The sequence below is a fragment of the Streptomyces sp. ISL-36 genome, assembly GCF_018614205.1.
Taxonomy (GTDB): domain Bacteria; phylum Actinomycetota; class Actinomycetes; order Streptomycetales; family Streptomycetaceae; genus Streptomyces.
In genome coordinates, this window is sequence record NZ_JAGGOS010000028.1 from 325 (window position 1) to 50,894 (window position 50,570).

A 50,570-nucleotide genomic window follows, 5' to 3' on the forward strand; every position below is an offset into this window, starting at 1 on the left:
CCCCCGAGCGGGGAAGCCGGAGTCCGCCCACGACACCGGGGAGCGGGGATCGGTGGGCGTCGCCGGGGAGCCGAGGTCGGCCCGCGACGCCGTGAAGGCGGAGCCGACGCGCCCCATCGGGACGGCGAGGCCCCACGACGCCGTGAAGCCGGAGTCCGCCCGGGCGGGCCGGGCTTCACTGTCCGCCGGGGCCGTCCGGGCTTCGGAGGCCGGAGGGCCCGCCGGGTCCGCGGCCGGCCCCACGGGCCGGATCGGCGAGGCCGACCGGGCCCGCGCCCGGGTCGCTCTCGCGCAGGCCGCTCTGCTGTCCGCGCTCGTCGCCGGGACGCCCGCGCCCGAGGGGTTCGACACGCGGCGGCTCGGTGTGCAGAGCCGGGCGCTGGCGGCCAAGCGGGCCGGGGTGATCGCCAAGATCGCCCCTGAGCTCCCCGAGATCCTCGGCGACGGCTACCGGCCCGCGTTCCTCGCGTACGCCAAGTCCCGCCCCATGTCCGGCGGTTACCGCCGCGACGCCCTCGACTTCGTCGAGCACCTGCTCATCGCCGGGCGGCCCGAGGACCCCGACGCCCGCCGTCGGCTCACCCACTGGTGGCAGGACCGGGCGGGCGCGCGCCCGCCGGGCCGGGCCACCCGTCTCGTCCGTGCCGCCCGCGCCGTACTCGTCAGGAGGTGACGGGGCCATGAACACGCTCGCCGTTCTCTTCTACCTGGCCGGTGCCGCCTGCGCCGTCCTTCTGATCGTCAAGGTCTCCCGCACCCGGGCCGGCGCCGGCGGTCCCCTCCACGACCGCCATGAGGCCGCCTTCCTGAACGGCGGCCCCGCCCGGGTCGTCGACGCGGCGCTCGCCGCGCTCCAGGCCGACGGCCGGATCGCGATCGGCGGCCCGGGCATCGTCGCCGTCCTCCGCCCCACGGCCCACGACCCCGTCGAACGCGCCGTCCTGCAGCAGCACGCGGCCGCCCCGCACGGCGCGCTGCACCACCTTCGTCTGATGGTGATGCGTCACCCGGCCGTCCAGGAGGTCGGCGACGCGCTGGCGGCGCGGGGGCTCATCGTCACGCCCTCCGCCCGGCGCTCGGTGCTCCGCTGGAGCGCGGGCCTGGGAATCTCCTCCCTCGTGCTGGTCCCCGTCTCCCTCTTCCTGACGGTCCTGGACCTCGCGGGGGCGGATGCCGGCGACCTGCCGGTCCCGTTCATCCTCAAGGTGCTGCCCGCACTGCTGGGCGCCGGAATCACCGCCGTGGTGTGCGGTTCGATCGCCTCGGGCCGGGTCACCCCTGCGGGCCGCCACGCCGTCGCCGTGTACGGCCGGGCGTACGGCCATCTCGCCGACGCGGGCCATCTGGTCGCGCTGCACGGGCTGCGGGCCCTGCCGGACCTGATCCTGCGGGAGCAGTTGCTGGCGGCGGCCCGGGTGTACGCGCCCCGGCGCCGGGGCGGTGGCGGTGGCCGGCCCACCTACACCGCCGACACCGCCGGACTCGTCGCCGTGTGGTGCGCGGCCGGTGCGGACGGCGGGAGTGGCGGAGGCGGCTGCGGCAGCAGCGGAGGAGGCGGAGGCGGAGGCGGCTGCTCCGCCGGCTCCTGTTCCGGTGGCGGCTCCAGCTGTGGTTCCTCCGGAGGCGGCGGGGGCTCCAGCTGTTCGAGCTCCGGCGGGTCCAGCGGAAGCTCCTGTTCCAGCAGCAGCGGTTCGAGCTGTTCCAGCTCCAGCTCAAGCTCCTGACGGCGCATCGGGGGCATTGCTCCCGACACCCCTCGGCGGTCCTTGCACAAGGGCGGCGCTCCTGTCGACGATCCTTCCGTCCGTCTTCGTACGAAGGGAAGTGGCGATGAGAACGCTCGCGCTGTTCGGGGCCGCCGGGTCGATGGTGCTGTCCTCGCTCGCCGCCGCACCCGCCACGGCCGCCCCGGACGTCCCGCCCGCCGAGGAGCGGGGCACTCTGACCGCCGCCCGCCGGGCGGCCGCCGAGGGCATCGACTTCACCACCTGCCCGGCGGCGGAGCAGCTGCCGCCGTCCGTCCTGTGCGGCACGGTCCGGGTCCCCCTCGACTACGCGGACCCCGACGGCACCCGGATCGCGCTCACCGTCAGCCGGATCAAGGCCTCGGGGCCGGCCGGGAGCCGTCAGGGCGCGCTCGTGTACAACCCCGGCGGCCCCGGCGCCTCCTCGACGTCCTTCCCGACGGCGGCGCAACTCCCCGCCTGGAAGCGGATCGCGGCCGCGTACGACCTGGTGGGCTACGCCCCGCGCGGTGTGGGCCGCTCCGCCCCCGTGTCCTGCCAGGACCCCGCCGACCGCGCCAAGGGCCCCACACTCGCTCCCACGGAGCCCTCGGAGGTCTTCAAGCAGGAGCGGATCGCCCGCGCGAAGACGTACGCGCTGGGCTGCGCGCAGCGCACGGGCGCGGCCCTGCGGCACTACCACTCGCTCAACAACGCGCGCGATCTCGAAGTGCTGCGCGCGGCCCTGGGCGAGCCGAAACTGACGTACATGGGAGCCTCGTACGGCACCTACTTCGGCGCGCTGTACGCGACGCTCTTCCCGCAGCGCGTGCGCCGGATGGTCTTCGACGCGCCCGTCCATCCCGCGCCGCGGCAGATCTGGTACGTCAACAACCTCGACCAGTCGCTCGCCTTCGAGCGCCGCTGGGCCGACTTCCGCACCTGGGTCGCCAAGCACGACAAGGTGTACGGCCTGGGCAGCACGGCGGAGGAGGTGCGGCAGAGCTACGAGAAGGTCCGCGTCGGGCTCGCGGCGCGGCCGGCGGGCGGCAAGGTGGGCCCGGGGCAGTTGCACGCGGCGATGCTGCAGGCCGGTTACCACGACGGTTACTGGGCGCTGCGGGCCACGGCACTCTCCCGGTACCTGAAGGGGGACCCGAAGCCGCTGATCGAACAGGCGGCCCCGGCATCGGCGTCGGCACCGGCGTCGGAGCCGTCCGTACCGGAGCCGTCCGTACCGGACGGCGAGGACCCGGGCAACGGGACGGCGGTCTACACGGCGGTGGAGTGCAACGACGCTCCCTGGCCGGAGGACTTCGCGGTCTGGGACCGGGACAACACCCGGCTGGCGAAGCTCGCCCCGTTCGAGACGTGGGACAACGTCTGGACGAATCTCCCCTGCGCCTACTGGAAGGCGCCCCGGCAGAAGCCGCTGGACGTGCGGACCGGTCCCGGCGTGCTGCCGCCGGTGCTCATCCTGGCCGCCGAGCGCGACGCGGCCACCCCGTACGAGGGAGCGCTGGAGCTGCAGCGACGGCTGTCCGGGTCGGCCCTGGTGACCGAGCGGGACGCCGGTACGCACGGCATCGGCGGTGGGGCGAACGCCTGCGTCAACGGACACCTGGAGAAGTACCTGCTGACCGGTGCGGTCCCCGGAAGGACGCCGGTGCGGCGCGCGTCGTGCGCGCCGCACCCGGAGCCGGACCCGGTGTCGCTGGAGCGGCGGTCGGGGCTCCCGCCCGCCGTCTGATCTTCCGGGTCAAGGGGTGAGGGCCCGGCTGGGCGCCGGGCCGTCACCAGGTTCGTACGGCCGTCAGGCCAGGCCGGCCACGAGCTCCGCGACGGAGCGACGGCGGCCGGTGTAGAAGGGGACCTCCTCGCGGACGTGCATCCGCGCCTCGGACGCGCGCAGGTGGCGCATGAGGTCGACGATGCGGTGCAGCTCGTCGGCCTCGAAGGCGAGGAGCCACTCGTAGTCGCCGAGCGAGAACGAGGCGACCGTGTTGGCGCGGACGTCGGGGAAGCCCCGCGCCATCTTGCCGTGGTCGGCGAGCATGCGGCGGCGGTCCTCGTCCGGCAGCAGGTACCAGTCGTAGGAGCGCACGAAGGGGTAGACGCTCACGTAGTCGCGGGGCGTCTCGTCGGCCAGGAAGGCCGGGACGTGCGACTTGTTGAACTCGGCGGGGCGGTGCAGCGCCATGTTGGACCAGACCGGTTCGAGGGCGCGGCCCAGCTTGGTGCGGCGGAAGAGGTTGTACGCCTCCTGGAGCTCGTCGCTCGTCTCGGCGTGCCACCAGATCATGACATCGGCGTCGGCGCGCAGACCGGAGAGGTCGTACGTGCCACGGATGGTGATGTCCTTGGCCGCGAGCTGGTCGAACAGCTCCTGGACCTCGTCGGCGTAGCCGGCGCGGTCGTCGGGCAGGTTGTCGCGCAGCTTGAACACGGACCACAGGGTGTAGCGGATGACCTCGTTGAGGTCCTTCGCCTTCTTACCGGCGTTCGGGATCTTTTCGGGCGCACTCATACGCCTATTCTCGCCCGTCACGGACAGTGCCCCGCACCAGGGTCCACCGTTTTCGACGTGGCGATGATCTCGTCGGCGATCTCGTCGGCGATCTCCTCGGTGATTCCCGAGGTGATCTCCTCGGTGATCTCCTCGGTGATCTCGTCGGCCGCGCGGTGGCCGGAGGCGATGCAGGCGGGGATGCCGACGCCGTCGTACACCGCTCCGGCGAGGCGCAGCCCGGGCAGTTCGGCGACCGCCTCGCGGATGCGGGCGACCCGGCCGAGATGGCCGACGGGGTACTGCGGCAGGCCGCCGATCCAGCGGGTGACGGTGGTGGCCACGGGCCGGGCGGTCAGCCCGGCCGCCGCACCTAGGTCCTTCAGCGACGCCTCGACGAGGTCGGCGTCGTCGCGGTGGATCTGCTCCTCCTCGCCGTAGCGGCCGACGGAGGTGCGCAGGACGAAGAGATCGGGGGCCGCGTCGGCGACCCACCGCCACTTCTGGCTGGAGAACGTGGACGCCTTGATGGTGTGCCCGTCGACGGGCGGCACCAGGAACCCGGATCCGGGCAGCCCCTGGATGTCGGCGCGCCGGAAGGCGAGGGTGATCAGCGCCATCGAGGCGTACTCGACGGCCCCGAGCTCGGCGGAGGCGGCCGGCGCCTCGTCGGCGAGGAGCTCGGCGGCGGACCAGGCGGGGGTGGCGACGACGACACCGTCGGCGTGGAAGGTCCGCCCGGGCGTGACGACCTGCCACGGCGTGCGGGACGCCCCGCCGTCGTGCGGCGCGAGGCGGCGGAGTTCGGTGACCGGGGCGTGGACCAGGATCTCGCCGCCCGCCGCGCGGATCGCGTCCGCGACGGCGCCGGGCAGGGTGCCGACGCCGCCGTCGATGCCCATGAAGGCGGAGCCGCCGAGGCCGGTGGCGGTGCCGGCGGCGTCGGCCGGGGTCGCCGCACCGGCCTGTTGTACGGCGCGGACTGCGGCGCTGAGCGTCGGGTGGGTGCGGGCGGCGTCGAAGAGCTTGGGAACGGCGGCGCGCAGGGAGATCCGGTACGCGTCTCCGGCGTACACGCCGCCGAGCAGCGGCTCCACCAGCCGGTCGACGACCTCACGGCCCATCCGGTCGGCGACGTACGCGCCGATGGCGATGTCGTCGCCGATCTCGGTCGGCGGGAGTTCACGGTCCTGCCCGACCCGGCGCACGCCCTCGTCAGAGAGGAGCCCGCCGACCGTTTCCCCGTCCGCGGGTACGCCCATCACATGGCCCTTGGGCATGGGGACCAGCGCTCCCCGCGACCATACGGAGGCGGTGGTGGTGGCCGGTGGCTGGAGGCGGTCGCCGATGCCGACGGCCCGGGCGAGCGCGACCGCTTCGGGGCGCCGGGCGAGCAGCGACTCCGCGCCGAGGTCGACGGGGGCGCCGGCGATCTCGCCGGCGAGCAGCTTGCCGCCGATCCGGTCGCCGCCTTCGAGGAGAGTCACCCGCACGCCGGCCGTGACCAGCCGGTGGGCGGCGGCGAGTCCGGCGATCCCGCCTCCGACGACGACGACGTGTGCCGGCGCCCGCCCCGAAACGTGTGCTCGTTCCTGCCCCGATGCCCCGGCCGTGGTGTCCGCGTTCATGACCCCACTCTCTCAAACCCGTTCCGAGGCCAGAACGTGACCGCTTCGCGATCGCCCGGCGGCAACCGCGCCACCGCCCCGTACGTCGAACGGACAACACTCACCACCACCCCCGGGGGGACTCACATGCGTGGAGCGCGAAGGGTGGCCGCCGTGCTGCTGACGGCCTCGCTGGCACTGGCCGGCTGCGCCGCGGCGGACAGCGGCGACATCGCGGAGAGAAGCCTGACCGACGCCAAGGGAGCCGAGCGGGCCGAGGGGGCCGAGGGCGCGGCGGACAGCGGGTACGAACAGACGGCGCCGGACGCGGTGAAGGGCCCGGGCGCGGCGGCGAAGAGCCCGGACGCGGACAAGGGGAAGTCCGCCGCGCCGCAGCAGCACGTCATCCGTACCGCCGAGCTCTTCGTGGAGGTCGAGGACGCGTCCAAGGCGCTGGCCACCGCCCGCCGGGTCACCGCGGGCGCGGGCGGTCAGGTGTCCAACGAGTCGACCGAGCGGGTCGACGACACGCACGTGACCTCGCGGATCGTGCTGCGGGTGCCGCAGGAGCGGTACGAGTCGGTGCTGGGGGAACTGTCGGGCACCGGCAAGCTGCTGTCCCGCACGGCGGACGCCAAGGACGTCACCGAGCAGGTGGTGGACGTGGAGAGCCGGATCGCCACCCAGCGGGCGAGCGTCGCACGCGTGCGGGCGCTGATGGACCGGGCGACGAAGCTGAGCGATGTGGTCACCCTGGAGGGGGAGTTGAGCCGCCGCCAGGCGGACCTGGAGTCGCTGCTGGCCCAGCAGGCCTCGCTGAAGGACCGTACCTCCCTGTCGACCATCACCCTCGAACTCACCGAGAAGGAGAAGGAGAAGGCGGCGGGGAAGGACGACCGTCCCGGCCTCCTCGACGCGCTCGCGGGCGGCTGGGACGCGCTGGTGACGGCGCTCGCCTGGGTGGCGATCGTGCTGGCGGCGGTCGCGCCGTGGCTGGCGGTGGCCGTGGTCCTGTACGTGGTGTGGCGCCGGCTGCTCCGGCCGCGCCTGCGCCGCCGGGCCGCCGCCGCCCCGAACGCGGCCCCGACCCCGGACACGGGGACAGGAACGGCCGCGTCCCCGGCCCCTGTCCCGGCGCCCGCCTCGGGACCTGACGCACCTTCGGCGCAGCGGCGGGACTGAACGAGCGGCGCCACGTAGCGTGTTCGTATGAGTGAACGACTGGTGGTCATCGGCGGCGATGCGGCGGGCATGTCCGCCGCATCGCAGGCGCGCAGGCTCAAGAAGCCCGGGGAACTGGAGATCGTCGCCTTCGAACGCGGCCACTTCGCCTCGTTCTCGGCCTGCGGCATCCCGTACTGGGTCGGCGGCGACGTCGCCGAACGCGACGAGCTGATCGCGCGCACCCCCGAGGAGCACCGAGCGCGGGACATCGATCTGCGGATGCGGACCGAGGTCACCGAGGTGGACGTCGACGGGCAGCGGGTCCGCACCCGGGACCTGGAGTCGGGCGAGGAGGCGTGGACGGGCTTCGACAAGCTGGTGATCGCGACCGGCGCCCGTCCGCTGCGGCCGCCGCTGCCGGGGATCGACGCCCCGGGGGTGCACGGGGTGCAGACCCTGGACGACGGACAGGCGCTGCTCGATTCGCTGCGGCGTACCAAGGGCCGGCGGGCGGTGGTGGTGGGCGCCGGGTACATCGGCGTCGAGATGGCCGAGGCGCTCCTGAACCGCGGCTACGAGGTGACCGTTCTCAACCGGAGCGAGCAGCCGATGGCGACGCTCGACCCGGACATGGGCCGGCTGGTCCACCGGGCGATGGACGGCCTCGGCATCACCACGGTCGGCTCGTCGGCCGTCACCCGGATCCTCACCGGTGAGGACGGCCGGGTCCGGGCGGTGGGGACGGACGACGCCGAGTACCCGGCGGACGTGGTGATCCTCGGGACGGGCGTGGTGCCGGAGACGGCCCTCGCGCGGGCGGCCGGGCTGCCGCTGGGGGTGTACGGGGGGCTGCTGACCGATCTCGCGATGCGGGTGCGGGGCCAGGAGAACATCTGGGCGGGCGGGGACTGCGTCGAGGTCCTCGACCTGGTCTCGGGCCGCGAGCGCCATATCGCGCTGGGCACGCACGCCAACAAGCACGGGCAGGTCATCGGTGCGAACGTGGGCGGCGGCTATGCCACGTTCCCGGGGGTCGTCGGTACGGCGGTGTCGAAGGTGTGCGCCCTGGAGATCGCCCGGACGGGGCTGCGCGAGAAGGACGCCCGCGAGGTCGGACTCTCGTACGTGACGGTGACGGTGGAGTCGACCAGTCGGGCGGGCTACTACCCCGGGGCGGCTCCGATGACGGTGAAGATGCTGGCCGAGCGCCGGACGGGCCGGCTGCTCGGCGTGCAGATCGTCGGGCAGGAGGGTGCGGCGAAGCGGGTGGACATCGCGGCAGTGGCCCTGACGGCGGGGATGACGGTGGAGCAGATGACGGCCCTGGACCTGGGCTACGCCCCGCCGTTCTCGCCGGTGTGGGACCCGGTGCTCGTGGCGGCGCGGAAGGCGTTGTCGGCCGTTCGGGCGGCCGGCTGACCCGGCCGGACCAGTGACCCGTGGTGACGGTTTGCGCGCGTTTCGTCACCGTGGGTCACTGGCCCCATGATCCGACACACAGTGCGCGCGCTCTGCGCCGCCTCACTCGTCATCGCACCGCTCGCCCTGAGCACGCCCGCCCACGCCGCGACCGCGTGCACGGTCAACGGCATGCCCCGCCCGGACGGAGACGTGAACGGCACGCCCGGCGACGACTACATCCGGTGTTCGTCGGTGGACCCGGAAGACACGGTCGACGGCCTCGGCGGCGCCGACACGTTCGTCCTCACCGGCCCGGTCGGCGGCACGGTCGCCGGCGGCCTCGGCCGGGACTACTTCGAGGTCACGTCGTCCGGCTCGGTCTCCGGCGTCCTCGGCGGCGGCCCCGACGCCGACTACTTCGCCTTGACCGGCCCCGTCACGGCCGGCGGTCAGGTGTACGGCGACACCGGCAACGACTACTTCCGGGTGGCCGCGAACGGCGGCTTCATCGACGCGGGCCCCGGCACCGACGTCTGCCGGGTCACCGGCAACCCGCCCGTCAACTGCGAGTTCTGACGCACCCGGCCGGTGCTCGCCACCGCGATCGGCGGCGAGCACCGGTGGTGAGCACCGGTGGCGTCAGACCGCCGTGCGCGTGTGGACGTACTCCACCAGACGCGTGAGCGCGTCCGGATCGGTCGTCGGCAGCACCCCGTGACCGAGATTGAAGACGTGCCCGTCGAGGCCCTTCGCGGCGGCCAGGACCTCGTCCGTCCTGGCCTCCACGGCCTCCCGCGTGGAGAAGAGCACGGCCGGGTCGAGGTTGCCCTGGAGCGCCTTGCCGGGACCGACGCGACGGGCGGCCTCGTCCAGCGGGACGCGCCAGTCGACGCCGACGACGTCCGCGCCCGCCTCGCCCATGAGGCCGAGCAGCTCACCCGTACCGACACCGAAGTGGATGCGCGGGACGCCCGAGGAGGCGACCGCGTCGAAGACCTTCGTGGAGGCGGGCATCACCGAGCGGCGGTAGTCGGCCGGCGCCAGGGCGCCCACCCAGGAGTCGAAGAGCTGGACGGCGGAGACGCCGGCCTCGATCTGGACCTTGAGGAAGGCCGAGGTGATCTCGGCGAGGCGGTCGAGCAGATCGGCCCACAGCTGCGGGTCGCCGTACATCAGCGCCTTGGTGTGCTCGTGGTTGCGGGACGGGCCGCCCTCCACGAGGTAGCTCGCGAGGGTGAAAGGTGCCCCGGCGAAGCCGATGAGCGGCGTGGAGCCCAGCTCGCCGGTGAGCATCCCGATGGCCTCGGTGACGTACGAGACGTCGTCAGGGGTCAGGTCGCGCAGCCGGTCCAGGTCGGCGCGGGTGCGGATCGGCTCGGCGACGACCGGGCCGACGCCGGGCTTGATGTCGAGGTCGATGCCGATGGCCTTGAGCGGGACGACGATGTCGCTGAAGAAGATCGCCGCGTCCACCTTGTGGCGGCGTACGGGCTGCAGCGTGATCTCGGTGACCAGCTCGGGCCGCATGCAGGACTCGAGCATCGGGATGCCCTCGCGGACCTTCAGGTACTCGGGCAGCGAGCGCCCGGCCTGCCGCATGAACCAGACCGGCGTGTGGGGCACGGGCTCCCGCCTGCACGCCTTGAGGAACGGGGAGTCGTACGTCTGCGCTGGCGGCTGGGTCCGCTGGCCCGAGGGGCTGTCGTTGGCACTCACGCCCAGAATCTTCGCATGCGCCGAAAGCCGCTCGCCCGGGCCGGGTGTCCCTCCCTGCGCGAGGCCCCCGTTCCGCCTACTCTTCCCCGCATGGCTGCGGCTCAGGGACATTTTTCCGATCATTCCGACGGCGACGGAGGGGCGGGCGACACGGCGGGCACCACCTCGAACGGCACGGAGGCGAACCCGGTGCCGCCCGCTTTCCGGCGGGCGGTCGAGGCACTGCGTGCGGCCCGGCCGCGGCCGGAGATCGAGATCGATCCGACCCGGCCGCCGCAGCGGCTCGCGCCGTACGCGTACGCGCTGGAGGCGGCCGTCGTCGAGGGCGAGGAGGACCTGGCCGACGGCCGGCTCGTCCTGCTGCACGACCCGGCCGGGCACGACGCCTGGAAGGGCACGTTCCGGCTGGTGACGCTGGTCCGGGCGGAGCTGGAGCCCGAGATGGCGGCGGACCCGCTGCTTCCGGAGGTCTGCTGGTCCTGGCTGACGGGCGCCCTGGAGGCGCGCGGTCTCGGGTACGGGGAGGCGAGCGGCACCGTCACGCAGGCGGGTTCGCACTACTTCGGCGGGCTCGCCGAGCGGCGCCCCGCGACCCAGATCGAGATCCGTGCGTCCTGGACCCCTCAGGAGGGGCCGGCGGGCACGCCGGACACCGCGGGGCACCTGGCGGCCTGGTGCGACCTGCTCTGCCAGATCGCCGGCCTGCCGCCGTCCCCGCCCGACCCGGGGGCGGGCACGACCTCGGGCGCGGGGGTCGTGTCGCTGCCCCAGCGCAGAGGGCCGCAGCAGCCTTAGGCCGTGTCCGGGGCGGGCCGACGGGCCGTTCCGGGGCCGGTTGCGAGGCCGTTCCGGGGCTGGTTCGGGGCGGTTTCGGGGCGGTTTCGGGTGCCACCCGGACGGAGGCTCACTCGTAGGATGATCGATCGCGTGTCCGAATTGCCCGAATTGTTACTCACTAAATCGTGATCTTTCCCTAAAGGCGGGCGCCCGAGCTGCCGAAGAGGTCAATGACCCCTTCACCGCACGGGTCGCCCCCGGCTTCTTCCCCGAGCCGGCTCCGTCCCGCATCTCCCCAGGAGGCCGTGTGTCCGTTCTCCTCGAGCAGCCCGCAAGCCTGGTCGCCTACCGTCCGAACAAGCCGACCGCCATGGTCGTCGTGGCCGACCCGCGCGTCCGCTCCACCGTCACCCGCCACCTGTGGGCCCTTGGAGTACGAGACGTCATCGAGGCGTCGTCCATCGCGGAGGCCCGCCCCCGCGTCGCCACCCCCCGCGACATCTGCGTGGCCGACGTCCACCTCCCCGACGGCAGCGGCCTCACGCTGCTGTCCGAGACTCGCGCGGCGGGCTGGCCCAACGGCCTCGCCCTCTCCGCGGCCGACGACATCGGCGCCGTACGCAACGCCCTGGCCGGCGGCGTCAAGGGCTATGTCGTCACCGGTACGCGTACGAACATCGGGCATCCCACCCGCCCCGGCGCCGCCCCCATCGGCGCCGCGGCCGCCCGCCTCGGCCACCGCCGCCCCCCGGGTGCCCCGAGCCACCCGGGCGGCTACCGCGAGCTCTCCGGCCGTGAGGTCGAGGTGCTCCGGCTGGTCGCCGAAGGCCAGTCGAACAAGGCCATCGGCGTCTCGATGGGCCTGTCCGCCCTGACCGTGAAGAGCCACCTCGCCCGGATCGCCCGCAAACTGGGCACCGGCGACCGGGCCGGCATGGTCGCGGTGGCGCTGCGCACCGGGATCATCCACTGAACCGGACGGCTCCCTGACCGCCCGCGAGAGGATCGGCGCCTGCCGACGGAACGTTTCCGTCGGCAGGCGCTTCCCGTTCACCGCCACCGCCGGTCCCTGCGCCCCGCCCTGACTGCCGCGGGTCGACCCGCCTCCCTCCGGCGCGGCGTAGTGTTGATGACGCACCGACATCGGAGGTGCCTGCCTCGCTCGTCGAGGAGGGTCTGCGATCATGACCACCCCACAGCAGCCCCGGTGGGGGCCATGGCGTCGTCCGTCCGACACGCCCCGCGAGAAGCCCCGCAAGTGGATCTGGATCTCCGCGCTCGCCATCGTCGCCCTGGTCCTCGGGATAGCCCTCGGCTCGCTCGGCGGCGATGACGATGGCACGCCGCCGCCCGGACCGGTTCCGCCGCCGGTGTCCGAGCCCGGCACCCCGTCACCGCGTGAACCGGCCACGACCGCTCCGCAGCCCCCGGCGCCCGAGACTCCCCGCCCCACCGACAACGAGCGGACCCGGGAGCAGCGTGACCTCATCGATTTCAAGCTGGACGACCGGTCCGCATCCGGATTCAAGAACATCTGGGTCACCTGGACGATCACCAACCACAGCTCGGAGAAGTCGGACTACACCTGGGACTGGGAAGCCGTGGCGCCGAACGGAGTGCGGGTCGCCGACTCCACCGAGCACGAGTTCAACGTCCAGCCCGGGCAGACCGTGAAAGGCGACTTCTTCACCACCCTGGACACCACCGACGTGAAGCTCAACATCACCAGCTTCGACCGGACCGCGTCCCCCTGAAGCGACCGGGCCGCGGCACGTCGAGGGCATGAGGCCCCGCGAAGCAGTACGAATCCGCGAGCGCCACCGAGAATAGTTTTCGCAGGTCAGCAGCGCCTTCTGGCAACAGTTCAAGTAAGCCGTCCGTCCGGGCAGATACCCTTGACACGTGACCGACGCCCAAGAGACCGCAGCAGACACAGCACTGCGAACCACCGGGGGCGCTCCCCCGGACGACGACGTCCCTGCGAATGGGCTGCCGATCCCGCTGCTGGAGCCCCGTGAGGGCATCCCGCCGGTGGTCGCGACAGACGACGCGCTGCGGGAAGTCATCGCCGCCTTCGCCGCCGGCCGCGGCCCCGTCGCCGTCGACGCCGAGCGCGCTTCCGGCTACCGCTACGGCCAGCGCGCCTATCTCGTCCAGCTCCGCCGTGAGGGCGCCGGTACCGCGCTCGTCGACCCGGTGGGGTGCCCGGATCTGTCCGGGCTCGGCGAGGCGCTCGCCGGGGCCGAGTGGATCCTGCACGCGGCGACCCAGGACCTGCCCTGTCTGCGCGACATAGGCATGGTGCCGACGCGGCTGTTCGACACCGAGCTCGCCGGCCGGCTCGCGGGCTTCCCCCGCGTCGGGCTCGGGGCGATGGTCGAGTCCGTCCTCGGCTACGCCCTGGAGAAGGGCCACTCGGCCGTGGACTGGTCCACCCGTCCGCTGCCCGAGCCCTGGCTCCGGTACGCCGCGCTGGACGTCGAGCTCCTCGTCGACCTGCGTGACGCACTGGAGAAGGAGCTCGACCGGCAGGGCAAGCTGGAGTGGGCCCACGAGGAGTTCGACGCCATCGCCGCGGCGCCGCCCACGCCGCCGCGCAAGGATCCGTGGCGGCGCACGTCCGGCATGCACAAGGTGCGGCGCCGTCGCCAGATGGCGGTCGTACGGGAGCTGTGGACGGCGCGCGACCGGATCGCCCAGAAGCGTGACGTCTCACCGGGCAAGGTGCTGAGCGACGCGGCGATCGTGGAGGCGGCGCTCGCGGTGCCGTCGAACGTGGCGGCCTTGACGGCGCTGCCGGGCTTCGGTCACCGCATGGGCCGGCGTCAGCTGGAGCAGTGGCAGGCGGCCGTCGACCGCGCGAAGGCGCTCCCCGACGTCGAGCTGCCTCAGCCGGGCCAGCCGATCGCGGGCCCGCCCCCGCCGCGCGCCTGGGCGGACAAGGACCCGGTGGCCGCCGCCCGCCTGTCGGCGGCGCGCACCGCCATCTCGGCCCTCGCCGAGGAGCTGAACCTGCCCCAGGAGAACCTGATCACCCCGGACACGGTCCGCCGGGTCTGCTGGGAGCCGCCGGCCCCGGCGACCCCGGAGACGGTCGCGGAGGCCCTCACGGGCTGCGGCGCCCGCCGCTGGCAGGTGGAGCTGGTGACCCCGCTCCTGCTGACGGCCCTGTCGGCGACGGCGTAGCGAGCCGGCCCCCGCATGGAGCACCTTGTCGAAGCCCCCGGCACCCCTGCCGGGGGCTTTCGCGTACCTCTTTCCGGGTGTGACCTTCGCCGCTCCGCCCCCAGGGGCTGGGCAGCTTGGTTACCCGCAAGTAGCATGGTCCCAGCAAGCGCGCGCTTAGGTGTGCGCGCAGCAGCAGTGCAGTGCCATCCCGCACCTGGAGGAGAGCCATCGTGCCTCGTACCGTCAGGGACGTCGTCTTCGTCGACGGCGTCCGCACCCCGTTCGGCAAGGCGGGCCCGAAGGGCATCTACCACGAGACCCGCGCCGACGATCTCGTCGTGAAGGCCATCCGGGAGCTGCTGCGCCGCAACCCCGGCCTCGACCCCGCGAAGATCGACGAGGTCGCCATCGCCGCGACCACGCAGATCGGTGACCAGGGTCTGACCCTCGGCCGCACCGCCGGCATCCTCGCCGGACTGCCGCAGTCCGTCCCGGGCTACTCCATCGACCGCATGTGCGCCGGTGCCCTCACCGCCGTCACGAGCGTCGCCGGTTCGATCGCCTTCGGCGCGTACGACGCCGTCATCGCCGGTGGTGTCGAGCACATGGGCCGCCACCCCATGGGCGAGGGCGTCGACCCGAACCCGCGCTTCGTCAGCGAGAAGCTGGTCGACGAGTCCGCCCTCTTCATGGGCATGACCGCCGAGAACCTGCACGACCGCTACCCGAGCATCACCAAGCAGCGCGCCGACGAGTACGCCGTGCGCTCGCAGGAGAAGGCCGCCAAGGCGTACGCCGACGGCAAGATCCAGCAGGACCTGGTGCCGATCTCGGTCCGCCGCACGAGCCCCGAGGCCGGCGAGACGGGCTGGGGCCTGGTCACCGCCGACGAGCCGATGCGCCCGGGCACCACGCTGGAGTCGCTGGCCAACCTGAAGACGCCGTTCCGCGTCCACGGCAACGTCACCGCCGGTAACGCGGCCGGCCTCAACGACGGCGCCACCGCCTCGATCATCGCCTCCGAGGACTTCGCCCGCGAGAACGACCTCCCGGTGAAGATGCGCCTGGTCTCGTACGCCTTCGCCGGCGTCGAGCCCGAGGTCATGGGCTACGGCCCGATCCCGGCGACCGAGAAGGCGCTGGCCAAGGCCGGCCTCTCGATCGAGGACATCAACCTCTTCGAGATCAACGAGGCGTTCGCCGTCCAGGTCCTCGCGTTCCTGGAGCACTACGGCATCGCCGACGACGACGCCCGCGTGAACCAGTACGGCGGCGCGATCGCCTACGGTCACCCGCTGGCCTCCTCCGGCGTGCGGCTGATGACGCAGCTGGCCCGCCAGTTCGAGGAGCAGCCGGAGGTCCGCTACGGCCTCACCACGATGTGCGTCGGCTTCGGCATGGGCGCCACCGTGATCTGGGAGAACCCGAACCACAAGGACGCCGGAGGCAGCAAGTGAGCACCACCGCTGAGCTTTTGAAGGGTGCGGCCGAGCTGTTCCCGGACGAGGTCGTCACCAGCGCACACGTACGGCACTTCGAACTGCCCGCGGGCGCGGGCCGGTTCGCGCTGATCACGCTGGACAACGGCTTCGACCACACCAAGCCGACCACCTTCGGCCCCCAGTCGCTGGCGAACCTCAACACCGCCATCGACCAGGTCGAGAAGGAGGCGGCCGAGGGCGCCATCGTCGGCGTCGGCATCACCGGCAAGCCGTTCATCTTCGCGGTCGGCGCCGACCTCAAGGGCGTCGAGCTGCTCAAGCAGCACTCCGACGCGCTCGCCATCGGCAAGGGCGGCCACGACGTCTTCAAGCGCCTCTCCGCGCTCGCCGTGCCGACCTTCGCGTACTACAACGGCGCGGCGATGGGCGGCGGTGTCGAGGTCGGTCTGCACTGCACCTACCGCACCGTCTCCAAGGCGCTGCCGGCCTTCTCGCTGCCCGAGGTCTTCCTCGGTCTGGTCCCCGGCTGGGGCGGCTGCACGATCCTGCCGAACCTGATCGGTGCCGACAAGGCCGTCTCGGTCATCATCGAGAACTCGCTGAACCAGAACCGTCAGCTCAAGGGCAAGCAGGTCTTCGAGCTCGGCATCGCCGACGCGATCTTCGAGGGCGCGGACTTCCTGGAGCAGTCGCTGATCTGGACGGCCTCCGTCCTCAACGGGACCGTCACGGTCGAGCGTCCCGAGATCGACCGCGGTGAGGGCTGGGACCAGGCCGTCGCCAAGGGCCGCTTCATCGCCGACTCCAAGGTGCACGGCGCCGCCCCGGCCGCCTACCGCGCCCTCGACATCATCGAGGCGTCCAAGGACGGCGACCTGCAGAAGGGCTTCGACGCCGAGGACCAGGCCCTCGCGGACCTGATCATGGGTGGCGAACTGCGCTCCGGCATCTACGCCTTCAACCTGGTGCAGAAGCGCGCCAAGCGCCCGGCCGGTGCCCCGGACAAGTCCCTGGCCCGCCCGGTCACCAAGGTCGGTGTCGTCGGCGCCGGTCTGATGGCCTCGCAGCTGGCCATGCTCTTCCTGCGCCGCCTCGAGGTGCCGGTCGTCCTGACCGACATCGACCAGGAGCGCGTCGACAAGGGTGTGGGCTACGTCCACGCCGAGATCGAGAAGCTGCTCGGCAAGGGCCGGATCAACCAGGACAAGGCCAACCGTCTCAAGGGCCTCGTCTCCGGTGTCCTGGACAAGGCCGAGGGCTTCGCGGACGCGGACTTCATCATCGAGGCCGTGTTCGAGGAGATGAGCGTCAAGCAGAAGGTGTTCGCGGAGGTCGAGGCGGTCGCCCCGGCGCACGCGATCCTCGCCACCAACACCTCCTCGCTCTCCGTCTCGGAGATGGCCTCCAAGCTCCAGCACCCGGAGCGCGTGGTCGGCTTCCACTTCTTCAACCCGGTCGCGATCCTCCCGCTCCTGGAGATCGTGCGCGGCGAGCAGACGGACGACGCCTCGCTCGCCACCGCCTTCGGCGTGGCGAGGAAGCTGAAGAAGACCGCGGTCCTCACCAAGGACGCCCCGGCGTTCGTCGTGAACCGCATCCTGACCCGCTTCATGGGCGAGATCCAGAACGTCATCGACGAGGGCACCCCGGTCGCCGTCGCCGAGAAGGGCGTCGAGCCGCTCGGCCTGCCGATGTCGCCGCTCGTCCTCCTGGAGCTCGTCGGCCCGGCCATCGGTCTGCACGTCTCCGAGACCCTGAACCGCGCCTTCCCGGAGCGCTTCAAGGTCTCCCCCAACCTGAAGGCGGTCGTCGAGGCCGGCAAGCGCGGCTTCTACGTCTACGACTCCGGCCGTCCGGAGCTGGACCCCGAGGTCGCCGCCCTCCTCAAGCAGGGCGACGTCGTCCTGACCGAGGAGCAGGTCCGCGAGCGCGTCCTGGACGCGGTGGCGCAGGAGATCGGCCTGATGCTGGAGGAGGGTGTCGTCGCCGAGGCGCAGGACATCGACCTCTGCCTGATCACGGGCGCCGGCTGGCCCTTCCACCTGGGCGGCATCACGCCGTACCTGGACCGTGAGGGCGTCTCGGAGCGGGTGAACGGGAAGCGCTTCCTCGCCCAGGGCGTGGCGAGCGTCCCCGCGTAACCACGACCCCGCGCGCAGCGCACGGGTACCCCGACGGCCCCGGCACCCCTTCCTGGTGCCGGGGCCGTCGGCCGTCCCTGACGGGTCGTGAAATCCCGTACCGCGAACGGGAGTCGAAAGCCTGTCTTATAGTGCGAACCCATGACGGAGAACACGACCCCGACCCGCTCACGCGCCGCCCGGCGCAGACCCCGCACCCGCGGGCAGCGTGTGCGACGCGCTCTGCTCTGGACGCTGCTGGTCGCCGTCGTGGCGGCGGGCTCCCTCGCGTACTGGACGTACTCCCGCATCGACGGCAACATCAAGGCCGTCGACCTCGACAAGGCTCTGGGTGACGACCGCCCGCAGAGGCTGCCGACGGCCGGCCAGAACCTGCTGGTGCTCGGTTCGGACTCGCGGGCCGGTGCCAACGCGGCGCTGGACGGGGGCAAGGTCTCCGGTGCCCGCTCGGACACCGCGCTCGTGGTGCACATACCCGAGGGCCGCACCCGGGCCACCGCGATCAGCATCCCCCGCGACACGCTCGTCACCCGGCCCGAGTGTCAGAGGTCCGGCGGTGGCACGGCGCCGACCGCGCAGCGGGTGATGTTCAACTCCGTGTACGCGCAGTACGGTCCGGCGTGTGTCGTGAAGACGGTCGAGACGATGTCGGGCATCCGGCTCGACCACTATCTGGAGATCGACTTCTCCGGCTTCAAGGACCTGGTCGACGCGATCGGCGGCGTCACCGTCGACATCGACGAGCCCATCGAGAACGGCCCGGGCGGGCTCGACCTGGCGGCCGGTCCACAGCGCCTCGACGGCACGCAGTCCCTCGCGTACGTACGGACCCGGTACGGCGTCAAGGACGGCAGCGACCTCGGGCGCATCAGCAACCAGCAGAAGTTCCTCATGGCCCTGCTCGGCGAGGTGAAGAAGCAGGATCTGCTGGGCAGCCCGGCCAAGACCTACGAGATCGCCGACTCGGCGACCAAGGCGCTCACCACCGACTCCGGGCTCGCCTCGCTGACCGCGCTGAGCGAGTTCGCCCGTTCGATGAACGGCGTCGACCCGAGCACCATGGAGACGATCATGCTGCCGGTGGCGTACGACAAGAAGGACCCGAACCGGGTCGTCGCCGCCGAGCCGAACGCCTCGCGGCTGTGGAAGGCGATCCGCGAGGACGCGCCGATCCCCGCGTCGGCGAAGAAGTCTCCCGCCACCGGCGGCTGACATCCTGGCCGTATGGATCGTACGGATCTGCCTCTTCTGATCGTCGACGGCGCCAATGTCGTCGGTTCCGTGCCCGACGGGTGGTGGCGCGACCGGCGCGGGGCCGCCGAGCGGCTGCGCGACCGCCTCGTGGCCGGGCCGGTGCCGGACGGCGGCCCCTTCGAGGTCGTGCTGGTCGTGGAGGGCCGGGCGCGGGGTGTCGAGTCCGTGGCCGGCGTACGGGTCGAGGAGGCGCCGGGAAGCGGCGACGACCGGATCGTGGAGCTGGCCCGGGAGGCGGCGGGCCGGCCGTGCGTGGTGGTCACGGCCGACCGGGAACTGCGGCGGAGGGTGGGCGAGCACGGGGCCCGCTGCGTGGGCCCGCGCGCCGTCCGGGAAACGCCTCAGTAGAGGGCGTTCGGGCCGGCTTTGCCGAGGCGGCTGTGGCCCCGCCCGTACAGGAAGTAGACGACGATGCCGACGACCATCCAGACGGCGAAGCGGAACCAGGTCTCGCCCGGCAGGTTGAGCATCAGCCAGAACGACGCGGCGATGGACACGATCGGGAGCACCGGCACCCAGGGGGTGCGGAAGGCGCGGGGCAGGTCGGGGCGGCTGCGGCGCAGCACCATCACGCCGAAGGCCACGATGACGAAGGCGAAGAGCGTGCCGATGTTCACCAGGGTCGCCAGCTCGTTGATGCTGGTGAAGCCCGCGACGATCGCGATGATCACGCCGAGCAGGATGGTCGGCCGGTAGGGCGTCCTGAAGCGGGGGTGCGTGACGGAGAAGAAGCGCGGCAGGAGTCCGTCACGGCTCATCGCGAAGAACACCCGGGTCTGGCCGAGCAGCAGGATGAGGCAGACGGTGGTGAGACCGACGGCGGCGCCGAAGCTGATGACACCGGCGAAGAACGGGTGGCCGGTGGCCTTGAAGGCGTCGGCGAGCGGGGCGCTCACCGACAGCTGGCTGTAGTGCTGCATACCGGTCACGACCAGCGCGACGGCGACGTAGAGCACCGTGCAGATGAAGAGCGAGCCGAGGATGCCGCGGGGCATGTCGCGCTGCGGGAGCCGGGTCTCCTCGGCGGCGGTGGCCACCACGTCGAAGCCGATGAAGGCGAAGAAGACGACGGACGCGGCGGTGAAGATGCCCATGACGCCGAAGTTGGTGGGCTCGTAGCCGAAGATCGTCTGTACGAGCGGGGCGTCCCAGCCCGAGCCGGCGGGCGGGGTCACCGAGTCGGGGATGAACGGCGAGTAGTTGTCTCCGACGATGAAGAACAGACCGGCGACGATCACGATCATGACCACGGTGACCTTGATGGCCACGACGAGCGCGGTGATCCGCGCGGAGAGCTTCATGCCGAGGACCAGGATCACGGTCAGGACCAGGACCAGCAGGAAGGCGAGGATGTCGAAGGTGCCGTCGGGCACGTCGGGCCCTTGGAGGGCCGCGGGTAGATGCCAGCCGATGTTGTCCATCAGGGAGCGGACGTAGCCGGACCAGCCGACCGCGACGACGGCCGTGCCGAGGGCGAATTCCAGGACGAGGTCCCAGCCGATGATCCAGGCGGGCAGTTCGCCGATGGAGGCGTACGCGAAGGTGTACGCGGATCCGGCGACCGGGACCGTCGAGGCGAACTCGGCGTAGCAGAGGGCCGCGAGCGCGCAGACGATGCCGGCGGCGACGAACGCCAGCGCCGTGGCGGGGCCGGCGTTCTCCTTGGCCACCTTCCCCGTGAGGACGAAGATGCCGGTGCCGATGATGACACCGACGCCGAAGACGGTCAGGTCCCAGGCGGAGAGGGACTTCTTGAGCGCGTGCTCGGGTTCTTCCGTGTCGCGGATCGACTGCTCGACCGTCTTGGTCCGGAACATCCCGGAGCGCGCCTGGGGTGGCTGCTGGTCCGTGCTCACCGTCGTACCTCCGTGCCGTCGGTAACAGGACCCATGATCGAGACGGTGCGGTGGTGGCGCGCGTCGACGGAACGGGTTTCACACGAAAGGACCGGTCGGCCACCCCGTGAGGTGGTCCGACCGGCCTAGTGGTGACGCTCCGTCGCCGCTGTCGGGCGAGGGTTCAGTCGCGGGCGGGCTCCACGGCCCGGCTGCTGTCCTCGTAGCGGCCGTCCAGGCGCGAGACCAGGCCGGTGACCTGGCGGGCGATGTCCGGGGCGGTCAGCCCGATCTCGGCCATGACCTCCTTGCGGGAGGCGTGGTCGAGGAAGCGCGGCGGGATGCCGAAGTCGCGCAGCGGTACGTCGACGCCCGCGTCGCGCAGGGCCTGGGCGACGGCCGAGCCGACACCGCCGACGCGGCTGTTGTCCTCGACCGTGACGACGACCCGGTGCTGCTCGGCGAGGGGCGCCATGGCCTCGTCGACCGGCTTGACCCAGCGGGGGTCGACGACGGTCGTGGTGATGCCCTGCTTGTCGAGGAGATCGGCGATCTCCAGGCACATCGGGGCGAGTGCGCCGACGGAGACGAGCAGGACGTCGGGCCGGTCGGTGCCGGGCTCGCGCAGGACGTCCATCCCGCCGATGCGGCCGAGGGCCGGTACGGCGGGGCCGACGGCGCCCTTGGAGAAGCGGACCACGGTCGGGGCGTCAGTGACCTCGACGGCCTCGCGCAGCTGGGCGCGGACCTGGTCGGCGTCGCGCGGGGCGGCGAGCCGCAGACCGGGCACGACCTGGAGGATCGACATGTCCCACATGCCGTTGTGGGAGGCACCGTCGGTACCGGTGACGCCCGCGCGGTCCAGGACGAAGGTCACGCCGCACTTGTGCAGGGCCACGTCCATCAGGACCTGGTCGAAGGCGCGGTTGAGGAAGGTCGCGTAGACGGCGAAGACCGGGTGGAGGCCGCCGGTGGCGAGGCCCGCGGCGGAGACGGCGGCGTGCTGCTCGGCGATGCCGACGTCGTACACCCGCTCGGGGAAGGCCTTGGCGAACCTGTCGAGGCCGACGGGCTGGAGCATGGCCGCGGTGATCGCGACGATGTCCTCGCGCTCCTTGCCGAGCTTGACCATCTCCTCGCCGAAGACCGAGGTCCAGTCCGCGCCGGAGGAGGCGATCGGCAGGCCGGTGTCGGGGTGGATCTTGCCGACGGCGTGGAAGCGGTCGGCCTCGTCCGCCAGGGCCGGCTGGTAGCCGCGGCCCTTCTCGGTGAGGCAGTGGACGATCACCGGGCCGCCGAAACGCTTGGCGCGCGTCAGGGCGGACTCCAAGGCCTCGATGTCGTGGCCGTCGATGGGGCCGACGTACTTCAGGCCCAGGTCCTCGAACATGCCCTGGGGGGCGATGAAGTCCTTCAGGCCCTTCTTGGCGCCGTGCAGGGTCTCGTAGAGCGGCTTCCCGACGACGGGGGTGCGCTCCAGGATGTCCTTGCCGCGGGCGAGGAAGCGCTCGTAGCCGTCGGTGGTACGGAGCGTGGCCAGGTGGTTGGCGAGGCCGCCGATCGTCGGGGCGTAGGAGCGCTCGTTGTCGTTGACGACGATGACCAGCGGGCGGTCCTTGGCGGCGGCGATGTTGTTCAGCGCCTCCCAGGCCATGCCGCCCGTGAGGGCTCCGTCGCCGATGACGGCGACGACGTGGTCGTCCTTCTTCAGGATCTCGTTGGCCTTGGCGAGACCGTCGGCCCAGCCGAGGACCGTCGAGGCGTGCGAGTTCTCGATGACGTCGTGCTCGGACTCGGCCTGCGAGGGGTAGCCGGACAGGCCGCCCTTCATCTTGAGCTTGGAGAAGTCCTGGCGACCGGTGAGCAGTTTGTGCACGTAGCTCTGGTGGCCGGTGTCGAAGAGGACCTTGTCCTTCGGGGAGTCGAAGACGCGGTGCAGGGCGATGGTCAGCTCGACCACGCCGAGGTTGGGGCCGAGGTGGCCACCGGTCTTGGAGACGGCGTCCACGAGAAACGTCCGGATCTCTTCGGCCAGCTGTTCCAGCTGTTCCGGGGAGAGCCGGTCCAGATCGCGCGGTCCCCTGATACGGGTCAGCAGAGCCACCCGTGCCTCCTTGCCTTTGAGCTGGTCGAGCTTGTCGATTTTGTCGAGTCTAATGTTCCGCCCCCGGCCTCGGTCATCGGGCGGCGGGTTGTGCGTCACACCGATGGCCGACACACCGCTGAGCGGAGGCACCCCCCGGCGACGGTACACAGGGCCAGACGCAGCAGTGCCCGGCGCCGGTTCTCCGGCGCCGGGCACTGTGGTGAGGGTTACGCGCGGCCCGCCGTCTTCTGCGTACGACGGGAGACCGAGTCGATCACGACGGCGGCGAGCAGCACCGCGCCGGTGATCATGTTCTGGATGGCGTTGGACATGCCGATCATGTTCAGGCCCTGCTGGATCGACTGGATGACGATCATGCCCAGGAGCGCCGACCAGACCTTGCCGCGGCCGCCGAAGAGGCTGGTGCCGCCGATGACGGCCGCCGCGATGACCAGCATCAGCGTGTTGCCGCCGCCGAGGCTCTTGGTGGCGCCGCCGGAGAGGCTGGCGATGAAGAGCCCGCCGAAGGCGCCGAGCGTGCCGGAGAGGGCGAAGACGGCGATGCGGACGCGGTCCACGTTGATGCCCGCGCGGCGGGCGGCCTCGGCGTTGCCGCCGACGGCGAAGACCTTGCGGCCGAACAGCGTGCGGCGGGCGACGAAGTCGGCGATCAGGAGGACGGCCAGGAAGAGGACCAGGGCGAGCGGCAGACCGCGGGCGCCCTCGGGCTCGTTCATGACGTAGGCGACGACGAAGCAGAGGATCGCGACGACGGCCGTGCGCAGCGCGATCTCGGTGACCGGGCGGGCCGGGAGGGCGGCCGCCTTCCGGCGCTTGGAGTCGAGCAGCAGCGAGCCGAGGTAGGCGAGGACCGCGACGAGCGCCAGGCCGTACGCGGCCGCCTTGTCGGCGAAGAAGTAGTTGGTGAGGTTCTCCACGACACTGCCCGACGGCGTGTTGATGGAGCCCTCTCCGCCCATCAGCCACTCCTGCATGCCCATCCAGGCGAGGAAGCCCGCGAGGGTCACGACGAAGGCCGGGACGCCGATCTTGGCGAAGAAGAAGCCGTGCAGCGCGCCGATGGCGGTGCCGGCGAGGACGGCGAGGACGATCGAGAGCCACTCGTTCATGCCGTTGCTGACCTGGAGCCCGGCCCAGACGGCAGCGCCGACGCCCGCGACGGAGCCGACCGACAGGTCGATCTCGCCCAGGATCAGGACGAAGACGATGCCCACGGCCATGATGCCGAGGCCCGAGGCGTAGACCGAGATGTTCGCGACGGAGCTCGCGGAGAGGAAGTTGCTGTTCTGGACCTGGAAGACGATGGCGATGACGATCAGGCCGAGGACGACGGGCAGCGAGCCGAGCTCACCACCGCGGATCTTGCGGCGGAACTCGGTCCAGTAGCCCTTGAGGCCCTCTTCGCGGACCAGCAGGCGCGGGTCGACGGCGGGGATGGGGGCGGCGGACGCCTCGACGGGGGCCGCCTCGGTACGCGTCTCGGGGGTCTTGGCGAGGTCGCTCACTTCGCGTCCTCCTTCGTGGCCGCTGCCGAGGCCGTACGGGCCTGCCGACGGGTCACGGCGTTGTCCGTGGCACCGGTGATGGCGGCGATGATCGTCTCGTGGCTGGTGTCGGCGACCTTGAAGTCGCCGTTGTTGCGGCCCAGGCGCAGGACCGCGACGCGGTCCGCGACGGCGCGCACATCGGCCATGTTGTGGCTGATGAGGATGACTCCGTGGCCGCGCTCGCGCAGCCGCTCCACCAGGTCGAGCACCTGTGCGGTCTGCTCGACGCCCAGGGCGGCGGTCGGCTCGTCCAGGATGACGATCTTGGGGTCGCCGATCAGGGCACGGGCGATGGCGACGACCTGACGCTGTCCGCCGGAGAGGGCCGCGACGGGGATGCGGACGCTGGGGATGCGGATGGACAGCGTGTCCAGGAGCTCCTTGGCGCGCTTCTCCATCGCGATCTCGTCGAGGACGGACGCGGAACGCAGCTCGCTGCCGAGGAAGAGGTTGGCGACGACGTCGAGGTTGTCGCAGAGCGCCAGGTCCTGGTAGACGGTGGCGACTCCGAGGTTCTGGGCGTCGTGCGGCTTGGTGATCTGGACGGGGCGGCCGTCCCACTCGATGGTGCCCTCGTCGATCGGGTGAACACCCGAGATCGTCTTGACGAGGGTCGACTTGCCGGCGCCGTTGTCGCCGACCAGGGCGACGACCTCACCGGCGTGGATCTCCAGTTCAACGTCGGTGAGCACCTGGACGGCGCCGAACCGCTTGGAGACTCCGCGCAACGCCAGCACGGGCGTAGCGGACACGTGAATCATCTCCTTCGCCGCCTGACCGGCGGGGATGGTGGTGCGAGAGAGCACAAGAGGGGCTGTGAGAGGAGAGTCCGGCGCCCCGCCCCCGCTTGCGGGGCGTTGAACGGGGCGGGGTGCGCCGGACCGGACCGGGGGCCGATCGGAGGAGGTCGGTGGGTCCGAAGGGCCGTACCGGCGGGGGCGGGGGTTACTTGATGCCCGCCGCCTCGCAGGCCGCCTTGTACTCGCCGACGCAGAGCGCGGCGGCCTCGTAGACGCCGTCCTTGATGATCGTGGAGCCGATGTTCTCCTTGGTCACGACCTGGGCGTCGTACAGCTTGGCCGGGATGTTCTTGAACTCACCGGTGAGGCTGGTGACCTTGGTGGGAACCAGGTCGTCGATCTTCTCGCCCTTGAGCAGGCGGACCGCGATCTCGGCGGTGGTCTCGGCCTCCGGCTTGATCTGCTTGTAGATCGTGAAGGCCTGGTCGCCCTTCAGGATGCGCTGCAGGCCCGCGAGCTCGGCGTCCTGGCCGCCGACCGGGACCTTGACGCCCTGCTTGGAGAGGGCGGTGATGATGCCGCCGGCCATGCCGTCGTTGGCCGAGTAGACGCCCTGGAAGCCGGCCTTGCCCAGGGAGTCGATGGCGGCACCCATCTTCTTGTTGGCCTCGTCCGGGGACCAGTCCGGGATGTCCTGCTCGTAGACGACCTTCTTGACCTGCGTGTCGAGGACGCTGTGGGCGCCCTTCTTGAACAGCGGGGCGTTGGGGTCGGTCGGCGAGCCGTTGATCATGACAACGTTGGCTTCCTTGGCCTTGGCGCCGAGCGCCTTCACCAGGGCCTCGCCCTGCAGGCGGCCGATCTTCTCGTTGTCGTAGCTCACGTAGGCGGAGATCGGACCCTCGGCCAGGCGGTCGTACGCGACGACCTTGACGCCCTTCGCCTCGGCCTGCTGAACCCAGGACTTGGTGGCCTTGTAGTCGACCGAGTCCAGGATGATGACCTTCACGCCCTGCGTGACGAGCGCGTCGAACTGCTTCTTCTGCGTCTCGGTGTCCTGCGCGGCATTGTTGTACTTGACCTCGCAGTCCGAGCAGAGCGCCTTGATCTTCGCCTCGATGATCGGGCGGTCGAAGGTCTCGTAACGCGTGGTCTTGTTCTCCGGAAGCAGCAGACCGATGGTCTTGCCGTCTCCGCCGTTCCCGCTACCCGAGTCGCTGTCGCCCGCCTTGCCACAGGCGGCCACGGAGAGGGCCATCGAAACCGCGGCCGTGCCTATGACGATGCGACGCGTCACTGCGTTCATGTTGGGGTTGCCTCCCTGACGAGGCCGCGACGTTGCGGCCGAGGTGGCTGGAAGTCAACTCGGCCGCAACCCCGACGTCAAGGAGTAAATCCTTAACGAGATGACAACGGTGCCATCCGTTATCTAAGTGAAGGCAGGCGCCGACACCGGGGCGGAGGCGGGAGTGGGGCTCGGAAGGGTGCTCTCCAGCAGGGTCGAATCGCCCATTTCACTCAGTACCAGAGCCAGTGCGCCGAGCACTTCGGCGCGTCCGCCGAGCGCCCCGGGGGCAAGCGAGAGCTGCCGGGCGGCGCTGGGGATGGCGTAGCGCGAGACGGAGTCGCGGATCGGCGCGAGCACCAGCTCACCGGCCTCGGCGAGGTCGCCGCCGAGGACCACACGGCTGGGGTTGAGCAGGTTGCAGAGGTTGGCGACACCACTGCCGATGTGGCGGCCGACGTCCGCGACCACCCGGCGGCAGCCGGGGTCGCCCTCCCGGGCCAGTTGGACCACCCGCTCCATGGTCAGATCGGCGCCGTGGCCGGGCTGGAGCAGCGGCAGGACGTAGCGGGCCGCGGTGAAGGTCTCCAGGCAGCCGCGGTTGCCGCACCGGCAGACGGGGCCGGACTCGTCGAGCGTGATGTGCCCGATCTCGCCGGCGGTGCCGCCGGGGCCGCGGTAGACGCGCCCGTCGATGACGAGCCCGGCTCCCACACCGCTGGCGACCTTGATGTACGCGAGGTCCTTCACCCCGCGCCCGCTGCCCCAGACGAGCTCGCCGAGCGCGCCGAGGTTGGCGTCGTTGTCGACGTACACGGGCACGCCGAGGCGGGCGGAGAGCTCGTCCGCGGGGTTGATGCCGCTCCAGCCCGGCAGGATCGAGGTGGAGCCGAGCGTGCCCGAGGAGACGTCGATCGGTCCCGGTACGCCGAGGCCGACGCCGACGACCTTGTCCTGGCCGATGCCGGTGGCCGCGATCAGCCGCTTGACCAGCTGTTCCGCCCGGTCGAAGCCCTCCGCGGCGGAGGCGTCGACGTCCAGCGGCTCGGACTCCTCGGCCAGGACCTGGTGGGCGAGGTTGCCGACGGCGACCCGCAGGTGGGTGTGGCCGAAGTCGACGCCGATCACGATGCCGGCGTCGCCGGAGAGCGAGACGCTGCGGGCCCGGCGGCCGCCCGCCGAGGTGGGCGTGACCTCGACGGTCCCGCCGTCCTTCAACTCCCGCACGATGTTGGACACCGTGGCGGCCGACAGGCCCGTCGCACGGGCGATCTCCGCCTGGGTGAGCGAGCCGGCCATGCGTACCGCGCGCACGACCCGTTCGAGGTTGGCCCTGTGCAGAGACGTCTGCGACCCCGGAGTCTCCATCGACTCATCCACTCCCGCCTGCGATGGACGGTGCGACCACCGCCCCCGGCCGGGGGTCGCTCCTGTGAGACCCCCGGCTTCTTCTCCAACTTGTGAACTCTAAGCTGACTCTTTCGGGGTGTCCCCCGTCAAGACCTTGAGCGGAGCGGGGCTCGGATGAGCCCGCGGGCGAGGGACCACGGGCATACGCGAGGGACCGGGATGCGCGGGGGACCGGGAATGCGGGAGGCCCCGGCGGGAAACACCCGCCGGGGCCTCGATGGAGCGGTTGTCTACTTGACCGCGCCCGCCGTGAGACCGGCCACCACCTGGCGCTGGAAGATGATGTACGCGGCGAGCACCGGGAGCATGGCCATGACCAGACCGGCGAAGAGGCCCGACCAGTCGCCCTTGTAGCCCTGGCTGACCGCGAGCTGGACCAGGCCCTGGGAGAGCACCTTCTTCTCCTGCTCCGTGTTCAGCACCGTGGGCAGCAGGTACTGGTTCCACTGCCCCAGGAAGTTGAAGATGCCGACGCTGATCAGGCCTGGCTTGGCCATCGGCAGCATCACCTGGAAGAAGGTCCGGGTGTGCGAGGCGCCGTCCATGAAGGCCGCTTCCGCCACCGACGTCGGCAGGGTGCGGAAGAAGGCCGTCAGGAAGAAGACGGTGAACGGCAGCGAGTACGCGATGTAGACGAGGATCAGGCCGTGCAGGGTGTTGAGCAGGGCCATGTTCTGCAGCACGTAGAAGAGCGGCACCAGCGCGAGGATGATCGGGAAGCTCATCCCGCCGATGAAGAGGAAGTAGATGAAGCGGTTGCCCGGGAACTCGAAGCGGGCGAGGACGTAGGCCGCCATCGAGCCGAAGAGCAATGTGCCGATGAGCGAACCGCCCACCACCAGGACGGTGTTGAGGAAGTAGTCGCTCATGTGCGCCTCGGTCCAGGCGCGCGACCAGTTCTCGAAGTGCAGCTTGTCCGGCAGCGACCACGGCGAGGTGAAGATCGCCCGGTCGGTCTTGAAGGAGGTCATGACCGCCCACAGCAGCGGCATGATCACCATGATCGCCCAGAGAATCAGGATGCCGTGGGAGAAGACGTTGAGGGTCACGCCCTCGCCCTTGCTCTCCTTGCGGGGCGCCGGGGGAGCGCTCGTGCGCAGCGGCGTGTCGCCGGCCTCGCGCGGCCCGGGCAGGCCGTCGGCGCCGGTGCCGGTGGAAGGGGTGTCGGTCGTCTTCATCTCAGTACTCCAGCCGCTCGCGCCGGCCGAACCGCATCACGACCGCCGCGAAGGCCAGTGTGACGACGAGCAGCGCGACACCGATCGTTGTTGCGTAGGCGGCCTGACCGTCCCGGAAGGCCTTCTGGTAGACGTACAGCGGCATGACGATGGTGGAGTAGTCGGGCCCACCGCCGTTGGGGCCCACCGTCATGATCTGGACGACGGCGAAGGACTCCGCGCCCAGCGCCAGGATGCCCATGTAGATCCAGCCGGACTGCACGGTGTCCCAGAGCAGCGGCAGGGTGATCCTGAAGAAGGTGGTGATCCGGTTCGCGCCGTCGAGCAGCGCCGCCTCGTAGAAGTCCTTGGGGATGGAGGCCATGCCCGCGGAGAAGAGGACCACGAAGAAGCCGACCGTGGACCAGACGAGGACGACCATCACACAGATGAGGGCCAGGTTCGGGTCGCCCAGCCAGTCCGGTTGGACGCTGTCGAGCCCGACTCCCTTGAGCACCGAGTTGATGGCGCCGCTGTTGGGGTTGTACGCGAACTGGAAGAGCAGGGCCACGATCGCGATGGACAGCACCTGCGGGAAGAAGTAGACGATCTTGTAGAAGGAGGAGCCGCGCACACCGGCGACGGCCGCTCCCCTGCGGCGCCGACCGCCGACATTGAGCATGAACGCGAAGAACAGCGCCAGGCCGACGGTCACCAGCGGCAGCACGACCGCGAAGGTCAGACTGTGCTGCAGCGATTTCCAGAAGACGTCGTCCTCCAGCATTCTGCTGTAGTTGTCGAACCCGACCATCTGGAAATCGGGGCTCAGACCGCTCCAGTCCGTGAACGAGTAATAGATGGACTGGATGAAGGGCCATACGACGAACAACGCGTACATGGCCAGGGGGACCGCCAGGAACCCCACGATGAAACGGTACTTGCCGTGTTGCATTCCTACCGACCCCGATCTTCCCGCGGAAAAGCCGCTGGTGCCGTGCGTGGCGTGCGTGCCGTACGCCGTGGCGTGAGTGCCGTACGCAAGGAGCCGGGGCCCGCTCCCGGTCGGCGGGAAGGGGCCCCGGCACAGCTCACTGGTGCTTGTAGTGCTTGATGGAGGAGTCCTGGGCCGCCTCGTCGGCGAACTTCTGGATCTTCTTGATCGTCTCGGCCGGGGTCGCGCGGCCGGCCATCATCTCGCCGATGCCGGCGACACCGATCTTCTCCTTCTGCAGCGCCACGTACCAGTCCTGCAGACGCGGGTTGACGACGTTCTGACCGGCCTTGTCGAGGGCGGCGACACCCGACTTCAGGCCCGGGGTCAGCTCGATGCCGTCGGTGCCGCCGTTGAACGCGGTCAGCGACTTCACGGACTTGGTGAAGTTCTTCGAGGAGGCCTCGCTGAGCATGATGCGCAGCTGCTCCATGCCGCCCTCGACGTTCTTCGCCTTGGCCGGGACGATGAACGGCTCACCGCCGGAGGCCCAGATGGTGCCGAACGGCATCTTGTCGGAGGCGTCGATGCCGGTGGGCGCGGAGACGGCGAGGTCGAAGTCCGCGGGCATGGTCTTCGCGGCCTCGTTCTCCACCCATGAGCCGTTCGGGATGAAGAGCGCCTTGCCCTCGGTCCAGGCGGTCTGCGACTGGATGTGGTCGAGGCCCGGGGTGCCCTGGAGGATGTAACCCTTGCGCTGGAGCTCGTAGTACGCCTCGAAGCACGTCTTGACGGCGGGGTGCTCCCAGGCCTTCGGCTCCAGGTTGTCGATCGCGTCCAGGACCTCGCGGCCACCGACCTTGGCGATCATCGGGTAGAGCGAGAAGGGGACGTAGTACGGGTGCTTGCCGGCGTAGGTCCAGCCGGCGATGCCCTTCTTCTTGGCCTTTTCGCAGACGGCCAGCATCTCGTCCCAGGTCTCGGGGTACTTCGCGTCGAGCGAGTCGAGCAGCTTCTGCGAGTACCAGACGCCGTAGACGGTGTACGCGTAGTAGAGGATCCAGACCGGGTCGCCGTCGAACTGGCCCATCTCCACGATGCCCGGGCGCAGCGTGTCGCGGACCTTCTTGTTCGGGTCGTCGACGGAGGCCGCGTCGAGCAGCGGGGTGAGGTCGGCCAGCTGCTTCTTGCCGACCAGGACGCCCATGTCCATCTGCTCGGCGCCGGAGTTGTCGATCAGGTCCGGCGGGTTGCCGCCGTTGAACCGCGGCTGCAGCTCGGTGGTGATCTTCTGGGTGGCGGTGAACTTGACCTTGGTCTTGGGGTAGTTGGTCTCGTAGACCTTCACCGCGTCCTTGGCGTACTGCTGGCCGAAGCCGCCGTCGAAGAGGACGAAGTCCATCGGAGCCGACTCGTTCACGCCGAGCGGGTTCTTCGCGGACTTGGTCCCCTTCTCGACCTTGTCGTTGCTGCCGCTGTCGCTGCTGGCGCAGGCGGACAGGAAACTCATCGTCGGCACCGAGATCAGACCGAGAGCGGCGGAGCGCTTGATCAGGTCGCGGCGGCCGAGACCCTCGTGGGTGTGGGCGGAGGTGGATCCCATGCTCAAGTCCTCGCCTTCATTCAGGACTCAGGCGGTGTACCGGTCGCCCGTACTCTCGCCTCAGGCGAAGGGCCCCGCCACCGCATTCGAATGCAGCTTGGGTCGTGCGCCGACAGGTATAGTCCACTTCTCGTCAGCGGGGCAAGATCGAAAGCGGGTTTGGACGGCAGTCTTTCCCGAGTTGAGACCTCAGGGATATCCGCGCCGCATCTGCACCGGTTTCTCCCCCGCGTTGCCGTTAACACCCTTGACACCTGGCGCCACTTGGACCCCTACTAGACCCTGCGCCTTCAATTGACAACGTTGTCTAAGACGAGCGGCGGGAGTGACGACACCGAATGCAGGCCCGACTTCGTACCGGACCGAGACCTCGACACCCATATGTTCCGGCGGCCGCCCTTCTCGCGGCCGCCGCTCTCATCGTGACGGCGACACCCTCCACATCCCTCGCACTTCCCTCCCGAACGGGACAGACGGACCGCGAGTTCGCCACCTCCTTCGAACCGGAAGAGACCCAGCCGACCTGGCGCAACACCGTCGAGGCCGGCGCGGACGGCGCCCTGCGGGCGTCCGGGGTCGACGGCGGCTTCGCGAGCGGGATCCCCGGCAATGTCACCGACAAGGTGGTGGGGCTGCGCGCCAGCGGCGAGCACGCGAGCGCGGGCGAGACCAAGGAGAACCTGGTCGACCTCCAGCCCGGCACCAAGTGGCTGGTGTTCGAGCCGACCGCCTGGATCGAGTTCGACCTCGACGAGCCGGTCAAGGTGGTGACGTACGCGCTGACTTCGGCGAACGACGCCGCCGAGCGCGATCCGCGCGACTGGACCCTGAAGGGCTCGGCGGACGGCAAGGAGTGGAAGGTCCTCGACAGCCGGGAGGGCCAGGGCTTCGCCAAGCGCTTCGAGACGAAGCAGTACGGCTTCGCCGGCGACACGGCGTACGCCCACTACCGGCTGGAGATCACCAAGAACGGCGGGGCGGGGCTCACCCAGCTCGCCGACGTTCAATTCTCGAACGGGGACACCTCCGCCCCCGTTCCCCCGGAGATGCGCAGCCATGTCGACCGCGGCCCGGGCGGCTCCCCCACCGCCAAGGCCAACGCCGGTTTCACGGGCAAGCGGGCGCTGCGGTACGCCGGTACGCACAAGGCGGACGGCCGGGCGTACTCGTACAACAAGGTCTTCGACGTGAACACGGCCGTCGTCCGGAACACCGAGCTCTCCTACCGGGTCTTCCCCTCCCTGCCGGAGACGGACCTCAACTACCCGGCCACGAACGTGTCTGTGGACCTGGCCTTCACCGACGGCACCTATCTGAGTGACCTGCGGGCCACCGACTCCCACGGCGGGCTGCTGACCCCGCAGGGCCAGGGCGCGGCCAAGCGGCTCTACGTCAACCAGTGGAACCAGGTCAGCTCCCGGATCGGGGCGGTCGCGGCCGGGAAGACCGTGGACCGGATCCTGGTGGCGTACGACTCCCCCCGGGGCCCGGCGAAGTTCCAGGGCTGGATCGACGACGTGGTCCTGCGGCCGAAGGCGCCCGAGCAGCGGCTCGACCGGCTCTCCGACTACGCCTCCACCACCCGTGGCACCAACTCCAGCGGCTCGTTCTCGCGCGGCAACACCTTCCCCGCGACCGCCGTCCCGCACGGCTTCAACTTCTGGACGCCGGTGACCAACTCCGCGTCCAGGAGTTGGCTGTACGAGTACGCCCGCGGCAACAACGCGGACAACATGCCCACCGTGCAGGCGTTCGCCGCGAGCCACGAGCCGAGCCCCTGGATGGGCGACCGGCAGACCTTCCAGGTGATGCCGTCCGCGGCGGCCGGCGCTCCGGTGACCGACCGGGTCGCGCGGGCCCTCGCCTTCCGCCACGAGAAGGAGACGGCCAGGCCGCACTACTACGGCGTCACCTTCGAGAACGGCCTGAAGGCCGAGATGACACCGACCGACCACGCGGCGATGATGCGCTTCACCTATCCGGGCGACGACGCGAGCGTGGTCCTCGACAACGTCACCGAGGAGGGCGGGCTGACCCTCGACGCGGCGAGCGGCTCCTTCACCGGCTTCTCCGACGTCAAGAGCGGTCTGTCCACCGGCGCCACCCGGATGTTCGTGTACGGCGTGTTCGACGCGCCCGTCACCGCCTCCTCAGCGCAGGGCGTCAAGGGGCACCTCCGCTTCGACGCGGGCGCCGACCGGGCGGTCACCGTGCGGATCGCGACCTCGCTGATCTCCGTCGACCAGGCGAAGGCGAACCTGGCGGACGAGATCCCGGAGGGCACCGGCTTCGATCAGGTGAAGGAGCGGGCGCAGGACGCCTGGGACGCGGTCCTGGGCCGGGTGGAGGTCGAGGGCGCGAGCCACGACCAGCTGGTGACGCTCTACTCCAGCCTCTACCGGCTCTACCTCTACCCCAACTCCGGCTTCGAGAAGGTCGGCACCGAGCACCGGTACGCCAGCCCCTTCTCCCCCGCCACCGGCCCCGACACCCCCACCCGTACCGGCGCATCGATCGTCGACGGGAAGGTGTACGTCAACAACGGCTTCTGGGACACCTACCGCACGACGTGGCCCGCCTACTCCTTCCTCACCCCGAAGAAGGCGGGCGAGCTGGTCGACGGCTTCGTGCAGCAGTACAAGGACGGCGGCTGGATCTCCCGCTGGTCCTCCCCCGGCTACGCCGACCTGATGACCGGCACCTCCTCCGACGTGGCGTTCGCCGACGCCTACGTCAAGGGCGTCGACTTCGACGCGGAGGCGGCGTACGAGGCGGCGCTGAAGAACGCGACCGTCGTCCCGCCGAGCCGTGGCGTGGGCCGCAAGGGCATGGAGAGCTCGCCCTTCCTCGGCTACGCGTCGACCGAGACCCATGAGGGCCTGTCCTGGTCCCTGGAGGGCTACCTCAACGACTACGGCATCGCGAGGATGGCCGAGGCGCTGCACAAGAAGACCGGGAAGAAGCGGTACCAGGAGGAGGCCGCGTACTTCCTCTCCCGCGCCCAGAAGTACGTCTCCCTCTTCGACGCGAAGGCCGGCTTCTTCCAGGGCCGCGACCTCAAGGGTGACTGGCGCGTCCCCTCGGAGCAGTACGACCCGCGGATCTGGGGGTACGACTACACCGAGACCAACGGCTGGGGATACGCCTTCACCGCCCCGCAGGACTCGCGCGGGCTCGCCAACCTCTACGGCGGGCGCCCCGATCTCGGCGAGAAGCTGGACACCTACTTCTCCACCCCGGAGACCGCGAGCCCGGAGTTCGTGGGCTCGTACGGCAGCGTCATCCATGAGATGACCGAGGCCCGGGACGTCCGGATGGGCATGTACGGCCACTCCAACCAGGTCGCCCACCACGTCCCGTACATGTACAACGCGGCCGGGCAGCCCTGGAAGACGCAGGAGAAGGTGCGTGAGGTCCTCTCCCGGCTCTACACCGGCAGCGAGATCGGTCAGGGCTACCACGGCGACGAGGACAACGGCGAGCAGTCCGCCTGGTACCTCTTCTCCGCGCTCGGCTTCTACCCGCTGGTGATGGGCAGCGGGGAGTACGCGATCGGCTCGCCGCTCTTCACCAAGGCGACCGTCCGGATGGACAACGGCCGCACGCTGGTCGTCGAGGCGCCGAAGAACAGCGCGCGGAACGTCTACGTGCAGGGTGTGAAGCTGAACGGCGAGCGCTGGAACTCGACCGCGCTCCCGCACGACCTGCTCGCCAGGGGCGGCACGCTGAAGTTCGAGATGGGCCCGAGGCCTTCGGCATGGGGCACGGGCGCGAACGCGGGTCCGGTCTCGATCACCCGGGACGACAAGGCGCCCTCGCCGCGTACCGACGCGATCACCGGCACCGGACCGCTCTTCGACAACACCTCGTCGACGTCGGCCGCGTTCACCTCGGCCGAGCTGCCGGTCGGGCCGAAGACCCGGGCGGTGCAGTACACCCTGACCTCGGCGGACCGGACGAAGGCGCCGGCCGGCTGGGTGCTGCAGGGGTCGACGGACGGCACCACGTGGTCCGACGTCGACCGCCGGGCCGGCGAGCGCTTCGCGTGGGACCGGCAGACCAGGGTGTTCACCGTGGCCGCGCCCGGCGCGTACACGACCTACCGTCTGGTCCTCGGAGCGGAGGGACAGTTGGCCGAGGTGGAGCTACTCCACTGACATACCGGACATAAGCTCCTCATCGAAACAGCTGTGTCACAAACCAGTTGGCACGTGAAGGTCTTGTGCAAAGATCAGTGGGTATGAGTGGTCCGCCGCGCCCTCGCGCGCGGCGGACCACGCTTTTCAACCCACAGATGGAGATCTACGTGGCCAAGACTTCTGGCCTGAACACCGCGGGAATCCTGTCCCGTGTCACCGTCGCGGCGATAACCGCGGCGCTGGTGTCCACCACCACGGCCGCGGTGGCGGCCGAGCAGCCGCGTTCGGCCGACGCCACCCAGCAGTCGGCCCCCGCCGCGAGCACCTTCGCCACGCAGGGCGCGAGCGCCGTCGCCGACGGCGAGCTGCGCGGTGTGGACAAGTCCGGCTTCATGTACGCCTACCTGCCGAACGGCACCGGCGGCTTCGGCCCGCGCCAGTACGTGGGCAGCGGCTGGGAGTACACGGCCCACCTCACCATGGCCGACATGAACGCAGACGGCGAGACCGACGGCGCCTGGGACGTCACGGGCGGCCGGCTGTCCTACACCGCCTGGGGCCAGGACAGCATCGACCTCGGCGGCGGCTGGGGCGTGTTCACCAAGGTCGTCTCCGCGGGCAACCTCGGTGGCGCGGCTCCCTCGGACCTGCTCGCGCTGGACGGCGCCGGCAACCTGTACCTGTACACGGCGTACAGCGACGGCAGGCTGGCCCCGCGTTACAAGGTCGGCACCGGCTGGCAGGTCTTCAACCAGATCACCGGCAAGGGCGACCTGAACAACGACGGCAAGAACGACGTGATCGCCCGCGACAAGTCGGGCTACCTCTGGGTGTACCCGGGCACGGGCAACTACCAGAAGCCGTTCGGCCCCCGCATCAAGGCGGGCACGGGCTGGAACAGCCTCCCGACCTTCGTCTCCAGCGGCGACGTGGACTACGACGGCGTCACCGACGTGGTCGCGCGCGACACCACGGGCAACCTGTACCTGTACCCGGGCTCGGGCACCGCGGCCGCGCCGTTCAAGGCGCGGACGAAGATCGGCACCGGCTGGAACACCTACCGTCTGATCTTCTGACGGCTCCGGCGTCCCTGACGCCTCGCGCCCTGGTGGCGTGGCCGTGAGAACAGACGAACGGGCCCCGCTCCTCTTCCGAGGAGCGGGGCCCGCTTCATGTTTTACCGGGTGTCCGCCGGACGTCAGCCGCGGATCAGGTTCCGCAGCACGTACTGCATGATGCCGCCGTTGCGGTAGTAGTCCGCCTCGCCGGGGGTGTCGATGCGGACGACCGCGTCGAACTCGACACCGGTGTCGGTGGTGACCTTGACCGTGCGCGGCGTGGTGCCGTTGTTCAGCTCGGTCACGCCGGTGAAGGAGAAGGTCTCCTCGCCGGTCAGCCCGAGGGAGGCCGCCGAGGCGCCCTCCGGGAACTGCAGCGGCAGGACGCCCATGCCGATGAGGTTCGAGCGGTGGATGCGCTCGTACGACTCGGCGATGACGGCCTTGACGCCGAGGAGCGCGGTGCCCTTGGCGGCCCAGTCGCGGGACGAGCCGGAGCCGTACTCCTTGCCCGCGAGCACGACGAGCGGGATGCCCTGCTCGATGTAGTTGCGCGAGGCGTCGTAGATGAACGAGACCGGGGCGTCGGCCTGCGTGAAGTCGCGGGTGTAGCCGCCCTCCGTGCCCGGCGCGATCTGGTTGCGCAGGCGGATGTTGGCGAACGTGCCGCGGATCATGACCTCGTGGTTGCCTCGGCGCGAGCCGTAGGAGTTGAAGTCACGACGCTCCACACCGTGCTCGGTGAGGTACTGGCCGGCCGGGGTGTCGGCCTTGATGGCACCGGCCGGGGAGATGTGGTCGGTGGTGACCGAGTCGCCGAGCTTCGCCAGCACGCGCGCGCCGGTGATGTCCGTGACCGGGGTGGTCTCCATCGTCATGCCCTCGAAGTACGGGGGCTTGCGGACGTAGGTGGACTGCGGGTCCCACTCGAAGGTGTTGCCGGTCGGGATCGGCAGCGCCTGCCACTGGGCGTCGCCCGCGAAGACGTCCTGGTAGGACTTGTTGAACATGTCCTCGCCGATGGCGTTGGCGACGACGTCGTTGACCTCGGCCTCCGAAGGCCAGATGTCGGCCAGGTAGACCGGCTTGCCCTCGGTGTCGATGCCGAGCGCGTCCTTGGTGATGTCCACCTTCATGGAGCCCGCGAGGGCGTACGCGACGACCAGCGGCGGGGAGGCCAGGTAGTTCATCTTGACGTCGGGGTTGATACGGCCCTCGAAGTTCCGGTTGCCGGAGAGGACCGAGGTGACCGCGAGGTCGTGCTCGTTGACGGCCTTGGAGACCTCCTCCGGCAGCGGGCCGGAGTTGCCGATGCAGGTGGTGCAGCCGTAGCCGACGAGGTTGAAGCCGACCTTGTCGAGGTACGGGGTCAGGCCCGCCTTGTCGAAGTAGTCGGTGACGACCTTCGAACCCGGGGCGAGGGTGGTCTTGACCCACGGCTTGCGGGTCAGGCCCTTCTCCACGGCCTTCTTCGCGACGAGCGCGGCGGCGACCATGACGTACGGGTTCGAGGTGTTGGTGCAGGAGGTGATCGCGGCGACGGTGACGGCGCCGTGGTCGATCTCGTACGTCGAGCCGTCGGGGGCGGTCACGGTGACCGGCTTCGACGGGGCGCCGTTCGGCGTGTTCGCCGGGGCGTCGGAGGCCGGGAAGGACTCCTTGCCGGCCTCGTCCACGTCGTCCACGTAGTTGCGGACGTCCTGGGCGAACTGCTGGGCGGCGTTGGCCAGGACGATGCGGTCCTGCGGGCGCTTGGGGCCGGCGATGGAGGGGACGACCGTGGAGAGGTCGAGCTCCAGCTTCTCGGAGAAGTCGGGCTCGGCGGACGGGTCCAGCCAGAGGCCCTGCTCCTTGGCGTACGCCTCGACGAGCGCGACCTGCTGCTCGGAGCGGCCGGTGAGCTTGAGGTAGTTCAGGGTCTCGCCGTCGATCGGGAAGATCGCGGCGGTGGAGCCGAACTCCGGCGACATGTTGCCGATGGTGGCGCGGTTCGCGAGGGAGGTGGCGGCGACGCCCTCACCGTAGAACTCGACGAACTTGCCGACGACGCCGTGCCCCCGCAGCATCTCGGTGATCGTGAGGACGAGGTCGGTGGCGGTGGTGCCGGCCGGGAGCTCGCCGGTCAGCTTGAAGCCGACGACGCGCGGGATGAGCATGGAGACCGGCTGGCCGAGCATCGCGGCCTCGGCCTCGATGCCGCCGACGCCCCAGCCGAGCACACCGAGGCCGTTGACCATGGTGGTGTGGGAGTCGGTGCCGACGAGGGTGTCGGGGTACGCCTGGCCACCCCGGACCATGACGGTACGGGCCAGGTGCTCGATGTTGACCTGGTGGACGATGCCGGTGCCGGGCGGGACGACCTTGAACTCGTCGAAGGCGGTCTGGCCCCAGCGCAGGAACTGGTAGCGCTCCTTGTTGCGGCCGTACTCCAGCTCGACGTTCTGGCCGAAGGCGTCCGCCGTGCCGAACTTGTCGGCGATGACGGAGTGGTCGATGACCAGCTCGGCCGGGGCCAGCGGGTTGATCTTCGCCGGGTCGCCGCCGAGCTCCTTGACGGCCTCACGCATGGTGGCGAGGTCGACGACGCAGGGCACACCGGTGAAGTCCTGCATGATCACGCGGGCCGGCGTGAACTGGATCTCCTGGGTCGGCTGGGCCTGGGAGTCCCAGTTGCCCAGCGCCCGGATGTGGTCGGCGGTGATGTTCGCGCCGTCCTCGGTGCGGAGGAGGTTCTCCAGAAGCACCTTCAGGCTGTAGGGAAGGCGCGCGGAGCCCTCGACCTTGTCCAGCTTGAAGATCTCGTACGACTCGTCGCCCACGCGCAGCGTGCTGCGGGCGTCGAAGCTGTTCGCCGACACGACAGTCTCCTTCATCAATGTGCGCGATTACCGCGCAGCGACAATATGCGGCTGCCGCCGCGCGGTGCCGCCCGACTCCCCGCCGATCCGCTAAGGTACGACTAAGTTAGGTAAGCCTTACCGGGTGGGCGGCTGCGGTGCGCCGTAAGCAGTTATCTCGATGTCGAGATAACTCTAGTGCATGCCCGCCTCCCGGTCATGCTCGGCATGCCCTGAATCACGACCGCGGGGCCGGCCCCGCGACGGCGGGCGCCGCACGGCGCAGGGACCGGACGACATACGGACCCGTACGGCCGCGTAGCGATTGCCGCCGCCGCGGGGCGGGTCGAGGATCGGATCATGTTCAGCGGCGCGCATGTGATCCTCTACACCCCCGACGCGGACGCCGACCGTGCGTTCCTCAAGGACGTGCTCGGCTTCGGTCACGTCGACGCGGGTCGTGGCTGGCTCATCTTCACGCTGCCGCCGGCCGAGGTCGCCGTGCATCCGACCGCGGGTGAGCCGAAGCACGAGCTGTATCTGATGTGCGACGACATCACCCGCACGCTGACCACCCTGGAGGACCGGGGGGCCGAGATCTCACGGCCCATCACCGACCAGGGGTGGGGCCTGCTCGCGGCGTTCCGGCTGCCGAGCGGGGCCGAACTGCCGCTCTATGAACCGCGTCACCCCACTGCGCACACTCCGTCACCCTGACAGCCCACCCCAATCGCGAGTGTCATCTCATATCTGAGATAACGTGACGCCATGGCAGACGACTACCTCGTACGCATCGGCAAGCTCATCCGTGACGCCCGCCAGCACCGCGGCTGGACCCAGACGCAGCTTGCCGAGGCCCTGGCCACCAGCCAGAGCGCCGTCAACAGGATCGAACGTGGCAACCAGAACATCAGCCTTGAGATGATCGCGCGCATCGGCGAAGCACTCGACAGCGAGATCGTGTCCCTGGGTTACGCCGGCCCCATGCATCTGCGTGTCGTCGGCCGCCGTCGGCTCTCCGGAGCCATCGACGTCAAGACGAGCAAGAACGCCTGTGTCGCGCTGCTCTGCGCCTCCCTCCTCAACAAGGGCCGCACCGTGCTGCGCCGGGTCGCCCGGATCGAGGAGGTCTTCCGGCTCCTGGAGGTCCTCAACTCCATCGGGGTCCGCACCCGGTGGGTCAACGACGGCGTCGACCTGGAGATCGTGCCGCCGGCCGAGCTGGACATGGACTCGATCGACGCCGAGGCGGCGATCCGCACCCGCTCGATCATCATGTTCCTCGGCCCGCTGCTGCACCGGCTCGACCACTTCAATCTGCCGTACGCGGGCGGCTGCGACCTCGGCACCCGCACGATCGAGCCGCACATGATCGCGCTGCGCCGCTTCGGCCTCGACATCACCGCCACGGAGGGCCTCTACCACGCGGTGGTCGAGCCGTCGGTGGCTCCCGACCGCCCGATCGTGCTGACCGAGCGCGGTGACACCGTGACCGAGAACGCGCTGCTCGCCGCGGCCCGCCACGACGGCGTCACGATCATCCGCAACGCCTCCTCCAACTACATGGTCCAGGACCTGTGCTTCTTCCTGGAGGCGCTGGGCGTACGGGTCGAGGGCATCGGCACCACCACGCTGACCGTCCACGGCGTGCCGCAGATCGACGTGGACGTGGACTACTCCCCCTCGGAGGACCCGGTCGAGGCGATGAGCCTGCTGGCCGCGGCCGTCGTCACCGAGTCCGAGCTGACCATCCGCCGCGTCCCGATCGAGTTCATGGAGATCGAGCTGGCGGTCCTGGAGGAGATGGGCCTCGACCACGACCGCTCCCCCGAGTACGCCGCCGACAACGGCCGCACCCGCCTGGTCGATCTGACGGTCCGCCCCTCCAAGCTGGAGGCGCCGATCGACAAGATCCACCCGATGCCGTTCCCCGGCCTCAACATCGACAACGTCCCGTTCTTCGCGGCGATCGCGGCGACCGCGCAGGGCAAGACCCTGATCCACGACTGGGTCTACGACAACCGCGCGATCTACCTCACCGACCTCAACCGCCTCGGCGGCCGCCTCCAGCTCCTCGACCCCCACCGCGTCCTCGTCGAGGGCCCGACCCGCTGGCGCGCCGCCGAGATGATGTGCCCCCCGGCGCTGCGCCCGGCGGTCGTCGTCCTCCTGGCGATGATGGCGGCCGAGGGCACGTCGGTCCTGCGGAACGTGTACGTCATCAACCGGGGCTACGAGGAGCTCGCGGAGCGCCTGAACTCGGTCGGCGCGCAGATCGAGATCTTCCGTGACATCTAGGGCGGCGACAACCATGTGATCCGGTCGCCGTACTCCCCCGCGAGGGCGCGGTGTGCCAGTGCTGTCGTCTCTGACCGAAAAAGGAACCGGACGCGGTCGTCTGTCGGAGACTGGCAGGACGGTGATCCCCAGGGGGAGCGGGAAGGGCGTCGATGGATCCGTTCGTGTACGTGCCTGCCGACGATCCGCTCTTCGGTGCGGTCGACTGCGCACTCGACCACGACGCCGGGACACTGGTCGTGAGCGGCGGTGGTCTTCCACGGGCCGAGGTTCGGCGGGCCGCCGGTACGACGCCGGAGAGTCATGTGCCGATCGGGACACGCGACCCGGGAAGTCTCACCCTGAGGATCGACGGCATCGACGAAACCCTGCGCCCCTCCAAGGGGTTCCTGACCCGGCGGTCGTACCGGGTGGAGGTCGTCTCCGGGGCGCAGGGGTGCCGGTATCTGCTCGTGCCCGATTCCCTCGGCACCAGCCGTCTGTCGCGGGACGGTGGACTCCTCGGCGTCTTCACGTCGACCGGGGACGGGAGCGTGACGGCCGAGTGGCAGGCGGAGGGCGGCTCCGGGCGCGGCGTGGGGCCCTACGACGCGTCCGTCGGGTACGCCCTCGCCGCCGCGTTCGGCACGGGGGCCGAGCCGATGTGGAAGCTGACTCTGAACGCCGTGCTCGACCTGTGGCCGTGAGGCCGGACGTTCCTCAGCCCTCCTGCCGCGGCAGCAGGTGCGAGCAGGTCGAGCGGGCGACGAAGGCGAACCCGTCGTAGTCCCTCGCCAGTACGACGGGTGCGACGTGGAAGCGGTAGGCGAACCGCGGCACGTTCGCGCCGAAGCTGCGCTGCGCCCGCGGGGCGTGCAGCCACGGCGCGGCTTCGGCGGACGCGGCGGCGGCGCGCAGGTCCGCGTAGTAGTCGCCGCGTACGGCGTCCGCGAGCCGCGCCTCCACGGAGCGGAAGCCCGTGCCGATGCGGTGCCGTACCGGCAGGCCCCGCAGGTCGTCGCCGCGTCGGGCGAGGAAGGACCCCTTGCCGAAGAACAGGGCCAGCGCGTAGTAGGCGTCGCCGTAGCGTTCGCGGAGCCGGCTGCCGAGCGCGGGCACCTGCTCTCCGTACGTGCCCTTCGCGATGTGGCCGTTGTGCGCCCAGACCATGACACGCGCCCGCGGGTCGTCGTCCACGAGCCGGGCGACGGCCTCGGCCATGTAGCGGTCGCGCGCGGCGAACACGCTGTCCTCCCCGGCCGAGGGGTCGAAGGGGCGCGTCACCAGATCGGCGGCGCGGACGAGGATCCGCGCGTGCTCCAGGGCGTCGTCGATGTCGTCCCCCGGCCCCGACGCGTCGCGGTGTTCCGTCAGGAAGCGGGCCACTGCCTCGGCGCGCCGCAGCAGGGCCTGGTCCGGGTCGGGCCGCGAGGCGGGGCGCGCCTGGGACAACACCTCGAGCGCGCGGATGTCCTCGGCCTGCTCGGGCGCCGTCCGGCGCAGGAAGGCGGCGACCGTCCCGACCGAGTCGGCGCAGCGCTGGGGGTCCGTGCCGACGAAGCGGATCCGGCGGTCCTCGGGGAGGTCGCGGTTGTGGGCGCGCAGCCACTCGACGAGGTCGACCATCTCCTGCGTGCGCCAGGTCCAGAAGCCCAGCCGGGCGACGAGCCGCGCGGGGTCGCCGACGCCGTGCCTCACGTACGCGTCGAGGGCGCGGGCGGCGGACTGGCTGGCCTCCATGGCGAGGGTGGTGAACCCCTCCTCGCGTACCAGGAACTCCACGATCCGGTGCTTCAGACGGAAGAACTCGCCCGTGCCGTGGGTGGATTCGCCGAGGCCGACGATCCGCGCCCCGCGCAGGGCTTCGCCCAGCGGTTGCAGGTCCCCGGTGGGAGCGCCCGGTGTCAGCGTGCCCAGGGGGCGGGCGTTCTCGGCCAGCCAGCGGGCGATGTCGTCGGGCACCGCGGTGCCTCTCCTCCCTGCGTGCGGCCGGGCGGCCCGGCGGCCCGCCCGTGATGTCGCACCCGATCGTGTGTCAGCTCTCCAGCTCCCGGCACGCCTTGAGAATGTCCTGGAGGTCTCGCACGGCGTCCGGAAGGCCATGCTCGGAATACACGCCCGCGACGTTGACGACAACTTCGTCCGCACCCGCCCGACCGAATTCGGCCAGTCGTACGGCGATCTCCTCGGGCGTGCCGTTCGCCGCCTACGTAGCCGGGCGGGGTCATCCAGCTGATCGCGGCGTCCGCCACCCTGGGCCGTGGCCGGACGCGGTAGCCCATGCCGACCAGGTGGGCGAACACCTGCTGGGTGTCCGCGCTCAGCGACTGGCTCAGCCAGAGGCGGGCCAGCCCACCCGTCGCGGCCCGAAGCCGGGAGACGGCAATCCTCCGCAGCTTTTCTGGGACGTGCGGCGGTGCCCGTGCGCCTCGCCGGGGGAAACGCCCGGGCGTCCGGGGCCCCGCAACGGCCTCCGCTCGGCATGGCCGCGTGAGCATGCGATTGACTGGCGTCGGCATGACCGGACGACGCGGAACTCATGGGGGCCACGCAGTGAAGGACAACGACATCCCGCTCATACCGGACGCGGTGTGGTTGGAGGAGCGGCTGGGCCGAGGCTCGCTCTGGCGGCCGGACGAGGCCGGTCTCCCGGCCGAGCTGACCGATGCCCGGTCGCGGGAGTTCCTGCTCACGGTCGGCTTTCCCGCCGTTCACCTCGATGTCGTCGGGATCGACACGAGGCACCTGCGGGACGAGGACGGGCTGGACCCGTTCGACGCCGACGAGATCTACGGCAACCGCTACCCCGACGACGACTCCCCGCCCGAGAACTTCTGCTTCACCGTCGCCACCTGGAGCGACCAGCATCTGATGCTCGACGCCGCGGACGGCGGCATCACCCACTACGACCCCAACGGCTGGGACCACGGCGCCGGGTGGAAGGGACTGGCCGCCGAATCCCTCCCCCTGCTCGCCGTGCTCCTCGGGCTGATCGCCGAGGCGAGCGGCGCCCTGGGATCGGCCGACGACACCGTGCGCGAGGCCGCCGTCACGGAGCTGCGCGAGCGCATGGTCGACCTGGAGCCGTACGTGGACGACTGTCCTTTCTGGGACGAGATCTTCGAATGCCTGGGCTGAGGGCCGGGCCGATCCGGCGCGTCGCAGCCCTCCGGATCCGTAGATCCGGCGTCGCCGAAGCCAGTTGAGACGCCGGTCCGGTTGGGAAAGAGTCGGGGGCATGGAGTTCCTCTGCTACCACCGCGATCGGCCCGGCTCCCTTCCGTTGCGCATCGAGCTGCTGGAAGAGCACTGGTCGTACATGGACCGGTACGAGAAGGAGATGATCGCCCGCGGCCCGACCCTTGCCGCCGACGGCGAAACGCCCACCGGCAGCGTCCACATCGTCGACCTGCCCGATCCCACCGCGGCGCGCGCGTTCGCCTTCGACGAGCCCGGTCACCAGGCCGGCGTGTACCGGGACGTGCTGCTGCGCCGATGGCGCAACCTGCTCGGGCGCACCATGTGGGATTTCCCCGGCGGCCCCACGGACGGCAACCGGTATCTGGTGCTCGGCCTCGGCACGGGGCGGGCCGCCGATCTCACTGTGCCGCCCGGCCGTGATGAACTGATCGCGTACGGGCCGCTGTTGTCCGACGACGGCGCCGACTGGCTGGGTACGGCGGCGCTGGTCCGCGCGCCGGGCCCGGACACGGCACGGGCCGTCCTGACCTCGGGCGCGTATGCCGATGTCGAGGTCCATGAGTGGCGGTTCGGCGGGCGGCCGTCGTGAACCGAGGAGGCATCGGTCCGACGGGGCCGGTGCCTGCCGGTCCGGAGCGCAGCGGTGAGGGCCTCCTCGGGAGGGGGTGGACGCGGTCGGCGTGGTGCCGACCCCAGCCCGGATGGTTCATACACATGAACAGGAATCAGCTACGCGTTCATTGACGCGTCCACGGCAATCACTTTACCGTCGGAGAAAGCGCTTTCCGAAAGCTGTGACTCTTTCGACCCCTCGAACGCGTTCATGCGGTCTGAACAGCGGCGTTCGTCACGCCGAAGCTCGGCACCCCTGGTCCGACCCCACCGATCCTCTGGAGTGAAACGATGCAACGGAGTCCCGTCATCGGCGCTACCTGTGTCAGCCTGTTGACCGGCGCGCTCGTCGCGCTGTCCGGCACCACGGCGCAGGCCGCCTCCACCCGGTACGAGGCCGAGGCCTCGCCGGCGGTCTGTACCGGCACCATCGACTCCGACTGGGCCGGATACTCCGGCAGCGGTTTCTGCAACGGCAGCAACGCGGTCGGCGCCTACGCGCAGTTCACCGTGAACGCCGCCGCCTCCGGCACGGCGACGATCACCATCCGCTTCGCCAACGGGACCACCACCCCACGCCCCGCGAACGTCACGGTCAACGGCTCGTCCAGCACCACCGCGTCCTTCGAGGGCACCGGCACCTGGGCGACATGGGCGACCAGGACGCTCACCGTGCCGGTGACCTCGGGCACGAACACCGTCCGGATCAGCCCCACCACCTCCGCCGGGCTGCCCAACCTCGACCGCCTCGACGTCGAGGTGGCCGGCACCACGCCGCCGGCGGGCACGGCGTTGTACGTGGCGCCGAACGGGCGTGACGACGCGGCCGGCACGGTGTCGGACCCGACGACGCTCACCTCGGCGATCAGCCGCGTCACCGCCGGTGGGACGATCTACCTGCGGGGCGGCACCTACGGCTTCTCGCAGACGGTCACCATTCCGCCGGGCAAGAACGGCACCTCCAGCGCCCGTACGACGCTGTCCGCCTACCCGGGTGAGACTCCGGTGCTGAACTTCTCGGCCATGGCCGAGGATCCGGCGAACCGCGGGCTCGCCGTCAACGGGTCGTTCTGGCGCGTCAGCGGCATCGTCGTCGAGCGCGCCGGTGACAACGGGATCTTCGTCGGCGGAAGCAACAACGTCATCGAGCGCACGGTGACGCGCTTCAACCGGGACACGGGACTGCAGCTCTCGCGGATCGCCTCCACCACCCCCCGTGACCAGTGGCCGTCCAACAACCTCATCCTGAGCGTGGAGTCGCACGACAACGCCGACTCCGACGGAGAGGACGCCGACGGCTTCGCCGCGAAGCTCACCGTCGGCTCGGGGAACGTCTTCCGCTACGCCGTGGCCCACAACAACATCGACGACGGCTGGGACCTCTACACCAAGACCGACACCGGACCCATCGGAGCGGTGACCATCGAGGACTCCCTCGCCTACGGCAACGGCACCCTCTCTGACGGCACCGTGAACTCCAACGGTGACCGCAACGGCTACAAGCTCGGCGGCGAGGACATCAAGGTCGATCACGTCGTCCGGCGCAGCATCGCCTACCGCAACGGCAAGCACGGGTTCACCTACAACAGCAACCCCGGCACGATGTCCGTGTCGAACAACGTGAGTGTCGACAACGCCCAGCGCAACTTCTCGTGGGACGCCGGCACCTCGGTGTTCCGGAACAACGTCTCGTGCCGCAGCGGCAGTGGGTCCAACGACAAGACCGTCGGTGACGCCGACGGCTCGAACCAGTTCTGGTCCGGTACGAACGGGTCCTCCTGCTCGTCGTACACCGGCGCCCTGAACTGGTCCTACGCCACGGACGGCCGCCTTGTGGTGACCTTCGGGGGCAAGCTCGTCACGCCGTGACCGGAGAACGCCGCGGCCCCCTGGGAATCAGCCGGAACAGCAGCCGAATCAGCCGGCTCCCGGGGGGCCCATCCCGCCCTTGAGGCGTTCGATGTCGGAGGGGCGCACCTGGATCGCGATGAGGGCGATCACGGCGCCGACGATCGCGAAGACGGCCGCCGTGACGAAGCCCGCCGAGACGCCCGAGGTCAGCACCTGGTCGCTCCAGGGCGGGGGCAGTTGGCCGGTCTTGGCGAACTCGGCCTTCTCCAGGGGTCCCGCCTGCGAGAGGAAGGCGGCCACCTGCTTGTCCGCCTCGGTGCGGCTGGCCGTGCCGAAGACCGTCACCAGGATCGACAGGCCGAGGGAACCGCCCACCTGCTGGGTGGCGTTGAGCAGGCCGGAGGCGGCACCGGACTCCCTGGCCTCGACGTTGGACAGCGCCATCAGGGTCAGCGAGACGAACATCATGCCCATGCCGAGGCCGAAGACCAGGATCGGCCCGAGGATGCTGCCCAGATAGGTGGAGTGCACATCGGTCAGGGTCAGCCAGGACAGGCCGGCCGCGGCCAGCACCGAACCGACCACCATGAAGGGTTTCGGCCCGTACTTGGGCAGCAGCTGGGAGGCCATCCCGGCGCCGACCGCGATGATCGCGCTGACCGGCAGGAACGCCAGTCCGGCCCGTAGCGGGCTGAAGTCCAGGACGTTCTGCACGAAGAGCGTGAGGAAGAAGAACATCCCGAAGATCGCCGCGGCGAGGCAGAGCATGATCGCGTAGGTGCCCGCCCGGTTGCGGTCGGCGAACATGTGCAGCGGGGTGATCGGCTGCCGGGAGCGGCGCTCCACCAGGATGAACACGGCGAGCAGCACGATCGACGCGCCGAACGAGGCCAGCGTCCAGGGGTCGCGCCAGCCCTCCTGGGCGGCGCGGATGAACCCGTACACCAGCGCCACCATGCCGAGGGTCGAGGTCAGCGCGCCGGTGAAGTCGAAGTGACCGGGGTGCCGCTCGGACTCCTTGATGTGCCGGGGGGTGAAGAAGGCGATGAGCAGCGCGATCGGCACGTTGACGAAGAAGATCCAGCGCCAGTCGAGCCACTCCACGAGGAGTCCACCGGCGACGAGGCCGATCGCGCCGCCGCCCGCCGAGACGGCCGCGAAGACGCCGAAGGCCCGGTTGCGTTCGGGTCCTTCGTCGAAGGTCGTGGTGATCAGGGAGAGCGAGGTCGGGGAGGCGATCGCGCCGCCGACGCCCTGCAGCGCCCGGGCGGCGAGGAGTTGCCAGTCGCTCTGGGCGATTCCGCAGAACAGCGAGGCGAGCCCGAAGAGCAGCACACCGAAGATGAAGACGCGTCGGCGTCCGAGGATGTCGCCCGCACGTCCGCCGAGCAGCAGCAGACCGCCGAAGGTCAGCGTGTAGGCGTTGACCACCCAGGACAGACTCGTGGTGGAGAAGTCCAGCGCGCTCTGGATGTGCGGCAGCGCGATGTTCACGATGGTGATGTCGAGGACCACCATCAGCTGGCAGGAGGCGATCACGAACAGGGCGATGCCCTTGCCGTCACCGCTCTTCTTCCGTGCGGCGGTCGGTGCCGGGGTCGTCGGCTTCGGTGTACTCATGGCGCATCGCGCCCTCGTCCTGGTGAGGGAGCCGTGGGCCGGTCAGTCCACCTTTCGACACTAAGCCCGCCTCCGGCGGGTGACCAGTTGGATCATGCGGTCCCGGGGGTCTCGGCGATGAAGGAACGCAGGACGTCGGCGAGCCGTTCGGGCTGGTCCTCGCTGACGAGCGTGCGACTGTCCTCGATCTCGACGAGCCGCCCCTGAGGGAGGAGTTCGGCGAGCCGGCGGCCATGTGCACGCGGCATCATCAGGTCGTCGAGGGCCCAGACGACGAGCGCCGGCCGGTCGAACTTCCGCAGTCCTTCGGCGGCTTGGAGGAGCTCGTCACGGCGCACGGCCAGGCAGTAGCGGCGGAAGTCGTGCCGGATGGCGGGGTCGGTACGCAGGGGGCGCAGCCAGCGTGCGGCGATCTCGTCGGGGACGGGCCGTCTGGTGAGCGCTCCGAGGCCGATGGGGAGGCGGCGCAGCGGCTTCAGGCCGAGGACGCGGACCATGAGGGAGATCCCACCGGGGACGCGGCAGGCCAGGTCGATCATCTTGCCGGGTGCCCCGGGCGGGTAGTTGTCGAAGGCCTCGCAGGAGACGAGGACGAGCCGGGCGAGCCGCTCGGGGTGGCGGACGGCGACGGTCTGGGCGCGTCCGCAGTCGCTCTCGACGAGGGTGACGTCGGTGAGGCCGAGCCGGTCGAGGAACTCGGCGATCAGCTCGATGACGCTGTCGGGCGAGAGCGGCACGTCCGGCTTCATCGGGGTGCGGTGGGCGCCGTACGGGAGGGTGGGCGCGAGGACCCGGTGGTCGGGGGCGAGTGCGGCGGCGACTTTCCGCCAGACGGTGGCGTCGTGGACGAGTCCGTGCAGGAGTACGACGACGGGACCGGGGCCGCCGGTGTCCTCGTACGCGATGGTTCCGGCGGTCAGCTCGATCTCTGGCACGGTTCCCCCTGCTCATGGATCTACTCGAGTACGGCGAAGCCGTCCAGCTCCACGTGGGCCTGATCGTCCCACAGCCGTACGACGCCGATCACGGCCATGGCCGGATAGTCGCGCCCGGCCAACCGCCGCCAGATGCGGCCCAGTTCATGGGCGTGGTGACGGTAGTCGGCGACATCGGTGGCGTAGACGGTGACGCGGGCGAGGTCGGTCGGAGTGCCGCCGGCGTGGCGGAGGGCGGCGAGGAGGTTGGCGAGGGCGGTCTCGAACTGCTCGGGCAGGGTCTCCCCCACCACCTTGCCGTCGCGGTCGAGGCTGGTCTGTCCGGCGAGGAAGACCAGGCGGGAGCCGGTGGCGGTCACGGCGTGGGAGAAGCCGGCGGGCGGGGACAGCTCGGCCGGGTTGTGCCGGTGCAGGCTCATGCGGACGGCTCCTTCGACGGCTCGGCGGCGGACCGGACGGCGGTCGCTCCGATGGTCCCTTCGGCGGTCGCCACGACTTCGGGCGCGGCGGCCGGGTCGGTGCCGG

General features: G+C 70.5%; 38 protein-coding genes and 1 pseudogene. 22 read left to right on the forward strand and 17 right to left on the reverse strand.

All coding sequences use genetic code 11. From position 1 onward, the window contains the following. The 3 genes and pseudogenes from J7E93_RS36850 to J7E93_RS07710 form a co-directional block, all read left to right on the forward strand. Positions 1-673: pseudogene (locus J7E93_RS36850) on the forward strand (hypothetical protein); the annotation flags it as partial. Positions 674-680: 7 nt separating this feature from the next. Further along, positions 681-1,724, forward strand: a complete 1,044-nt coding sequence (locus J7E93_RS07705; RefSeq protein ID WP_215066744.1) for a TIGR04222 domain-containing membrane protein — start codon at positions 681-683, stop codon at positions 1,722-1,724. A gap of 106 nt (positions 1,725-1,830) precedes the next feature. Continuing rightward, on the forward strand, positions 1,831-3,474 hold the full coding sequence (locus tag J7E93_RS07710; RefSeq protein ID WP_215066746.1) for an alpha/beta hydrolase: 1,644 nt from the start codon (positions 1,831-1,833) through the stop codon (positions 3,472-3,474). Positions 3,475-3,537: 63 nt separating this feature from the next. On the opposite strand, the gene hemQ is transcribed toward J7E93_RS07710, so the two are convergent. Next, positions 3,538-4,251 (reverse strand): hydrogen peroxide-dependent heme synthase, encoded by a 714-nt coding sequence (hemQ, locus tag J7E93_RS07715; protein WP_215066748.1) that lies wholly within the window; start codon positions 4,249-4,251, stop codon positions 3,538-3,540. Between the two features lie 17 nt (positions 4,252-4,268). Beyond that, positions 4,269-5,858 (reverse strand): protoporphyrinogen oxidase, encoded by a 1,590-nt coding sequence (hemG, locus tag J7E93_RS07720; protein WP_215066750.1) that lies wholly within the window; start codon positions 5,856-5,858, stop codon positions 4,269-4,271. 126 nt (positions 5,859-5,984) lie between these two features. On the opposite strand from hemG, the gene J7E93_RS07725 reads away from it, so the two are divergent. The 3 genes from J7E93_RS07725 (at position 5,985) to J7E93_RS07735 (ending at position 8,978) form a co-directional block, all read left to right on the forward strand. Beyond that, positions 5,985-7,019, forward strand: coding sequence for a DUF4349 domain-containing protein (locus J7E93_RS07725; RefSeq protein ID WP_215066752.1), 1,035 nt, complete (start codon positions 5,985-5,987; stop codon positions 7,017-7,019). A gap of 27 nt (positions 7,020-7,046) precedes the next feature. Further along, the gene (locus J7E93_RS07730) at positions 7,047-8,420 is read left to right on the forward strand and encodes an FAD-dependent oxidoreductase (RefSeq protein WP_215066754.1); all 1,374 of its coding nucleotides are present in this window, start codon (positions 7,047-7,049) and stop codon (positions 8,418-8,420) included. A gap of 66 nt (positions 8,421-8,486) precedes the next feature. Next, entirely contained in the window at positions 8,487-8,978 is a 492-nt protein-coding gene (locus J7E93_RS07735) for a hypothetical protein (protein WP_215066757.1), read from the forward strand. Positions 8,979-9,041: 63 nt separating this feature from the next. On the opposite strand, the gene hemE is transcribed toward J7E93_RS07735, so the two are convergent. Further along, a complete protein-coding gene (gene hemE, locus J7E93_RS07740) occupies positions 9,042-10,118 on the reverse strand; it encodes a uroporphyrinogen decarboxylase (RefSeq protein ID WP_215066759.1) in 1,077 nt (358 codons plus the stop codon). Between the two features lie 90 nt (positions 10,119-10,208). Between hemE and J7E93_RS07745 the strand changes: the two genes are divergently transcribed. The 8 genes from J7E93_RS07745 (at position 10,209) to J7E93_RS07780 (ending at position 19,248) form a co-directional block, all read left to right on the forward strand. Next, positions 10,209-10,913 (forward strand): DUF3000 domain-containing protein, encoded by a 705-nt coding sequence (locus J7E93_RS07745; RefSeq protein WP_215066760.1) that lies wholly within the window; start codon positions 10,209-10,211, stop codon positions 10,911-10,913. A 289-nt stretch (positions 10,914-11,202) separates the two neighbouring features. Continuing rightward, positions 11,203-11,868: a response regulator transcription factor gene (locus J7E93_RS07750; RefSeq protein WP_215066762.1), complete on the forward strand. Its 666-nt coding sequence runs from the start codon at positions 11,203-11,205 to the stop codon at positions 11,866-11,868. A gap of 211 nt (positions 11,869-12,079) precedes the next feature. Continuing rightward, positions 12,080-12,649 carry a hypothetical protein gene (locus J7E93_RS07755; protein WP_251066206.1) on the forward strand — a complete coding sequence of 190 codons (570 nt, stop codon included), beginning with the start codon at positions 12,080-12,082 and terminating at the stop codon, positions 12,647-12,649. A 148-nt stretch (positions 12,650-12,797) separates the two neighbouring features. Further along, positions 12,798-14,081, forward strand: coding sequence for a ribonuclease D (locus J7E93_RS07760; protein ID WP_215066764.1), 1,284 nt, complete (start codon positions 12,798-12,800; stop codon positions 14,079-14,081). A gap of 212 nt (positions 14,082-14,293) precedes the next feature. After that, complete coding sequence (locus J7E93_RS07765) at positions 14,294-15,520, forward strand: acetyl-CoA C-acyltransferase (RefSeq protein WP_215066767.1); 1,227 nt, start codon at positions 14,294-14,296, stop codon at positions 15,518-15,520. After that, on the forward strand, positions 15,517-17,646 hold the full coding sequence (locus J7E93_RS07770) for a 3-hydroxyacyl-CoA dehydrogenase NAD-binding domain-containing protein (protein ID WP_215066769.1): 2,130 nt from the start codon (positions 15,517-15,519) through the stop codon (positions 17,644-17,646). The genes J7E93_RS07765 and J7E93_RS07770 overlap by 4 nt, the downstream gene beginning before the upstream one ends. A gap of 141 nt (positions 17,647-17,787) precedes the next feature. After that, positions 17,788-18,858: an LCP family protein gene (locus J7E93_RS07775; RefSeq protein WP_215066771.1), complete on the forward strand. Its 1,071-nt coding sequence runs from the start codon at positions 17,788-17,790 to the stop codon at positions 18,856-18,858. 12 nt (positions 18,859-18,870) lie between these two features. After that, positions 18,871-19,248: an NTP pyrophosphohydrolase gene (locus J7E93_RS07780; protein ID WP_215066773.1), complete on the forward strand. Its 378-nt coding sequence runs from the start codon at positions 18,871-18,873 to the stop codon at positions 19,246-19,248. On the opposite strand, the gene J7E93_RS07785 is transcribed toward J7E93_RS07780, so the two are convergent. The 9 genes from J7E93_RS07785 to ngcE form a co-directional block, all read right to left on the reverse strand. Next, entirely contained in the window at positions 19,242-20,717 is a 1,476-nt protein-coding gene (locus J7E93_RS07785) for an amino acid permease (protein WP_251066212.1), read from the reverse strand. The genes J7E93_RS07780 and J7E93_RS07785 overlap by 7 nt on opposite strands. A gap of 202 nt (positions 20,718-20,919) precedes the next feature. Continuing rightward, on the reverse strand, positions 20,920-22,839 hold the full coding sequence (gene dxs, locus J7E93_RS07790) for a 1-deoxy-D-xylulose-5-phosphate synthase (RefSeq protein ID WP_215066777.1): 1,920 nt from the start codon (positions 22,837-22,839) through the stop codon (positions 20,920-20,922). 209 nt (positions 22,840-23,048) lie between these two features. Beyond that, positions 23,049-24,347: a sugar ABC transporter permease gene (locus tag J7E93_RS07795; RefSeq protein ID WP_215066779.1), complete on the reverse strand. Its 1,299-nt coding sequence runs from the start codon at positions 24,345-24,347 to the stop codon at positions 23,049-23,051. Continuing rightward, positions 24,344-25,150, reverse strand: a complete 807-nt coding sequence (locus J7E93_RS07800) for an ATP-binding cassette domain-containing protein (protein WP_158991503.1) — start codon at positions 25,148-25,150, stop codon at positions 24,344-24,346. Before J7E93_RS07800 ends, J7E93_RS07795 begins: the two co-directional genes overlap by 4 nt. A 184-nt stretch (positions 25,151-25,334) precedes the next feature. Beyond that, the gene (locus J7E93_RS07805) at positions 25,335-26,435 is read right to left on the reverse strand and encodes a substrate-binding domain-containing protein (RefSeq protein WP_251066207.1); all 1,101 of its coding nucleotides are present in this window, start codon (positions 26,433-26,435) and stop codon (positions 25,335-25,337) included. Positions 26,436-26,558: 123 nt separating this feature from the next. After that, a complete protein-coding gene (locus J7E93_RS07810) occupies positions 26,559-27,782 on the reverse strand; it encodes an ROK family transcriptional regulator (protein WP_215066781.1) in 1,224 nt (407 codons plus the stop codon). Positions 27,783-28,054: 272 nt separating this feature from the next. Then, a complete protein-coding gene (locus J7E93_RS07815; protein ID WP_215066783.1) occupies positions 28,055-29,002 on the reverse strand; it encodes a carbohydrate ABC transporter permease in 948 nt (315 codons plus the stop codon). Position 29,003: 1 nt separating this feature from the next. Then, positions 29,004-29,933, reverse strand: a complete 930-nt coding sequence (locus tag J7E93_RS07820; RefSeq protein ID WP_215066785.1) for a carbohydrate ABC transporter permease — start codon at positions 29,931-29,933, stop codon at positions 29,004-29,006. A 136-nt stretch (positions 29,934-30,069) separates the two neighbouring features. Further along, positions 30,070-31,515, reverse strand: a complete 1,446-nt coding sequence (gene ngcE, locus J7E93_RS07825; protein ID WP_215066787.1) for an N-acetylglucosamine/diacetylchitobiose ABC transporter substrate-binding protein — start codon at positions 31,513-31,515, stop codon at positions 30,070-30,072. Between the two features lie 338 nt (positions 31,516-31,853). Between ngcE and J7E93_RS07830 the strand changes: the two genes are divergently transcribed. Beyond that, positions 31,854-35,672, forward strand: a complete 3,819-nt coding sequence (locus J7E93_RS07830; RefSeq protein ID WP_215066789.1) for a GH92 family glycosyl hydrolase — start codon at positions 31,854-31,856, stop codon at positions 35,670-35,672. A 149-nt stretch (positions 35,673-35,821) separates the two neighbouring features. Next, entirely contained in the window at positions 35,822-36,730 is a 909-nt protein-coding gene (locus J7E93_RS07835; RefSeq protein ID WP_215066791.1) for a VCBS repeat-containing protein, read from the forward strand. Between the two features lie 122 nt (positions 36,731-36,852). On the opposite strand, the gene acnA is transcribed toward J7E93_RS07835, so the two are convergent. Further along, positions 36,853-39,570, reverse strand: a complete 2,718-nt coding sequence (acnA, locus tag J7E93_RS07840; protein WP_308368035.1) for an aconitate hydratase AcnA — start codon at positions 39,568-39,570, stop codon at positions 36,853-36,855. A gap of 339 nt (positions 39,571-39,909) precedes the next feature. Here acnA and J7E93_RS07845 point away from each other — a divergent pair, with 339 nt between their 5' ends. The 3 genes from J7E93_RS07845 (at position 39,910) to J7E93_RS07855 (ending at position 42,533) form a co-directional block, all read left to right on the forward strand. Then, the gene (locus J7E93_RS07845; protein WP_215066795.1) at positions 39,910-40,266 is read left to right on the forward strand and encodes a VOC family protein; all 357 of its coding nucleotides are present in this window, start codon (positions 39,910-39,912) and stop codon (positions 40,264-40,266) included. Between the two features lie 51 nt (positions 40,267-40,317). Next, entirely contained in the window at positions 40,318-41,847 is a 1,530-nt protein-coding gene (locus J7E93_RS07850) for a UDP-N-acetylglucosamine 1-carboxyvinyltransferase (RefSeq protein WP_215066797.1), read from the forward strand. Positions 41,848-41,999: 152 nt separating this feature from the next. Beyond that, positions 42,000-42,533: a hypothetical protein gene (locus J7E93_RS07855; protein ID WP_215066799.1), complete on the forward strand. Its 534-nt coding sequence runs from the start codon at positions 42,000-42,002 to the stop codon at positions 42,531-42,533. Positions 42,534-42,546: 13 nt separating this feature from the next. Here J7E93_RS07855 and J7E93_RS07860 read toward each other — a convergent pair whose 3' ends face one another. Continuing rightward, positions 42,547-43,788 carry an erythromycin esterase family protein gene (locus J7E93_RS07860; RefSeq protein WP_215066801.1) on the reverse strand — a complete coding sequence of 414 codons (1,242 nt, stop codon included), beginning with the start codon at positions 43,786-43,788 and terminating at the stop codon, positions 42,547-42,549. 591 nt (positions 43,789-44,379) lie between these two features. Here J7E93_RS07860 and J7E93_RS07865 point away from each other — a divergent pair. From J7E93_RS07865 to J7E93_RS07875, 3 genes are all read left to right on the forward strand, one after another. Continuing rightward, positions 44,380-44,964, forward strand: a complete 585-nt coding sequence (locus tag J7E93_RS07865) for a hypothetical protein (protein WP_215066803.1) — start codon at positions 44,380-44,382, stop codon at positions 44,962-44,964. 100 nt (positions 44,965-45,064) lie between these two features. Next, positions 45,065-45,616 (forward strand): YciI family protein, encoded by a 552-nt coding sequence (locus tag J7E93_RS07870; protein ID WP_215066805.1) that lies wholly within the window; start codon positions 45,065-45,067, stop codon positions 45,614-45,616. A gap of 314 nt (positions 45,617-45,930) precedes the next feature. Further along, on the forward strand, positions 45,931-47,508 hold the full coding sequence (locus tag J7E93_RS07875; RefSeq protein ID WP_215066807.1) for a carbohydrate-binding protein: 1,578 nt from the start codon (positions 45,931-45,933) through the stop codon (positions 47,506-47,508). A 48-nt stretch (positions 47,509-47,556) separates the two neighbouring features. Here J7E93_RS07875 and J7E93_RS07880 read toward each other — a convergent pair whose 3' ends face one another. From J7E93_RS07880 to J7E93_RS07890, 3 genes are all read right to left on the reverse strand, one after another. Continuing rightward, positions 47,557-49,110, reverse strand: a complete 1,554-nt coding sequence (locus J7E93_RS07880; protein WP_215066808.1) for an MFS transporter — start codon at positions 49,108-49,110, stop codon at positions 47,557-47,559. Positions 49,111-49,202: 92 nt separating this feature from the next. Next, positions 49,203-50,045, reverse strand: coding sequence for an alpha/beta fold hydrolase (locus tag J7E93_RS07885; protein WP_215066810.1), 843 nt, complete (start codon positions 50,043-50,045; stop codon positions 49,203-49,205). A 20-nt stretch (positions 50,046-50,065) separates the two neighbouring features. After that, positions 50,066-50,464 (reverse strand): RidA family protein, encoded by a 399-nt coding sequence (locus tag J7E93_RS07890; RefSeq protein ID WP_215066812.1) that lies wholly within the window; start codon positions 50,462-50,464, stop codon positions 50,066-50,068. Between the last annotated feature and the right edge of the window lie 106 nt (positions 50,465-50,570).

Coding starts and splice junctions, on each gene's coding strand:
- J7E93_RS07705 (WP_215066744.1), top strand. CDS start 681: ATGAACACGCTCGCCGTTCTCTTCTACCTGGCCGGTGCCGCCTGCGCC.
- J7E93_RS07710 (WP_215066746.1), top strand. CDS start 1,831: ATGAGAACGCTCGCGCTGTTCGGGGCCGCCGGGTCGATGGTGCTGTCC.
- hemQ (WP_215066748.1), bottom strand. CDS start 4,251: ATGAGTGCGCCCGAAAAGATCCCGAACGCCGGTAAGAAGGCGAAGGAC.
- hemG (WP_215066750.1), bottom strand. CDS start 5,858: ATGAACGCGGACACCACGGCCGGGGCATCGGGGCAGGAACGAGCACAC.
- J7E93_RS07725 (WP_215066752.1), top strand. CDS start 5,985: ATGCGTGGAGCGCGAAGGGTGGCCGCCGTGCTGCTGACGGCCTCGCTG.
- J7E93_RS07730 (WP_215066754.1), top strand. CDS start 7,047: ATGAGTGAACGACTGGTGGTCATCGGCGGCGATGCGGCGGGCATGTCC.
- J7E93_RS07735 (WP_215066757.1), top strand. CDS start 8,487: ATGATCCGACACACAGTGCGCGCGCTCTGCGCCGCCTCACTCGTCATC.
- J7E93_RS07745 (WP_215066760.1), top strand. CDS start 10,209: ATGGCTGCGGCTCAGGGACATTTTTCCGATCATTCCGACGGCGACGGA.
- J7E93_RS07755 (WP_251066206.1), top strand. CDS start 12,080: ATGACCACCCCACAGCAGCCCCGGTGGGGGCCATGGCGTCGTCCGTCC.
- J7E93_RS07775 (WP_215066771.1), top strand. CDS start 17,788: ATGACGGAGAACACGACCCCGACCCGCTCACGCGCCGCCCGGCGCAGA.
- J7E93_RS07780 (WP_215066773.1), top strand. CDS start 18,871: ATGGATCGTACGGATCTGCCTCTTCTGATCGTCGACGGCGCCAATGTC.
- J7E93_RS07785 (WP_251066212.1), bottom strand. CDS start 20,717: ATGTTCCGGACCAAGACGGTCGAGCAGTCGATCCGCGACACGGAAGAA.
- J7E93_RS07800 (WP_158991503.1), bottom strand. CDS start 25,150: ATGATTCACGTGTCCGCTACGCCCGTGCTGGCGTTGCGCGGAGTCTCC.
- J7E93_RS07805 (WP_251066207.1), bottom strand. CDS start 26,435: ATGAACGCAGTGACGCGTCGCATCGTCATAGGCACGGCCGCGGTTTCG.
- J7E93_RS07810 (WP_215066781.1), bottom strand. CDS start 27,782: ATGGAGACTCCGGGGTCGCAGACGTCTCTGCACAGGGCCAACCTCGAA.
- J7E93_RS07815 (WP_215066783.1), bottom strand. CDS start 29,002: ATGAAGACGACCGACACCCCTTCCACCGGCACCGGCGCCGACGGCCTG.
- J7E93_RS07820 (WP_215066785.1), bottom strand. CDS start 29,933: ATGCAACACGGCAAGTACCGTTTCATCGTGGGGTTCCTGGCGGTCCCC.
- ngcE (WP_215066787.1), bottom strand. CDS start 31,515: ATGGGATCCACCTCCGCCCACACCCACGAGGGTCTCGGCCGCCGCGAC.
- J7E93_RS07830 (WP_215066789.1), top strand. CDS start 31,854: ATGCAGGCCCGACTTCGTACCGGACCGAGACCTCGACACCCATATGTT.
- J7E93_RS07845 (WP_215066795.1), top strand. CDS start 39,910: ATGTTCAGCGGCGCGCATGTGATCCTCTACACCCCCGACGCGGACGCC.
- J7E93_RS07850 (WP_215066797.1), top strand. CDS start 40,318: ATGGCAGACGACTACCTCGTACGCATCGGCAAGCTCATCCGTGACGCC.
- J7E93_RS07855 (WP_215066799.1), top strand. CDS start 42,000: ATGGATCCGTTCGTGTACGTGCCTGCCGACGATCCGCTCTTCGGTGCG.
- J7E93_RS07870 (WP_215066805.1), top strand. CDS start 45,065: ATGGAGTTCCTCTGCTACCACCGCGATCGGCCCGGCTCCCTTCCGTTG.
- J7E93_RS07875 (WP_215066807.1), top strand. CDS start 45,931: ATGCAACGGAGTCCCGTCATCGGCGCTACCTGTGTCAGCCTGTTGACC.
- J7E93_RS07880 (WP_215066808.1), bottom strand. CDS start 49,110: ATGAGTACACCGAAGCCGACGACCCCGGCACCGACCGCCGCACGGAAG.
- J7E93_RS07890 (WP_215066812.1), bottom strand. CDS start 50,464: ATGAGCCTGCACCGGCACAACCCGGCCGAGCTGTCCCCGCCCGCCGGC.